The 57,671-nt window shown below is 67.4% G+C and carries 46 protein-coding genes, 3 tRNA genes and 2 pseudogenes (1 of these 51 running past the window's edge); 25 read left to right on the forward strand and 26 right to left on the reverse strand.

The genetic code is table 11. The annotated features are described in order from the left end of the window. Positions 1-350 precede the first annotated feature (350 nt). The 9 genes and pseudogenes from JWP83_RS15735 to JWP83_RS15775 form a co-directional block, all read right to left on the reverse strand. Positions 351-509: pseudogene (locus tag JWP83_RS15735) on the reverse strand (cyclodehydratase); the annotation flags it as partial. A 256-nt stretch (positions 510-765) separates the two neighbouring features. After that, a complete protein-coding gene (locus tag JWP83_RS15740) occupies positions 766-3,897 on the reverse strand; it encodes an NAD(P)-binding protein (RefSeq protein WP_297731541.1) in 3,132 nt (1,043 codons plus the stop codon). Then, positions 3,894-4,295: an SCP-2 sterol transfer family protein gene (locus tag JWP83_RS15745; protein WP_297731543.1), complete on the reverse strand. Its 402-nt coding sequence runs from the start codon at positions 4,293-4,295 to the stop codon at positions 3,894-3,896. The genes JWP83_RS15740 and JWP83_RS15745 overlap by 4 nt, the downstream gene beginning before the upstream one ends. Further along, positions 4,288-5,310 (reverse strand): hypothetical protein, encoded by a 1,023-nt coding sequence (locus tag JWP83_RS15750; RefSeq protein WP_367185646.1) that lies wholly within the window; start codon positions 5,308-5,310, stop codon positions 4,288-4,290. The genes JWP83_RS15745 and JWP83_RS15750 overlap by 8 nt, the downstream gene beginning before the upstream one ends. Further along, the gene (locus JWP83_RS15755) at positions 5,307-5,588 is read right to left on the reverse strand and encodes a hypothetical protein (protein ID WP_297731550.1); all 282 of its coding nucleotides are present in this window, start codon (positions 5,586-5,588) and stop codon (positions 5,307-5,309) included. Before JWP83_RS15755 ends, JWP83_RS15750 begins: the two co-directional genes overlap by 4 nt. Next, complete coding sequence (locus JWP83_RS15760; protein WP_297731552.1) at positions 5,585-6,043, reverse strand: hypothetical protein; 459 nt, start codon at positions 6,041-6,043, stop codon at positions 5,585-5,587. The genes JWP83_RS15755 and JWP83_RS15760 overlap by 4 nt, the downstream gene beginning before the upstream one ends. Then, complete coding sequence (locus tag JWP83_RS15765; RefSeq protein WP_297731554.1) at positions 6,040-7,245, reverse strand: polyprenyl synthetase family protein; 1,206 nt, start codon at positions 7,243-7,245, stop codon at positions 6,040-6,042. The genes JWP83_RS15760 and JWP83_RS15765 overlap by 4 nt, the downstream gene beginning before the upstream one ends. Then, positions 7,214-8,011 (reverse strand): hypothetical protein, encoded by a 798-nt coding sequence (locus JWP83_RS15770; RefSeq protein ID WP_297731556.1) that lies wholly within the window; start codon positions 8,009-8,011, stop codon positions 7,214-7,216. Before JWP83_RS15770 ends, JWP83_RS15765 begins: the two co-directional genes overlap by 32 nt. A gap of 103 nt (positions 8,012-8,114) precedes the next feature. After that, a complete protein-coding gene (locus tag JWP83_RS15775; protein WP_297731557.1) occupies positions 8,115-12,428 on the reverse strand; it encodes an AAA family ATPase in 4,314 nt (1,437 codons plus the stop codon). A 563-nt stretch (positions 12,429-12,991) separates the two neighbouring features. Between JWP83_RS15775 and JWP83_RS15780 the strand changes: the two genes are divergently transcribed. Beyond that, positions 12,992-14,278: an NRAMP family divalent metal transporter gene (locus tag JWP83_RS15780; protein WP_297731559.1), complete on the forward strand. Its 1,287-nt coding sequence runs from the start codon at positions 12,992-12,994 to the stop codon at positions 14,276-14,278. Positions 14,279-14,283: 5 nt separating this feature from the next. Here JWP83_RS15780 and JWP83_RS15785 read toward each other — a convergent pair whose 3' ends face one another. After that, entirely contained in the window at positions 14,284-15,642 is a 1,359-nt protein-coding gene (locus JWP83_RS15785; RefSeq protein ID WP_297731560.1) for a hypothetical protein, read from the reverse strand. A gap of 106 nt (positions 15,643-15,748) precedes the next feature. Between JWP83_RS15785 and JWP83_RS15790 the strand changes: the two genes are divergently transcribed. Next, on the forward strand, positions 15,749-17,191 hold the full coding sequence (locus JWP83_RS15790; protein WP_297731562.1) for an amidase: 1,443 nt from the start codon (positions 15,749-15,751) through the stop codon (positions 17,189-17,191). 9 nt (positions 17,192-17,200) lie between these two features. Here the strand turns inward: JWP83_RS15790 and JWP83_RS15795 are convergent, their stop codons facing one another. After that, positions 17,201-18,400: an acyl-CoA dehydrogenase family protein gene (locus JWP83_RS15795; RefSeq protein ID WP_297731564.1), complete on the reverse strand. Its 1,200-nt coding sequence runs from the start codon at positions 18,398-18,400 to the stop codon at positions 17,201-17,203. A gap of 87 nt (positions 18,401-18,487) precedes the next feature. Here JWP83_RS15795 and JWP83_RS15800 point away from each other — a divergent pair, with 87 nt between their 5' ends. Then, positions 18,488-19,192 (forward strand): TetR/AcrR family transcriptional regulator, encoded by a 705-nt coding sequence (locus JWP83_RS15800; RefSeq protein WP_297731566.1) that lies wholly within the window; start codon positions 18,488-18,490, stop codon positions 19,190-19,192. Positions 19,193-19,195: 3 nt separating this feature from the next. On the opposite strand, the gene JWP83_RS15805 is transcribed toward JWP83_RS15800, so the two are convergent. From JWP83_RS15805 to JWP83_RS15815, 3 genes are all read right to left on the reverse strand, one after another. After that, positions 19,196-20,428: a cytochrome P450 gene (locus JWP83_RS15805; RefSeq protein ID WP_297731569.1), complete on the reverse strand. Its 1,233-nt coding sequence runs from the start codon at positions 20,426-20,428 to the stop codon at positions 19,196-19,198. Positions 20,429-20,576: 148 nt separating this feature from the next. Further along, the gene (locus tag JWP83_RS15810) at positions 20,577-21,767 is read right to left on the reverse strand and encodes an MFS transporter (protein ID WP_297731665.1); all 1,191 of its coding nucleotides are present in this window, start codon (positions 21,765-21,767) and stop codon (positions 20,577-20,579) included. 35 nt (positions 21,768-21,802) lie between these two features. Then, positions 21,803-22,699: an NYN domain-containing protein gene (locus JWP83_RS15815; RefSeq protein WP_297731571.1), complete on the reverse strand. Its 897-nt coding sequence runs from the start codon at positions 22,697-22,699 to the stop codon at positions 21,803-21,805. An 81-nt stretch (positions 22,700-22,780) separates the two neighbouring features. Between JWP83_RS15815 and JWP83_RS15820 the strand changes: the two are divergent. Next, a pseudogene (locus JWP83_RS15820) lies at positions 22,781-23,072 on the forward strand (alpha/beta fold hydrolase); the annotation flags it as partial. Here the strand turns inward: JWP83_RS15820 and JWP83_RS15825 are convergent. After that, positions 23,011-24,528 (reverse strand): wax ester/triacylglycerol synthase domain-containing protein, encoded by a 1,518-nt coding sequence (locus tag JWP83_RS15825; RefSeq protein WP_297731573.1) that lies wholly within the window; start codon positions 24,526-24,528, stop codon positions 23,011-23,013. The pseudogene JWP83_RS15820 and the gene JWP83_RS15825 overlap by 62 nt on opposite strands. A gap of 417 nt (positions 24,529-24,945) precedes the next feature. Between JWP83_RS15825 and JWP83_RS15830 the strand changes: the two genes are divergently transcribed. Together JWP83_RS15830 and JWP83_RS15835 are read left to right on the forward strand one after the other, a co-directional pair. Continuing rightward, entirely contained in the window at positions 24,946-25,329 is a 384-nt protein-coding gene (locus JWP83_RS15830) for a hypothetical protein (protein WP_297731575.1), read from the forward strand. 15 nt (positions 25,330-25,344) lie between these two features. Continuing rightward, positions 25,345-25,773, forward strand: a complete 429-nt coding sequence (locus JWP83_RS15835; RefSeq protein WP_297731576.1) for a hypothetical protein — start codon at positions 25,345-25,347, stop codon at positions 25,771-25,773. Between the two features lie 15 nt (positions 25,774-25,788). On the opposite strand, the gene JWP83_RS15840 is transcribed toward JWP83_RS15835, so the two are convergent. After that, positions 25,789-27,936: an FUSC family protein gene (locus tag JWP83_RS15840; RefSeq protein ID WP_297731669.1), complete on the reverse strand. Its 2,148-nt coding sequence runs from the start codon at positions 27,934-27,936 to the stop codon at positions 25,789-25,791. 99 nt (positions 27,937-28,035) lie between these two features. Between JWP83_RS15840 and galT the strand changes: the two genes are divergently transcribed. The 3 genes from galT (at position 28,036) to JWP83_RS15855 (ending at position 31,141) form a co-directional block, all read left to right on the forward strand. Next, positions 28,036-29,142 carry a galactose-1-phosphate uridylyltransferase gene (gene galT / locus JWP83_RS15845; RefSeq protein ID WP_297731578.1) on the forward strand — a complete coding sequence of 369 codons (1,107 nt, stop codon included), beginning with the start codon at positions 28,036-28,038 and terminating at the stop codon, positions 29,140-29,142. Further along, a complete protein-coding gene (locus tag JWP83_RS15850; protein WP_297731580.1) occupies positions 29,139-30,230 on the forward strand; it encodes a galactokinase in 1,092 nt (363 codons plus the stop codon). The genes galT and JWP83_RS15850 overlap by 4 nt, the downstream gene beginning before the upstream one ends. Positions 30,231-30,349: 119 nt before the next feature. Next, positions 30,350-31,141, forward strand: coding sequence for a Mut7-C RNAse domain-containing protein (locus tag JWP83_RS15855; RefSeq protein WP_297731582.1), 792 nt, complete (start codon positions 30,350-30,352; stop codon positions 31,139-31,141). A gap of 34 nt (positions 31,142-31,175) precedes the next feature. On the opposite strand, the gene JWP83_RS15860 is transcribed toward JWP83_RS15855, so the two are convergent. Together JWP83_RS15860 and JWP83_RS15865 are read right to left on the reverse strand one after the other, a co-directional pair. Continuing rightward, positions 31,176-31,661: a hypothetical protein gene (locus tag JWP83_RS15860; RefSeq protein ID WP_297731584.1), complete on the reverse strand. Its 486-nt coding sequence runs from the start codon at positions 31,659-31,661 to the stop codon at positions 31,176-31,178. 110 nt (positions 31,662-31,771) lie between these two features. Then, positions 31,772-32,443 carry an LpqN/LpqT family lipoprotein gene (locus JWP83_RS15865; RefSeq protein WP_297731672.1) on the reverse strand — a complete coding sequence of 224 codons (672 nt, stop codon included), beginning with the start codon at positions 32,441-32,443 and terminating at the stop codon, positions 31,772-31,774. 155 nt (positions 32,444-32,598) lie between these two features. Here JWP83_RS15865 and JWP83_RS15870 point away from each other — a divergent pair, with 155 nt between their 5' ends. Beyond that, the gene (locus tag JWP83_RS15870) at positions 32,599-35,238 is read left to right on the forward strand and encodes a GH92 family glycosyl hydrolase (RefSeq protein ID WP_297731587.1); all 2,640 of its coding nucleotides are present in this window, start codon (positions 32,599-32,601) and stop codon (positions 35,236-35,238) included. Positions 35,239-35,249: 11 nt separating this feature from the next. Here JWP83_RS15870 and JWP83_RS15875 read toward each other — a convergent pair whose 3' ends face one another. Beyond that, positions 35,250-37,637, reverse strand: a complete 2,388-nt coding sequence (locus tag JWP83_RS15875) for a lysylphosphatidylglycerol synthase transmembrane domain-containing protein (protein ID WP_297731589.1) — start codon at positions 37,635-37,637, stop codon at positions 35,250-35,252. A 171-nt stretch (positions 37,638-37,808) separates the two neighbouring features. Between JWP83_RS15875 and JWP83_RS15880 the strand changes: the two genes are divergently transcribed. Further along, on the forward strand, positions 37,809-38,759 hold the full coding sequence (locus JWP83_RS15880) for a class I SAM-dependent methyltransferase (RefSeq protein ID WP_297731591.1): 951 nt from the start codon (positions 37,809-37,811) through the stop codon (positions 38,757-38,759). Positions 38,760-38,775: 16 nt separating this feature from the next. Next, positions 38,776-39,729 carry a class I SAM-dependent methyltransferase gene (locus tag JWP83_RS15885; protein WP_297731593.1) on the forward strand — a complete coding sequence of 318 codons (954 nt, stop codon included), beginning with the start codon at positions 38,776-38,778 and terminating at the stop codon, positions 39,727-39,729. Between the two features lie 128 nt (positions 39,730-39,857). Here the strand turns inward: JWP83_RS15885 and JWP83_RS15890 are convergent, their stop codons facing one another. From JWP83_RS15890 to recC, 4 genes are all read right to left on the reverse strand, one after another. Continuing rightward, a complete protein-coding gene (locus JWP83_RS15890; protein WP_297731594.1) occupies positions 39,858-40,565 on the reverse strand; it encodes a TVP38/TMEM64 family protein in 708 nt (235 codons plus the stop codon). Between the two features lie 106 nt (positions 40,566-40,671). Then, on the reverse strand, positions 40,672-42,393 hold the full coding sequence (gene recD / locus JWP83_RS15895; RefSeq protein ID WP_297731596.1) for an exodeoxyribonuclease V subunit alpha: 1,722 nt from the start codon (positions 42,391-42,393) through the stop codon (positions 40,672-40,674). Continuing rightward, complete coding sequence (recB, locus tag JWP83_RS15900) at positions 42,390-45,698, reverse strand: exodeoxyribonuclease V subunit beta (protein ID WP_297731598.1); 3,309 nt, start codon at positions 45,696-45,698, stop codon at positions 42,390-42,392. The genes recD and recB overlap by 4 nt, the downstream gene beginning before the upstream one ends. Next, complete coding sequence (recC, locus tag JWP83_RS15905; protein ID WP_297731600.1) at positions 45,698-48,994, reverse strand: exodeoxyribonuclease V subunit gamma; 3,297 nt, start codon at positions 48,992-48,994, stop codon at positions 45,698-45,700. The genes recB and recC overlap by 1 nt, the downstream gene beginning before the upstream one ends. 113 nt (positions 48,995-49,107) lie before the next feature. Between recC and JWP83_RS15910 the strand changes: the two genes are divergently transcribed. The 3 genes from JWP83_RS15910 (at position 49,108) to JWP83_RS15920 (ending at position 51,536) form a co-directional block, all read left to right on the forward strand. Continuing rightward, positions 49,108-49,623 carry a nitroreductase family protein gene (locus JWP83_RS15910; RefSeq protein ID WP_297731602.1) on the forward strand — a complete coding sequence of 172 codons (516 nt, stop codon included), beginning with the start codon at positions 49,108-49,110 and terminating at the stop codon, positions 49,621-49,623. Positions 49,624-50,057: 434 nt separating this feature from the next. Continuing rightward, entirely contained in the window at positions 50,058-50,525 is a 468-nt protein-coding gene (cynS, locus tag JWP83_RS15915) for a cyanase (protein ID WP_297731675.1), read from the forward strand. Beyond that, the gene (locus JWP83_RS15920) at positions 50,526-51,536 is read left to right on the forward strand and encodes a patatin-like phospholipase family protein (protein ID WP_297731604.1); all 1,011 of its coding nucleotides are present in this window, start codon (positions 50,526-50,528) and stop codon (positions 51,534-51,536) included. Positions 51,537-51,674: 138 nt separating this feature from the next. Here JWP83_RS15920 and JWP83_RS15925 read toward each other — a convergent pair whose 3' ends face one another. The 3 genes from JWP83_RS15925 to JWP83_RS15935 form a co-directional block, all read right to left on the reverse strand. Further along, complete coding sequence (locus JWP83_RS15925; RefSeq protein ID WP_297731606.1) at positions 51,675-52,370, reverse strand: crotonase/enoyl-CoA hydratase family protein; 696 nt, start codon at positions 52,368-52,370, stop codon at positions 51,675-51,677. A gap of 77 nt (positions 52,371-52,447) precedes the next feature. Then, positions 52,448-53,281, reverse strand: a complete 834-nt coding sequence (locus JWP83_RS15930) for a hypothetical protein (protein WP_297731608.1) — start codon at positions 53,279-53,281, stop codon at positions 52,448-52,450. A gap of 127 nt (positions 53,282-53,408) precedes the next feature. Next, positions 53,409-54,122, reverse strand: a complete 714-nt coding sequence (locus JWP83_RS15935; RefSeq protein WP_297731610.1) for an MBL fold metallo-hydrolase — start codon at positions 54,120-54,122, stop codon at positions 53,409-53,411. A 119-nt stretch (positions 54,123-54,241) separates the two neighbouring features. Here JWP83_RS15935 and JWP83_RS15940 point away from each other — a divergent pair, with 119 nt between their 5' ends. The 10 genes from JWP83_RS15940 to nusG form a co-directional block, all read left to right on the forward strand. Continuing rightward, complete coding sequence (locus JWP83_RS15940; RefSeq protein WP_297731612.1) at positions 54,242-54,451, forward strand: type II toxin-antitoxin system VapB family antitoxin; 210 nt, start codon at positions 54,242-54,244, stop codon at positions 54,449-54,451. A 95-nt stretch (positions 54,452-54,546) separates the two neighbouring features. After that, positions 54,547-54,619, forward strand: a tRNA-Thr gene (locus JWP83_RS15945). Positions 54,620-54,673: 54 nt separating this feature from the next. Next, positions 54,674-54,747, forward strand: a tRNA-Met gene (locus JWP83_RS15950). Between the two features lie 45 nt (positions 54,748-54,792). Further along, positions 54,793-54,960 carry a 50S ribosomal protein L33 gene (gene rpmG / locus JWP83_RS15955; protein WP_066907182.1) on the forward strand — a complete coding sequence of 56 codons (168 nt, stop codon included), beginning with the start codon at positions 54,793-54,795 and terminating at the stop codon, positions 54,958-54,960. Positions 54,961-55,005: 45 nt separating this feature from the next. After that, entirely contained in the window at positions 55,006-55,485 is a 480-nt protein-coding gene (gene hadA, locus JWP83_RS15960) for a (3R)-hydroxyacyl-ACP dehydratase subunit HadA (protein WP_297731619.1), read from the forward strand. Beyond that, positions 55,472-55,900 carry a (3R)-hydroxyacyl-ACP dehydratase subunit HadB gene (hadB, locus tag JWP83_RS15965; RefSeq protein WP_297731622.1) on the forward strand — a complete coding sequence of 143 codons (429 nt, stop codon included), beginning with the start codon at positions 55,472-55,474 and terminating at the stop codon, positions 55,898-55,900. The genes hadA and hadB overlap by 14 nt, the downstream gene beginning before the upstream one ends. Before the next feature lie 3 nt (positions 55,901-55,903). Beyond that, the gene (gene hadC, locus JWP83_RS15970; RefSeq protein WP_297731625.1) at positions 55,904-56,404 is read left to right on the forward strand and encodes a (3R)-hydroxyacyl-ACP dehydratase subunit HadC; all 501 of its coding nucleotides are present in this window, start codon (positions 55,904-55,906) and stop codon (positions 56,402-56,404) included. 143 nt (positions 56,405-56,547) lie between these two features. Continuing rightward, positions 56,548-56,620: transfer RNA gene (locus tag JWP83_RS15975), tRNA-Trp, on the forward strand. A gap of 92 nt (positions 56,621-56,712) precedes the next feature. Continuing rightward, a complete protein-coding gene (secE, locus tag JWP83_RS15980) occupies positions 56,713-57,189 on the forward strand; it encodes a preprotein translocase subunit SecE (protein WP_297731628.1) in 477 nt (158 codons plus the stop codon). A gap of 31 nt (positions 57,190-57,220) precedes the next feature. Beyond that, a protein-coding gene (nusG, locus tag JWP83_RS15985) for a transcription termination/antitermination protein NusG (protein ID WP_297731630.1) crosses the window boundary here: on the forward strand, positions 57,221-57,671 show its 5' portion. The gene runs 344 nt beyond the window's last position; 451 of the gene's 795 nt are visible here — the first part of the coding sequence; the start codon lies at positions 57,221-57,223; its stop codon lies off the right edge, out of view.

The raw sequence follows: 57,671 nt of genomic DNA on the forward strand, positions 1-57,671 counted from the left end.
GTCAGACTTCAAGTAGGTCTCTCCTGCGGGTTTCGATTCGACTAGGCATCGACATCGAAACCACAGGAGAGGCCGCCACGGCGCTGACGCGCCGGGCGGGATCAAGGTAGGTCTGGGCAGATTCATGACCGCCTGCGGGCACTTTCGTGTCCGCCGGTGGGCAGTTCTTATTGGCCGCGAACGGGCATTTCCATGTCCGCCAGTGGGCATTTTTTCATGTCCGCCGACACAGGGTGCGGCGCTGGGAGCCGAGGATGCCAAACGGATCGGTCTGACGCCCCGCGTGTTCTTTCCGTTGTGTGCCGTGGGCAGTCACCCCATCTAATGACTCCCTAGGCAGGCGGTCACGCCGGGATGACCAGCGGGCCCACCAGACCGGTGCCGTCCCGCACGCGAACCGGAAGATGCGGGACGCCCCGGCTGTGCAGGTCGCGCACCATGCGCGGGTCGGCAACCAGGTAGTCCGACAGCACCACCAGATTGACGGCGTCGGGCGACACCCCGGCATGCGCCAGTTCGACCCTCAGCGCCCTCGTGCCGGTGAGCCTGACCCATAGGGCAGGCGGTAGGTGTACCGGCAACCGTCCGCAGACCGTCCGCAGTACTACTGGCAACAGCTCTCAGCAGCCAACAGAACCAACCGTCTGAGCTGGCGTTTTATCTGACAGCCAACGCAGCTTGGATCACCAAACGGCGAGAACAGCGGACTGCAAATCCGTCGGCTTACGCCTACACAGGTTCGAATCCTGTACCTGCCACCAACGCTCAGGGCGAGGGCGTTTCACCGGCTTCCCGCAACCTTGCCGGTGCCGCCTGGGCGCCGGGAGCGGAGAAAAGCGACTTCGGCGCGACCTGCGGCGACGCGGCGGGCTCGACGCGCTCCATCGCGCTCCGAAATGGCGAACCCACGGAACGCTGGGCGGACGCCTCCGGTGTATAGCGCGCGGCTTGCGGCACGGAGACGACCGGGTTCGCCGTCTGGGCTCTCATGCGCGGACCGGCGAACTGAGACTCGAAGTCGTGATCGGGCGGCCTGAGCACCTGACGCTCCCCAAGTCCACGGTCGAAGGGGCCGCCTGGGTCGAAGGGGCCGCCTGGGTCGAAGAGGCTCTCCGGGTCGAACCCGGTGGCTGAGATTTGGCTCGTGACATAGCTGTCGGGCGGTAGATCCACCCGCGGCGGCCACGTTGGGTCCGGTCCTTGACCGGCCTGCGTTTCCGGGGTGCTCTGGCCCCCGGTGTCGCCCCCGGACGGGACGCGCGGATCCTGCGGTCGCGCGGAACGTCTCCCGCCATCGTTGGCGGGTCGATTCTCAGCGGCGTTGGCCGGCTGTGCGTGCGGCCACTGCGCGGTCGACGCCTGCGGCGACCCCGGCCTTGCGCCCGTCATCTGCTCGAGGTACTGCCGCCACGCCTGGAGGTAGCCGAACAATTGCTGGGTGTAGTCAGCCGGCGCGGGAGGCATCGGTGCCACCGGAGCGGTGGGTGTCGGCGGCATCGGCGGTGTGGGTGGCATGAATGGCCCGGCCGCCGGCATGGACGGCACCGTGGGCATCGCGAAGGGGGCGGTCGGGAACGGTAATCCGGCCGTCATTGCCGTCCACTGGTCGATGAACTGTCGCCAGGTCTGCAAATAGGCGAGCAACTGCTGGTTGTAATCGGTTGTGGGCATGAACATTTCTTGACCTCCAGCGGGTGGCGGGATAAAGGACGTGGGATCGACGAAATCCAACGGATGCGGCAGCGACCGCTCGCAGTATCGCGAGTCGAGCGTGCGTACGGCCCGGGTGTCGGCCGGCTCGCGGTTTTCGATGTCGAACACGTAGCAGTAGTCACCGGCCGGTGTCGGCATCCGAATCGGGCTCGACATGCCTTGATCGAGGAAGCCGAAGGGAAACTCCCAGTTGAGCGTGGTCTTCTGCCGGCGATCGAGACCGCCCGATTTAACCCAGATGTAGTGGTCGAGGATGGCGTTGACGGCGTGCCGTCCCGACTCGCACGCAGCCTCCATCGACGTCAGCCGGGTGAACGTCTTGTTCCACGTGCCCGCGAAGACCACCGAATTGTTGTGCACCTGATAGCCGCCATGGCGGGCCTGCCAGACGTTCCGCTGCTCGAGATCTTCGAGCCACCAGTCGTCGGGCGGTGCGCTGCTCCAGGACGACCCGTGCGGATTCCACGGGTCGCTGCCGGGCCGATTGTTCCAGTCCCCGACGATGGGAACGAGATACGGTGCCTCGTTGAGAACCACGCGGCCCTGGCCCTGTCCGGGTCCGGTAGCCATGATCAGGTTGCGATCGAGCGCGTACCAGGCGGGCCACGGCATGACCTCCGCCCCGACGGATCCGGCGTTGCTCGTAAGCGCGGAAATGATCTGGCGCCATACCTCCGCGGCGATTTCGTCAGGAGTGCAGTCGCGGGCCGCCTTGCCCAGGTGGCTGGAGGGGGTATTGAAATCCCCGATGTCGACTGAGAGCACCGAGACGTGGCCGTCGCGGTCCAGAATCGGTCGCCGCTCCCACAATCCAGCCTGGTTGATTGACGACAGCGCCCACTCCGTGCCGGCGTACAACATGTGTCCCCGGAGCAGCTGAAATTCCGTGTCGAAGTAGTACTGGATGCCGCACAGTGTCTGGAACCGGTCCCATGGCACCCGTCCCAGCTCATTCATCGAGTAAGGATTTCGCCGCCGCTTGGGCCGGGTCGTGCCGGGCTGCAGGGGGCCGCCGGGCGGGGGAGGGATGGTGGTGAAACCGTCCAGCCTGGCCACGGTGCCGCCGGTGCCCGCCGCGCGCAGCGCGGTGGTGAGGTATTCGGCCGCCGGGGCGTCGACGGCAACGACCGTGTAGTCCGGAGTCAGCCCCGTACCGTCGGCCAACGTGATCTGCACACGGGGTCGCAGATGGGGTGGCTGAGTCGGGTCGAGTGCCGGAGGGTCGAGGCGAGTCGCCGCATTGCGGACGAAGCGGACGCCGAGTGCGACGAGGTGGCGATACCAGTGGTCGAACCACGACTCGGTGGTGGGACCGTTGAGCACTCCATCGGCCTTGTCGTCGCGGTCCATACTCAGGTACAGCTGCAGATACGTGCTGATGTTGGTGCGCGCGTCCCCCCAGAGTGCGTCGAGAGCGACCAGAACCCTTGGCATTTGGCGCAACAGCGCGTCGCAACGTGGTGTGTAAGAGAATTGGTTGATTCCGGTCATGCTGTCGTGTCCGACGAAGAAGTCGTAGGCGGACACGTTTTGCAGTTCCCGCGCCCGACGCAGCGGGCTGGTGACGAGGTAGCGCAGCATCCTGCTCTGGAAGGTTGTTGCGTCGCTGGGGGTGAGGCCCACCGTCGCGAGTTGGCCAAGGATCCCGAGAAACTCAGCGCCATTGCGTGGGAGTTCGCGCGGAAAGACGAGGGACGGTTTTCCGTCGATCGTGATGCCCTGGGTGATCACCCGCCGGACGTTGTCATAAACGGTGCGGGAAGTCGGTGTCCAGCCGGCCGTCCCATTGAGCTGGTAGACCGGGATGCGCTGGAACAGGTCCCAGGTGTGTAGGTAGTACGCCGGGAAGAAGCGAAAGCCATGCTCGCCCGCAACCGCTCGCCCAGTGGCACGTGGCTGGCCGCGTCGGCCCGGGAAGGGGCGCAGCTCGGCTCGGCTCCCGCCCTCCGCGCCCACCGTCGAGTACTGAGATGCGGCGAGGCCACCGAGCTTGACGGGCGGGTAGGTCCCTGCCGGCTCGGGTCCCAACCCGTTGCGCTCGTCCTGCCGTGCCTCGTACACCGTGACCACGAAGCCGCGCTCCGCCAGTTCCTGCGCGGCGGTGAGGCCCGCGATGCCCGCCCCGAGGACCGCCACGGTGGGGCGTCGTTCACAGGATGCCGGGGTCCGGATTTGCTCGCTCATGCGCCCGCCCGGAGTTCGGACAGCAGACCGGGCTGCGTGGACGCCCGGACCGCGGCGTGCACGTACGCGAGCAGCGAGTCGTGAGCACGCTGGAGATCGTCGAGCGAACCGCGAACCCAAACCGTGCCCGCCTCCACGGCGTCGCCAAGCCCCACCCTGGCATCGAGCAGATCGAGGATGGCGACTCTCGAAGCGACGATCCGGACCCCGGGCGTCTGCGCCGCACCATTGGACACCTGAAGTCGATCACCACCTCGAAGTGAAAACACCTCGCCGTCTACGTCGAGTTCGACCACCATCGGGCCGATCTCTGCTAACAGCAGTCGGTAACTTTTGGGCACCTCGTCCTGCAGGTGCTCGACCGAACGCCGCAATAGCGACGAAACCCGTTCAGCCATGGAGGAACTCGAATACACCGGTACCGACGAAGTCCAAGTCCTCGCCTTTTACCGTGCCGCTCGCACGGACAGTACCGTCTGTTTCACAGAGCACAGTCGATCGGTCGAGGCATACCTCGCTCGGTTGCGCCAGACGGGCATAAGAACGCGAGCGGAACTCGGCGTGCACCTTGTCGCCTGCCCGTGTCGCGGTGATCTCAATCCGTTCCGGCACACCCGGCACCTCGCCGTCCAGCAGCAGCCGCATCGGGGGCGGCAAGGTGCAGTCGGCCGCGCGGCCGAGCAGGCCGTGCATGCGCGCCTGCACCGCCGCGTGCCGGAATATCGCTGCGGGCTCATCGTGGTGCCAGACGTAGAGCGATCGGGACAGACAGCGCAGCCGCCTCCGGTCGGTTATCTGCACGAATACCATCGACCACGGGTCCCCAGGTCCGGTCGGCAAAATGGTGCCCCACGTCCAACCGAAGTCGTCGCCCCACCAGAACCGACCCCAGTTGTGATCGTGATAAGCAAGGCCGTCTTCCATCCGGTGTTCTCGGCCGCTGATACGTAGCCATCCGGCGGCGCGCAGCCTCGGTACGAAGAGCCAACTGAGGCGGCCCTCACCGGCCGGTTCGTTGCGAACCACGAATGGCTGGCTTGCCGAGGTGAAATGCAAATTACCCCGAATGCCCTTGTCCGGCAGGTCGATTGCCACCCGATAGCCGTCGGGTGTTATGGTCATCCGGTTGCCGCCGATTGTCAGTTCACCCAGGTCGGCCGAGACGTTCAGAGCGCGCCGGTCGAACCGCTCGACGGCGCCGGTCCAGGTCTCGTCGTGAGCGATCACGATGACGCGTGGCGCAAGCCGGACTTCGTCGGTGGCGAGCACTTCGTTGGTGAGGCTGAAGTTGATCAAGATCCGCACGCCACGCCCGTGGACCACGAAGTGGTGCCACTCCTTGAAACCCGTGGGCCGGGCAGTGGCCAGCACCGGGGCACGGAGGAAGTCGCTGCGTGCGAGCACTGCGCTCATCGCAGCCACCGCGTGGTCGGTGCCGCGGGCGGCGGCGCAACGGCAGCCGGATTCTGCTGTGCGATGGTCGAATTGGGTAATCGCTCGATCGCCGCACCGATGCTCGCAAGCCCGAGCAGGACGTGCACGAAGTCGTCCGGGTGGCGGGGACCCCCAGCTCGGCGGTCGACGTCGGCGGCCAGCGTGCGAACCACCCGGGCCAGCCCGGCGAGGCCAAGCAGGTAGCCAATGAAATCGCTTTGGTCGGCGAGCGCTTCGCGGGGATCGGTGAGCGTCATGCGAACCCCTCGGGCCGCAGGCGAGCCAGGATGGAATCGTCGAGGCCATGCCCGATGACGGCGTCGGCCAGCAGGTCCGCCCAGGCGTCGGGGCCGGCGTTGGGCGCGGCGGGACCGTCGAGAACGTTGAGGCTGACCATCTCCCAGACGCGTCGGAGGTTCTCCACTGCTTCGGAGGCGACCAACGCGTCGCGCAGCCGCGCCCCGCGGGGGGTGTCTGCGTAACGGCGGCCCTCGGCAAGGAGTAGGTCGTGCAGCCCTCGGGCGGCCGCTGGGTTACCCAGGACCGCGCGGCGCGCGCCAAGAAGCAGGTCGAACACGGTCCGCTCCGCCCCGCCGGCCTCGTCCGGCGGGGCCGGGTGCAACCGCGGGGCCTCGCGCTCGATGAGGTCGAGAGTGAGTTCGCGGATCCGCTCGAGTTCCGCCAGCATGCCGAGCAAGCCTTCGGGGTTCACCGGGTCCGCCCGTGTACGTAGTCCACGAGTGCGGCCAGCACGTCGCGGTGTCGGCTGCGCGGCAACCAGTCGAGGCAGGCCAGCACGGTGGCCGCCTCCTGGGCGTGCTGAGCTGCGACATCGCGGGCGTGCTTGAGCGAACCTACGCGATGCATCAACTCGTAGAGCCATCGAATGTCGTTGAGGCTCTTGGACTCCGAAGGATGGTGCCCCTGTAGCCGAGCCTCGATTTCGGCATTAGCGGACTGGGACAGTTGGCCGCTCGCGGTGAGCCGATCCAGCAGCTCGGTCAGCACCAACTCGCCATCGGCGCTCGGGCGGCGCCTGGCCAGAATCTGCACGGCGCGATCCATGTCTTCCGGTTCGGCACACCGCAAGGTGTGCAGCAGCATCAGGGTCCGCTTGCCCTCCCAGAGGTCGCCGCCGATCTCCTTGCCGTACTCCTCCGGGTCCGCCCGCAAGTTCAGCAGGTCGTCGGTGATTTGAAACGCCGCTCCGAGGTGCCGGCCGAGGGACTCAAGGGGCGCCAACCGCTCGGGTCCGGCGCCGGCGGCGATCGCGCCGGCCTGTAGCGGTGTGATGAACGAGTACCAGCTGGTTTTGAGTTCCACCATCTTGAGGTAGTCGGCATCCTCGAGCCGCCAGGTGTTGGACCGGACCCACTCGAGCTCCAGCGCCTGGCCGTCGACGGTGAGGCGGGTCATCTTGGCAACGGCTCGCAGGATGCGCAGGGCGGGCCCGAGCCCTACCCGCTCGACGTTGTCGAGCAGCGGTTGCAGCGAGAGCGACAGCATGGCGTCGCCGACATTGACGGCGATCGGCACGCCGTGGTCGATGTGCAGCGTGGGTTTGCCGCGCCGCCACCACGATTCGTCCTCGATGTCGTCGTGGATGAGAAACGCGTTGTGGTAGAGCTCGAGCGTCGCGGCGGTCGGCAGTACTGCCTCGAGATGGCCGCCCAGCCCGAGACAGGTGGCGATGCTCAGCGCCGGCCGAAGCGCTTTCCCGCCGCGCAGGGGGTAGTCGAGGATCAGGTCGTAGAGGCCATTCGGCCCGCGTTCACCCGGACCGTACAGCCGGTCGATCTCGCCGTCACAGGCATCCTTGCACAGGGCGAGATAGTCGTCGAGCGGATTACACGCCGTCGGGCTCGTACCGCCGTCACGTGATTCACTCTTTGAGAGCGACGAGGCCTGTGGCATCGGTGATCCTTGTCGCGTAACGGATCCGGGGGGAGAGCTGGATTGTGCCCGTGCTGGTTTCGCCGTCGACCTCCAGGCTGGGGAGGACACTGAATGCGAGGTCCAACGGCTCCTCACCGGGTGATGCCTCCGGCGCCGCGCCTTGCGCGATCCGCCGGCGACGGCCGATGAAGACCATCCGGACCTGCTTTTGGTTAGTACCGTCGAGCGGCTCGAATCGGTACAGCGAGTTGATGTTCGCCGCAGCCAGTATCTGCTGAAGGATGTTGTAATAGCCGCTGACCAACTGGTTGAGCTTTTGGAGCCCCACAGTATTGGTGATCAGGCAGGACGGCGCCCGATATCCGGCGCTCTCGACGAGCACGCGGGCGCCGATCAGCGAGTCCTGCAGGTCCTGGGCGCCGGTCGACGTGAAGGTGATGATATTGGGCGCCTTCGCGGCCGCGTAGCACGCCTTGAGGACGTCGGTGTCAAAGTTGTTGGCGAGGGTCTTGGTCGCTGCCATCACTCCGGTGAGCAGGGCATCGGGGGTCGGCGCAATCGCCTCCGCGACTGTTTGCTGGATCGTTGGCGGCGGAGGCGGAGACGGAGGTGGGGCGAGGGGTAGAAAGCCCGCGGACGTACCCAGCAGGCCATTGGCGACATTGAGCTGGCCGGGGTCGCCGGTGTCCCAATGCGGGATCGCCTGCCAGGCAATGCTGCACTGCGCGAGCGTCTCGCAAACTGCCTGGTTGGCAAGGGCCAAATACTCAGCTGTGAAGTACATGGTGCCACTCCTCGACCGCCCCCGACTATCGATCAAATCATGGCAGACAAGATCGACACGTGCGCAACTTATTCACCGAAGTTCAAAAAAGTGGAGTAGTGCACTACTTGTTCAGGAGCGCTATCTCCTGACCAGGGGTCATTTCACCGCGGGCCACCGCGTCGCAGTGCGCTAGATGCAATGGCGCAACGGGGTCCTCGGGCAGCAAGTCGCGGCATCGTTCGAAGGCGGCGCGCGCCCCGTCGACGTCGCCCGCGTCGAACAGTGCGAAGGCCTCGTCGAACGTGGGCTGCGCCGCGCGCTTCGCGGCGCGAAGTTGAGCCGAATCCTCGTCGTACACTTCGTAAATCGTCACCGGTCGCCGTCGGTTGACCACCATGACGCGCTCCATGCGACGGACGTCGAACTGCTCCGAATGAGCGAGGCGCTTATGCGTGCGATCGGAGATGAGCAATGCAGACCCGTAGCGCTTGTTGGTGCTTTCGATGCGGGCGGCCAGGTTCACCGCATCGCCAATGATGGTGAGCACCATGCGGTTGACCCCACCGACGAGCCCAACTCCCACCGCGCCGGTGTTGATGCCGATTCCCGCCCGCAGTTCCTCGGAGCCGAGCGCCGTCCGTTCCCGATTGTGCTCGCGCAATGAGCGCAGTATGCCCAGTCCCGCCCGGACGGCGTCGGGCTCCGAGTCGAAAACGGCGACGATCTCGTCCCCCCGCACGTCTTGGATCATGCCGTTGTAACTGATGATCGGGAGCTCGACGGCCCGCAGAAAGCCCATCGCCAAGTTGCTCGCCTCCGCGACGTCCATGTCTTCGAGCATGGTCGTGTAGCCCCGGATGTCGCTGATGAGCACCGTCATCTCGCGTTCGACCTGGTAGCCGGCGCGGACGCGGCGAAGGTCATCGATGTCGAGGATGCGCAGCAGTTCGTTGGGCACGAATCTCGATTGCACGTCCATCAGGGATTGTCGGTACTCGTCGGCGGCCCGGAGTCGGGCCTCGAGCTGGAAGTTCCACAGGGGGGCGGCGGCCTGGGCGCACAGGAAGGCGACCGCCTCCTCGTGCTCGGCGCCGAAGTGTCTGCCCGACTCGTCCCGCTCGGCGTAAATCACGCCGATTGTTGTGTCGTGCAACCTAATCGGAACGACGAGGACGGAAAGAGTCGCGGCCTGATGGTCGGCGGCGACGATGACCGGGGAGCCACCGTCGATCGCGCGGCGCACGATATCCCTGTCGTAGGACACCTCGGTCCATGGGCCGTCCACGATCGAAATGTCGCCGTGATCATGGATGGCCCGGACCGACAGATTCTCCGCCTCGCCGGTGATGAACAGGACGCGGCCCGCATCGGTCGTGTCCGCGACGGAGCCCAGGATGATGTTGGCCAAGCCGTCCGGGGTCCTCGCCCCCGACAGCGCGTGCAGAAGCTGATGTGCGCCGACCGGGTCGATCCCGGCCGTTCCGGTCTGGACGAGATCGCGTCTGAGTAGCCAAGGATGCTCCCGCGCGAGCCAGTCCGTGCGCGCCACGAAACCCAGATTCAGCCAGCGCTGGTACGCCGACCGCAGCATGTGTTCGCGAAGCGTCTTCCGCCCGATGTCGGCATAGAGCGCGGCGGCCTCTTCGTGGGCGCGCGCACTAATCGTTGGAAGCCGGTTCTCCTCGGCAAGCTCAATCGCTTGGTGAAGGTAGCGCTCTGCCTTGGCGTGTCGCCCGCGCGCTCGCGCCCACGCTCCCTGGATCAGGGCATACGGTGCCGCGTAGTTTTCCGGTGCGCCCGCCGCCCACTTGCGGTGCGACGCCAGTGTCTGGCGCACGAAGTGCTTGGTCGAGGGCTCCCGGGGCGCGCACTGGATCATGCTGAGCGCGCCGACCAGGTAGACAAGTTGTGAGGCCGCGATGCCGGCCAGACCACCTAGATGCTCGATTGCCTCTGACGTGGCGGCGACCGCGCCGGCGTGGTCGCCGGACCAGAAGTGCAGGCCCTGCTTCATGGCTGCGGCTGCGCCGACGGCCACCTCGTCGCCCTCACGGCGCGCGCCCGGCAGCACCTCTCGCTCGTCGTAACCGCTCTCGCCGGCGAGGAGGAAGGGATCGGCGGTGCGGCCCATCAGATTGAGGCAAAGCTGCTGCATAGCCTGGCAAAGAGCGCTGGACACGGGCTGGGAACGGATGTGGGGGATGAGGGAGCTGGCGAGGGCGTCGATCTCCGGGAGCGGACGACCGACCCAGAATGACTGGGACAGCAGGACCGCGACCAGGAGTCCGGCGTTTTCCTGGTCGCCCTGGTCGAGTGCCTCCTCGACGGCATCGCGAAGCTCGCCTAAGCCGTCGCGGAGGGGGTGGCGCCAGTGGTGGATGTAGTCCAGGTGCATGAACACCGTCTGCGGCCGGGCCTCGCGGAATTCCGGGCGCTCTGCGAGCAGCATGCTTACCTCGCCGAAGCGCTGGCTGCCCGCGTGGTCACCGAGCAGCACCAGGACAATCCCGTAACCGGCGATGACCAGCGGCGAGGACGGCGTGTGGCCGTGGGCCAACGTGAGGTCGAGTTGCTTTCGCACGAGCAAGGGCAAGAGGTTGGGCCGGATGAGGACCGACATGTTGCATAGCTCGGCAAGAATCCGGTGGAGTGCGACGACCCGCTGGTCATCGCAGTGCGGTAGCGCAAGCAGCCGCTCGTTGCTCCAGCGGCGCATTGTTAGCCTCATCCGAACCAGGGCGTTGCCCATCCGCGGCTTGCCCGCGTCGGCCGGCATTTTTTCGCCCAGCTCATCGAGCGCCCGCAGCCCGATCTCGAGCGCCTCCTGGAGACGATTTTGTGCGACCCGTCCCTTGATCCGGAGGTACGCGAGCCGCGCGCGGTCGGCCGGCTCGTGCAGCACCTGCTCGGCCTCGTCGAGCAGCGCATGCAGCACCGCCACGTCACCGACCAGGAGTGCGGCGTCCGCGGCGTCGAGCTGCAGCTCGCGGGTCAGGGCAAGGTGAGTGGACCAGCGCGGTTCGCCGAGGAGGTCCAGAGCGTTCCGGCAGTACTCGAGCGCCAACGGGAACGAGGCCTGCGCCTTCGCCTTTCGTGCCGCGCGCCGCAGCACCTCGACGAACCGGACGCGCTCTGTGTCGTCGGCGAGCCCACGTCCGCCGATGCCGACGTGGCGCGCAGCCTCGAACAAGCGGTCGTCCCCGTGCTCGACCAGCCGCCGGCCGATCCCCAGGTGTGTCGCGCGTTCGGCATCGTCGGACAGGCCGTCCCGCGCCGCCTCGGCCACCCGGTCGTGGCTGAAGCGGTACTGGGCGTCGCGACTGATCGCGTTGGCGATGCGCCTGCCACCGCTGTCGACGGCCTCGAGCAGTCGTAGCTCGAGGCACGCCCAGAGCGCCTGGGCCACCACGTCGGGCGGTTGCGCGGCCGCCGCCGTCGCGTCGGCCAGGTCGAACTCCCCACCGATGCACGACAGCGAACGCAACACCGCCCGATCGCTCGGGCGCAGCTGGTCGAGGTAGCGGCCGAGGAACTCGGCGGCCGTGGCGGAGACCTCGATCGACGCGAGGATGCGCAGATCCCAACTGGGACGCCCGCCGGCGCCCGCGGGGGTGAGCGCCCCTTCGCGTTGCGCGCGGTACAGCAGCTGACGAACCTGCAGCGGGTTGCCCCCGGTCCGATGCTGGAATTCGGCGGCCACATCACCCAGCTCCACGCCCCGGCCCGAAACCGCGGCGAGTAGCTCCTCGACGTCCTCGCGGGCCAGCGGGCCGAGGTCGATGCTGCGCAGGCTCGGAGAGGTGAAACCCGCTGAGCCCGAATCGAATTCACCCGCGCGATGCGCACCGAGCACCAACACGTTGCGGATCGATACCGTCAACAGTTCGCACAACAGCAGCAGCGTGTCCCGATCAGCCCACTGCAAATCGTCGATCGCCAGCACCACGGGCCGGTAGGACGCGGTATCCGACAGCAGGCGGATGACGGCGCGGTGCAGCCGTCGGCGAGCGTCCGCCGCATCGAGGTCTGTCACATGCGAGGTCTCGCCGAGCACTCGTGGCAGGTCGGGCACGAGCTCCCCGAGGACGCCGGCGATCGAAGACATCCCGCCGACGATGTCCGCACGCCAGCGGTCACGTTCGGCCGGCCCGGTGGCCTCCATAGCGCGGACGAGTGAGCTGAGCGCGTCTCCCACCGCCGAGTACGGTGCGGGCGCGCCGTCGCGGCACCTCCCGTAGGCAAACACGCAGTCGCGCCCGGACACCTCGACGCCGAAGGCCTGCATGAGCATCGACTTGCCGACTCCCGGCACCCCGCTGAGCAGGACGCATTCTCCGCCGGCGCGTCCTGCCGCGTCGACGGCGGTCCGTAGTTCGGTGAGCTCCTGCCGTCGGTCAACCAGACGGCCATCGAGGTCGAGCGCCGGAGCCGTCACGGCGCGACGCACACGATGGTGGGCGCCGACCGCCGGACGCCGCTGCACGGGGATCGCAAGGTGAAGCGCATGTGCATGCCGAGTCCCCTCTACCGGAACTGTCGACCCATCGTAGTGACAGGGACGCCCGCAGCGGAACTATGCGGATCTGGTCGGCGTGTTATTGGAGGGGATAGCCCACCGCAAACACAGCCCGAGCCGAAGTGTTGGGGCTGACGTTGCTTCGCAAGCCAATTGATTGAACCCGCGCGGCGCCGCGCGCGGGGAGTGGTGTTTGCTAAAGCACCCAGGCTGTCGCCGAGTGTGCTCGCGCATTCAGCGCTAGCAAAGCATCTTGCCGCCGGGCCGCAGTCAAAGCCGAAATATCTTGTAGCACCATATATTTCATAGGATGAAACGTCTTGGGTCGGCGCCGGTTGGTGATGACATCCGATGGCGTGCGCCGCCGGGAGCCGCTGCCACCGCAAACTGGGTCTGGCGCCAATCAACGCTTAGGTTACCCTTACCTAGTCTGTGGGCCGGTTGGCGCGGACGCTGCCATCGCACGAAGGAGTTGGTCGAGGGTGACCGATACAACCACGCCGGTGACGGACGCGGTCGACGCGTCGTCGGCGTCGCGCCGCGGTCGGTGGCTGCGGTGGGGACTGCTGACGGTATGGGGCCCCGGCCTCGTCGTGATGCTGGCCGACACCGACGCGGGATCGCTGATCACCGCGTCGCAGTCCGGCGCCCAATGGGGCTATCGCATGGTGCTGCCGCAGCTGATCTTGATGCCGATCCTCTACGTCGTGCAGGAAATGACCGTGCGGCTGGGCATCGTCACCCGGAAGGGGCACGGTGCGCTGATCCGGGAACGGTTCGGGCGCTTCTGGGCGTGGGTCTCGGCGTTCACCCTGTTCGCGTCGTCGATCGGGGCGCTGCTGACCGAGTTCGCCGGCGTCGCGGGGGTCGGGGAGCTCTTCGGCGTCTCGCGCTGGGTCAGCATCCCGATCGCGACCGCGGCGCTGCTGGCATTGGCGTTGACCGGCAGCTATCGGCGCGTGGAGCGCATCGGCTTGGTCATCGGCGTGGCCGAACTGGCCTTCCTGGTCGCCATGGTGATGGCGCGGCCCGACCCCCACGCCCTGCTGGAAGGCCTGAAGTCGATGCCGCTGGGCAACTCGTCGTATCTGCTGCTGGTCGCGGCGAACGTCGGCGCCGTCATCATGCCGTGGATGGTCTTCTACCAGCAGGGCGCGGTGGTCGATAAGCACTTGTCCGTGGCCACGATTCGCCAGGCCCGCCACGACACCGCCGCCGGCGCCGTGCTGACCCAGCTGATCATGATCTCGGTGGTGGTCACCGTGGCCTCGACGATCGGGGCCCACAACGGCGAGACGGCGCTGAACACCGTCGGCGACATCGCCGGCGCGCTCACGCCATACCTGGGCCGCGTCGGCGGCACCGTCCTGTTCGGCCTGGGCATGCTCGGCGCGGCGCTGGTCGCCGCGATCGTGGCCTCCCTGGCCGGCGCGTGGGGACTGTCGGAGGTCTTCGGCTGGCGCCACACCCTCAACCAGCGGCCCAACCGGGCCACCGCCAAGTTCTACATCACCTACGCGCTCGCCCATCTCCTCGGCGCCGCGCTCGTCCTGGCCAGCGTCGACCTGGTCAACCTGGCCGTCGACGTCGAGGTGATGAACGCCCTGCTGCTACCCATCGTGCTGGGCCTGCTGCTGGCGCTGGAGGCGCGGGCGCTGCCCGAGGAGTGGCGCATGCGCGGACCGCGCAAATACATCGCGCGCACCCTGTGTCTCGTCGTCATGGGCTTCGGGCTCTACATGGTCCCGCAGGCCCTCGGTTGGTCCTGAGTCGTTCAGAACCAGGGACCCGGAAAGTGGCCGTCCTGGTCTTGCACCATCACGATGTCCTTGCAGTCCCCGTTCAAGGCGGCGGCATTCTCACCGCGGCACACCAGCGTCCAGCCCGAGATCCGCGCGAAGGGCCGCACGGACCAGGTCGTCGAGACCGGATCGGGGGCGGGCAGGGCGAGGACGGCGAAGGTGTTGCCGACGTTCGTGATGTAGAGGTGGTCTTCGAAGAAGGCCAATTTCGCGATCGACATATTCTTCGCGTCATCCCGCGTCTTCAGCAGATCCCAGTGCTGTGTTCGCAGGTTCCACACCCCGAACCCGAACTGCGAATTATCCGAGTTGCGTGCGTCGACGAACAATTTCCCGTCCGACAATGTGGCGGACAATCCGCCGCCGGAAAGCCTGTCCGAATCGCCAACCTTGACAAGGGATTTCGCGTTCAGGTCATAGAACATCGTCGACACGACCGGCGGGTTGTACGAATCCCAGTGCGTGATCTTCACCAGCTTGTCCGGGCCGTCGGACAACTCGCCATCCACGGTCCAGATGTCGTTGTCCTGATAGATCGCTTCCCCGCTCGGCCGGCGCAGCTCCGCTCCCGACGCCTTGGCGGCCTCGGTGTTGCTGGTGTTGCGTTGGAACGAAAGGACGTCCTGCCACACCCGGCCGGGCTGCGGGTCGTTCCACATCATCGAAAGATCGTTCCCGGAAAGGATGACGGTCCGCGGCGGCGACGCGGCGCTGTGCCCGTCGGTGAAGGCGTTCACCCATGCGACCCCGGACGCGGTCGCTGCCAAACCCCATTCGTTCGCCGCGGACAATTTCAGGTCGGGCGTCGGCGGCTGCAGCTCCTTGGTCACCAACGGCTGGCTCGTCTTGAGGTCGAACGCGTACGCGGTGGCCTTCGTGACTTCGGGTTCTGACCCTTGCGCCGGCTTGGCCGTCGCCACCACGTAAACGACCCTCATATCGTCGGCCGTCCCCGTCAACGCGCAGATGCCACCCGTTAAATTCTCGCCAGCCGGGACGGCGGGAACACCCGGCAGCACGTATTGACCAGTTTTCGTGTCGAATACCTTGGGTCGAATGTCCTCGAGCGCCGATTTCTTCTGTGCGAATTTCTCGGGACATCCGACGTATGCCGTCCCTCCGTAACTTTTCCAGTCCCTCTCCAAGGGACCTGTCACCGGGGGCGGCGCGGGTGCCGCACTTGTCGTGGTCGCCGCGGTGGAAGTCGAGGTGGTCGGCGTGGCCGCGGGCGGATCCGCGGTTTCCGAACACGATGCGACGACGAGACAGACAGCCGCCGCGATCAGGGCAAGCCGGTGTGTGGGCACAGTTCGCCCCCGAATCCCACGCATCAACAAAACCCCCGTTAAGTTCGTGTAACCAACGAGCGTAAAGCCGGCCCGGACCGACCGCGACTTATGTGCAGCGGTCTTTGTCACACGTGGTACACCGAAAGCCATGAGCAGCCTTGCCGACGAGACCCGCTGGATGGACGCCACGGACCAGGCGACGCTGGTGGCCAAGGGCGAGGTCACGCCCAGTGAACTGCTCGAGGCGGCGATCGAGCGGATCGAGCGGTCCAACCCCGCGTTGAACGCTGTCGTGATCGAGTGGTTCGACCACGCCCGATCCCTGGCCGCCGATCCCGACCTGCCCCAGGGCCCGTTTCACGGCGTCCCGTTCTTGCTCAAGGACCTCTATACGAGCTTCGCCGGTCAGACCCTGTCCAACGGCAACGTCGCGCTGAAAGAGGCGGCCAAGATCGACGCCGCCGACACGACGTTGGTCGCCCGGTTCAAGGCGGCCGGCCTGGTGATCGCCGGGCGGACGAACAGCCCCGAGATGGGCAGCCTGCCGACCACCCAGCCGCTGGCCTGGGGGGCGACCCGCAACCCGTGGGCGCCCGATCGCACGCCGGGTGGCTCCAGCGGCGGCGCCGCCGCAGCGGTGGCCGCCGGGATGGTGCCGTTCGCCAACGCCTCGGACGGCGGCGGCAGCATCCGGATCCCGGCGTCGTGCTGCGGGCTGGTGGGACTCAAGCCGAGCCAGGGACGGATCACGGTCGGTCCCGTCCGCGCCGAGGCGGGGCTGGGGGTCGAGCTGTGCGTCAGCCGCACGGTGCGCGACACGGCACGGCTGCTCGACGCGGTGCGGGGTCCCGGTGTCGGCGACTCCGTCATCGCCCCGGCGCCACAGCGGCCGTACACCGACGAGGTCGGCGCCCACCCGGGCCGGTTGCGCATCGGGCTGCTTGACGTGCATCCACGCGGCGACTTCTTGCACGAGGACTGTGTCGCGGCGGTGCGCGCCGCGGCGTCGATGCTGGAGGGACTCGGCCACACCGTCGAGCCGGCGTGGCCGGCGTGCCTGTCCGACACCTCATTAGTGGAGAAGTTCATGGCGTTGTGGGCGACGCAGATGGCGATGGCCGCCCGGGGGTTCAGCGAGACGCTCGGACGCGAGGTGACGGCGGAGGACATCGAGCCGGTGAACTGGGTGCTCGTCGCGCAAGCGCAGCGGTTGACCGCCGTCGACTACGCCGCGGCCCAGCAAGCGGTCTACGCGTTCCGGCGTGCGCTGCAGCAGTGGTGGGCCGACGGCTGGGACCTGCTGCTCACGCCGACGGTGGCCGAACCACCGGTGCCGCTGACGGAATTCGAGAACAATCCCGAGCGGCCGACCGCACCCATGCGCCGCGGCGGGCAGTTCGCGGCTTTCACGCCGCCGTTCAACATGAGTGGGCAGCCGGCGATCAGCCTGCCCCTGCACCGCAACGCCGAAGGCCTTCCCATCGGCGTCCAGCTCGCGGCCGCCTACGGGCGTGAGGACGTGCTCATAAGCGTCGCGGCACAATTGGAGTCGGCCCAGCGATGGTCGTCGGTTCACCCGGCAATCGCCTGATGGGGCTTGCTATCGGTGAGCGGGGATTCCCAGCACATGCTCGGCGACGTAGTTGAGCGCGAATTCGTTGCTGACCGGTCCGGATCGCGAAAGGCGCGCATCGAGGTACACGTCTAGCCAGCCCTGCCGCTCGTCCCAGGCGTCGGCGCCGAAGACTTGCACGGCGTGGTCGACGGCATCGAAAGCGAGATCGGCGGTCAGCAGTTTGGCCATGTTCGCCTCCCCGGCCAAGGCGGATCCATCGGCGTCGGCGTCGAAGCGAGCAGCGGTGCGGTACACCAGGAGTCGCACCGACTCCAGGCGGGCGTGCAGACCGGCCAACGGATGCCCGATCGCCTGGTTGGCGCCGATCGGCGAGGCGCCCGCGATGACGCGTGCTTTGGCATGCTCCACAGCGCGCGACAGCGCGTAGCCGGCGATGCCGATGCACAACCCGGCGGTCAGGACGCGTTCAACGTGGGTAAATGGCCATATCACCAAGAGGCCCTGCCCCTCGGCCCCTACGAGTTCCTCGCACGGGACCCGCACGCAATCGAGTTCGAGGCTGTACTGCTTCACGCCTTCCCGGTAACGCATGGGCAGCTCGGTCATCGTGGCGCCGGGCGCGCGGGGATCGACGAGGATCGTGGTGTAACCCCCGCGTTGCTCCTCGGCCGTTGTCGCACGCCCAAACACCAGCACTCGATCGGCGGCGTCCAGGCCGGAGGTGATGCTCTTGAAGCCCCGAACCACGAAATGGCTTTCGTCACGACGAATTTCGGTCTCAGAGCGGAACACATTGTGGCCCGATTGCGCCTCGGTGGTTGCCATCGCCAACAACGCATCACCGCGAGCGACCCGGCGCAGCCAGGTCCGCCGCGCCGGCTCGGGACCGGCTTGGTTGATCGCATACGCTATGGCCGCTGACAGGACGGGCATCCATAGCAGGACGTTCTCGCGAGCAAACGCTTCCAGCACCAACGTCATCCCCAGCAATCCGCCCTCGGCGCCGCCGTACTCGGCGGGCAACACCAACCCGGGCCATCCGCGCTCGCGGAAGATGGACCACAGGTCGGGATGCAACTCGCCGTGGTCGAGGAAGTGTTGGCGAATCTCGCGAGATCGCGGTGCGAATCGTGCGGCGATCTCCCGTGCATCGGCCTGCAATTGCGCATGCGCCGACGGCAGGCCGAACGGCCCGGCATCGACGGTGACGGTGGACGAAGTCATGGTTTCTCCGATCGCAGAGTAGTACTCCGGAGTATTACTCCTAGATGAGCGATATGACAAGCTGCTCCGGAGCGTTACTCTGGCCGGATGGATCTTCGCGACCGGGTGCTGCGCGCGGCACTCGAATGCTTCGACGACCTGGGCTACGACCGCACCTCGATAGCGCGGATACGCGAGCGCAGCGCAGTGTCCAACGGCGCGCTGTTTCATCACTTTCCCAACAAAGAAGCCATCGCCGATGCGCTTTATCTGGAGGCCATGCGATCGGTTCAGCGGGGCTACTCGGCCGCCCTACGGGGAGAACCGGCGACATTGCGCGACGGCGTCGGCGACATCGTCCGCACGATGTTGACGTGGGTGCAGGACAACCCGCGCTGGGCACGGTTTCTGTACGCGCGGGGCCAGTTGGACTGGTCCAGCGCGGCCGGCAGTGAACTGCGCACCCTCAACAAGGATCTGAGCGCCGCCTACCGCGACTGGCTCGGAAGTTTCACCGGCACCGGAGAAGTCCGCGATCTGCCGATGACGATCGTCGTTGCGATCGTCACGGGCCCGGCCCACGCGATCGCCCAGCGCTGGCTGGCCGGGCAGATCCGCGGACCGCTCGTCGGCTACGCCGACGACTTGATCGACGCCGCGGTCGCCGGACTGGGTGGTGCCCCGGCGCCGCGACGCGGGCCGGCTCGTAGAGCGCCGGCCGAAGCGCGCGTCCACATCCAGTGCGTTTCCGATGACGGCGCCCTCGTATTCGAGGGCCACTCGATCGCCGAGCTCACACCCGTGCGGTCCTGACCATCACTCGGTATCGAACTCGATGGGCAGGCTCGTGGGGCCGCTCAGGCTGACCATCGGCTTCCACGGCACCGGTCCGGCGGTGCGCGGGTTGAGCAGCCGGCTCGCGATGACGTTCAGCGCTTCGGCGATCTCGCGGCGGGCCAGGTTGGCGCCCAGGCAGTAGTGGGCACCACCGCCAAACGTCAGTATCGGTGGCGCCCCCTCGCGGGTGATGTCGACGCGATCCGGGTCGTCGTACACCGCCGGATCACGGTTGGCCGCGGCGGTATTCACCAGGACCATCGTGCCGGCGGGAAAGAGGTAGCCGTCCAACTCGGCGTCCTCGGCCACCAGCCGCAGCGTTCCGCACGCGATCGGCGAGTGGCGCATGGTCTCCTCGACGGCGCGCATCGCCAGTTCGGGGCGGCCCTTGAGCAGCGCCCACTGCTCGGGGTGGTCGCAGAGGACGTGCACCGAGGCGGCCACCTGGTTGCGGGTGGTGTCCGTCCCCGCCAACAACAGGCCGCCGGCGAGCATGCGCAGTTCGGCGGTGTTGAGCCGATCGCCGTCATCCTCGGCGCGAATCAGATCGGACAGCAGGTCGTCGGTGAGGCTGTGCCGGCGCCGGGCGACCATGTCGTCGACGTAGTCGTCCAGTTGCCGCCACGCGCGCATCACGACCGGCTCGACCTCGCGGAGATCGACGGTGAAGCCGAAGGCCTTGAAGACGTCGTCGGCCCACGACGAAAACCGTTGCCAATCCTCGCGGGGCGCGCCGAGCAGCGCACAGATGATCGGGACGGGGTAGGGGCGCGCGAGGTCGGTGACGACGTCGCAGCGGCCCGCGTCGACGACCCGATCGACCAGCTCGTTCATCACCGCGACCATGGTGTCGTGTAGGCGCAGCGTCGCGCGCGGCGTGAATGCCTTGGACGTCAGGCCGCGCAGCCGATGGTGCGTGTCGCCCTCCAGGCACAGCAGGCTGTTGACCACCTTGTCCCACAACGGCCCCGAGGTGACGCCCTGGGCGAGCAGGTTTATGCCGGGCGGGATCTGGAACCGGGTGTCCCGAAGAACGGATCGGACGAGGTGATAGGAGAGCACCTCGGGCCCGTGCGGTCCCAACGCGACCGGGGCCTGCCGTTGCGCCGCCTGGAGGCGGGGATAAACCTCGGCGGGAGTTTCCTCGGCGCCGTAGTCCAGCGTCGGTAGACCGGCATCGAAAAGGCTTGGGGGAGCGGCACCGACGGTCATGACGGTCTCCTTGCGACAACTTTCACACAATGTATGGCCAGTGTGGATGACTGTCAACGATAATGCTTGTTCAACACGAACTTTGCGTTTACCCGGCCCAGTCGCCATACATAAGACAAAATGTGTGTTGCCGTTGCGGGGCGGGCGGCTACCCGTGTGCCGTCCCGCGGACCAGCCGGCCGCCGATCAGCACGACCGCGAACACGCCGCTCGTGATTCCCGAAATGAGCAATGGCAGTTGGCCGTTCGAACCCCACAGGAAGCCCGCCCACAACCCCGCTACCAATACGGCCAGGCCGGTGGCGCCCTGGAACACGCCCTGCGCGCCGGCCTGATGCTCCCGGCCGACGAGCCCCGAAATCCAGGCCTTCCCGACGCCGTCGGTGCACCCGGTGAACAATCCGTAGGCGCCGATCAGCAGCCATGCCGTCACGGTGTCGGTGGTCAGTCCCAGCCCGGTATAGCCGATCGCGAAGAACGTCAGCCCCAGGCCGAACAACGCCGGTTTGCCGATGCGGTCGGCGAGCGATCCGGCCGGGTAGCTGGCCAGGGCATACACCGCGTTGTATCCGACGTACGCCAGAATCACCTCGACCACCGAGAAGCCAATCTCGTTGAGCCGCAACAACAACAGCGCGTCGGGAAAATTCACCAAACTGAAGCCCACGAGCAGTGCGGTCACCCGCCAGTACGGCCGCGGCAATGCGCGCACACCGGTCCACATCGACTGCCGTTGCTGTCGGGGGACGGGACGGCTGCGCTCCCGTGCCAGGAACACGAGTGCCACGCTGAGGACGGCAGGCACGATAGCGACGTACAGCAACGGCGGGATTTGGTGGTCGAGCAGCTCGTAGCCCAACAGCCCGAGCAGCGGACCGACGACGGCGCCCAAGGTGTCCATCGCGCGGTGGAAGCCGAAAACCCGGCCGCGCTGGTCCTCATGCACACCGTCGATCAGCAGCGCGTCCCGCGGTGCGCCGCGGACGCCCTTGCCGAGCCGGTCGACGACGCGCCCCGCGAGCACACCCGGCCACGCCCCGGCCACCGCGATGATGATCTTGCCGAGCGCCGCCATCCCGTAACCGGCGGCGATCAGCGGACGACGCGGAAACCTGTCGCCCAGCGGGCCCGCCGCGAGTTTCGTGAGCGAGGCCGCACCCTCGGCCACACCCTCGACGGCTCCCACCACGGACGGCGGCGCACCCAACACGGCCGTGAGGTAGATCGGCAACAGCGGATACAACAGTTCACTGGCGGCGTCCTGCAGGAACGAGACTCCGGAGAGCACCCGAACGTTGCGGGTGAGCCAGCCGGGCCACGAGCGTGTCGGTCGGGTCAGTTCCTGGCTCACGGTCGTCAGCGTAGGGGAGAGGCTCAGTCCTTGCCTTGCAACCGAACCATACGGGTCGTCGAACTCTCATCCAACTCGACGACGCCGGACCGTGAACGCAGGAAGTCGCTGAATGACCGGAATCCCAAAGACTTCTCGCTGAAAGACGGGTCCATCCGTTTCATTTGCGCTTTCACGGCCGAGTTGTGCAGCCAGTCGGCGTCGTCTTTCTCCAGACCGATTTGCAGCGCGCGCCTCAGGAGCGCGGTGGCGGCGGCCTGCGGGTCGGGTGCCTCCTCCGGCTCCTCGCGCTTGGCCGCCTTGCTGCGCGCGGCGCGTTTCGTCGGTTTGGCCGCCTCGGGGCCGGCGTCGGCCGAAGAGGGCTCGAACACCGGAACCCCCGGCAGCGCGTCGTAGATGACGAACTCGTCGCAGGCGGCCGCCAGCGCCCGGCTCGACGCGCCGGCCACCCCGATGCCCACCACATACCGGCCGAGCCTCTTGCAGCGCTGCGCCAGCGGGATGTAGTCGGAGTCGCCCGCCACGACCACCACGTGGGTCAAATCGGGCAGCCGGAACATGTCCTCGACCGCGTCGACGGCCAGCCGGATGTCGGCGCCGTTCTTGCCGTAGGCCGCCGCCGGGAACAGTTGGACCAGATCAACCGCGCGGGCCACCAGCTGTCCGCGGTACCCGGCGTTGACGTCGGCCGACCAGTCCGCATAGGCGCGGGTGAGCACCAGCGTCCCGAACGACGACGCGAAGTCGATGATCGCACCGACGTCGACCGTGGCCCGGGCCTGCCGATCAAGATACTGCTCGAGCCCACTGGCCTTGTCCCGCTGGAACGAGTTGCGCCCATTTACCTGGTCGTACCGCGAGATCACGATGTTGTCGAAGTCGAGGTAGACCGCCACGCGGGCCATAGCTGGTTCGGTCATGGCCTCAATCTTGTCCGATGCCGGCAGGCGACGGTCATGCGGGAACCCGAAGGTCCCGATGAGCAGGACCAAAGGGGGTACACCCGGCGATCAGTGGTCGATTACCGCGGGCAGGCGGTCAGCGCGCTCAACAGGCTGCGGCTGCGCGAGGAGCTACCCGTCATGGCGATCCGGGGGCCGACTTGAGGTGCTGCCCAACGTCGGTCACTTCCCGCAGGTGGAAGCGCCCACCGAAGTGGTCGAGCTGATCGAGGACTTTGTCGCGACCGGCGACCGTCGCGAGATGGACAGCCCGCGGACGAGCTTCTCAGCTACCGCCGCTGATAACGCCGGACGTGCGAACGCTTTTCGCTGTGCGATGCCATCTCGCTGACGATGGAACGGCCATGACCGCGCGGTGACTCTTGCGCGGCCGCGGCCAGGAGATCGACCGATTCGGCGATACCGGCGGCGATGTCGTCTACCCCGGGCACGTTGTCGGGGCACACGCACACGCACAGATCCATGACGTCGTCGTGGGAGGTCACCGTGATGTTCAACCCGCGGGCATCTAGCAGCGGCGCAACGGTGTGCATGCCGACAACCTTGGCGCCTAAACAGTAGGCCGGCGTCGCGTTCGCGGATATGTAGAAGACACTGCCGTGGCAGTTGGGTGCGCGCCATCGGCCCAGTCCAAGTCTCCGGTAGAGCTGCACACCCGTTTGGGCGACCGAGGGTGGGACCAGCGACACAAAGGTAGCGAAATCAATTAGTGGATATGCCATTTCGGCATTGTCTCTACTGGCGATGGACAGTCTTTCGGTCGCGGTATGGAGGTTGCTGAGAACCTGTACCGGGTCATCGAGCTGCACTGGGAGGCGAACTTGCCCGACGGCCAAGGAGTCTTCAGGTGCGGCATGACCACCGGCCGGTAGCGAAAGCGGTACCCGCATCAGCAGCGGACCCTCGGGTACCGAGTCGTAGCGCAGCAGCCACGCGCGCATGGAAAGGGTGCAGGCGGCCAGGAAGACATTGGCGATATTGCCCCCAAACGCGTGGCTGATCTTTTCAAGCTCGGCCAGGGGAATCGAGGCGAACGACACCGCCCGCCGCCGGGTCAGCGGCGCGTTGAAGATGTTGTGCCGCACCGGTCCGCACAACGACGATGCGGCAGGCGGGCTGGCGTCGGCATTGTCCGCACCGCGCAGGCGACGGTGCAGGGCCTGCAACGCACCGGTCGCAGTCGCAGCGAGCAGCCACGCGCCAGCAACTTGGGTCTCGATGATCTCGGTCACCACATCGGTGATCAGCTCGCCGACGGAAGGCGCCGAGCCCAGCGTCGGCTCGGTCGGCAGATTGTGTTGCCGCGCGGTTTGCGGTCGGCTGGTCAGCAGACGCGGCCAGATAGACGCCGCGGCGTCGCCCCGCTCACTCAATACCGGCGACATCCTCACCGCCAACCCCCACCGCCCGCCGGTGAGACCCTCGATACTCCAGGCTTCCCACAGCGGTCGACGTTCACCGGGTGGTGCAGCGCTCAGCTCGGCTATCAGTTGGGCGAATTCGCGCCGGCCGCCGGGAGCGTGAACCGCGGCGCGATGGAGCTGCGGAGTCGGATCGTAATCGTCGATCTCCGCCCACACGGGCCGACCCACACCCAGAGCTTTACCCACCAGGCGGCTGCGGAAGCGAGCCAGCTTCGGAAGCGACGAGGCCACGAGCTCGTGGAGCCGCTCGTGACTGAGCCGATCGGACGACTCGATGATGATCAACGCGACGGTGTGCGCGGGCGCCGTCGGGGTCTGAGTGTGCAGCAAAACCGACTCGATCCCGGACAAGCGAGTGAGCATCAGCGCACCACCCCGGAGACCCGTCGGCCACGTGTCCCGAAGCCCTTCGGTGAATGTTCGGGCGTCATGCGCGCGCTCCCGCCTCGACCACGAAGAGGCCAAGTATTCGAATCGGCGGCGACGCGGCCCAATCCTGCCGCGTACGAAGAACCGCCGATATCTGCACCCTACGCGCATCTGGTGGGTAGGGAAGAGCGCCGACGACGCACCCTGTGGGGACCCCACGCTTCTCACGTCCGCGCGCCTGACGCAAATCGGGCAATTGCACGCCGAGGCGAAAAATCGCGAAAGATGTTGGCGCATTTGCTGCTTGGGTGGTGCTCTCGTCGTCCGTTGACGGGTACCGGCGGCGTGCACGCAAGAATTTCGCAAGGATTTGGCGAAAATCTGGCAAGCGGTGTGCGGCAAGGTGAGCACATGTACACCACCCACAGCTCGAAGTGGGTTTTGAAGCGAGTCCTGGCCGGCGCCGTGCTGGTCGGCGGCGTCGCGGTGGCCGCAGTGGCGCCGCCCGCGGGCATCGCCCTCGCAGACGACGACCACTGTTCGTCGAGAACTGGCTGCTACCACGGTCCCGGGATGCGCTGGTGTCCGGGCGACTATGTATGGCCCGGTTTACGGGCCACCGGGTGGGACCTGAACGTCTGCCACGTTTATCACGAGCAGTGTCCTCCCGGGTATTACGGGGGTTGTCCCGACAGCATCGTCGAGGGACCCCCACCGCCACCGCCACCACCCGTCTTCCGTACCCGCGAAGAGTGCGAGCAGGTGCTCGGATTCATCTGCGCGTTCGCGCCTTAGTGCGGAGGGCACCAAATGCGTTTCTTCTCAACGAAAATCACGGCAATGGTCGTGGCCGGCCTGGTGGCCGGCACGCTTGGGACGGCGAGTCCCGCGCGGGCCGAGGTGACAGTGCAACCGGCGCTGGGCCACTTTTATCCGCTGCAACCGCCCCCCGTTCAGTCAGATCCCTTCTCGGAGGCCGAAGAGCTGCGGCGCCAAATCGCGGACCTGGATGCCAGCTGGGACGGTCTCACCCCGCAGCAGCGCAATCAGCGGATAGCGGGGCTGCAGCAGCAGGTCACCAAGGTGGATCTGGACAGCCGCAATCTGCCCCAGGATCAGAAGGCGGGGGTGGACGCGATCCTGTTGCCGTCACTCGTCCATCTGGCCGATCTCCTCAGGAAAGTTCAGACGCCTCCCACTTCGCCGTGCATCTTCCCCGCCTGCCTGCCCGGGCTGTAGCGAGCGCTGCGGGCTTCAGCGTGCGGCCGGGCTGGGTACCATCAGGCCGTCGCGCGCGCCGAGGTTGGTCGCCCCGGTGATGATCGCCCGTTCGATTTGGCGCAGCGCGTGCACCGCGGTGAGGAACCGCCGGGCATCGGCGCCGAGTTCGCCGTCCCGATGCCGGGCCGCAGTCTCGGCGGCGTCGAGATCGTCGGTCGCGGAGTTGACCGACACGCCCTCGGCGCCATCGATGATGGCGCGCAATGCGTCGATGTTGCTTCGGGTCTGCGCCGCTGCCGCCATGAAAGCCGTTGCCAGCCCTTCTGATCCGAGCGTGTCCTGGTACTGCTCGGCGCTGCGCGCCAGCCTTCGCCCGTAACGATCGCACGCGGCGAATATCCGCAGGGCGCGCCGGATGCTTCGCCGGCCGGCGAGCCCGGCCACCCCCGCCAACAGCGGCTTGGCGCTGACCCGGAACTGCTGCAGCGCCCGGTCGAGTTGGCGTGCCTGCTCGGTCGGGCTCGCGGTCTCGTTCTCGCCGAACATGGTCGCCGCGGAGATCTCGATCAGCGCGGACAAGGCCGTCAAGAAGGCGTGGCTGTCCTTCCGGATGGTGGTCCGGGTATGGGTGGGCAGCACCAGGATGGCCGCGGCCACACCGATGACGGCACCGATCGCGGTTTCTTCGATCCGCAGCATCAGCACGCCGAAGGAGAATTGGCCCAGCAAGCCATACAGCAGCGCCAGCATCGTGGTGATCCAGAAGGTCATCAGGCTGTAGGTGACGTTCATGAAATAGAAGGCGCAGAACAGGCACACGAAGATCGCGACCAGCGAGGCCGTCTTGTCCCCGGCGAACAGCGTGGCCACCAGGACGCCGCAGGGCACGCCCAGCATGGTGCCGAGCAGCCGCTGCCAACCCTTGGTCAGCGTTTCGCCCCAGGAATTCGTGCCGGCGAAGATCACGAACGCCGCGATCACCGCCCAGTACCAGCGGGCCGGCGACACCAACTCACCGGTGACGATGGCCAACGACGCGGCGACGGATACCTGGATGGCTTGCCGGGTGGTCGGCCGCAGGCCCTGGTCGGTGGCGCCGCCCGGGTCGGCACCGCCGGCCGCCTGCGGCGGCACGCTCTCGGCGTCCTGCAGGGCGGCGGCTCTCCCGGCCGCGGCGCCCTCGACAATGGCCCGGACCTCGGCGGTCGCCGTGGCGGCGTTGATGATCGCCAGGGCCAGCCGGCGTACGGCGGCCCCGCTCGGGTCGTCGGCCTTCGTGGTCCCTGTGGCCGCCGCCAGCTGGTCGATGATCTCCTGAGCCTGGCTCGCGGCCCGACCGAGGCCGCCGGCCTGCGGTGTGCGGATTGCCCGGGCGAGCTGCGTGAGGGCCCCGACCAGCTCGGCGCGGGTGGGGGCGGGTATGTCGGCGGAGAGCGCGGCCGCCCGCCGACCCGCGGTGGCGACCCATTCGATGGCCAGCTCGGCGTCGAACAGCCACGGAGCCAGTTGTTCGCTGGTAACACCCGGCCAGAGCGCGGCGGGGTCGGCCTTGTCTTCGATCTGGCTTTGCACCATCAGGGCGGTTTCGTTGAGCCGGATGGTGCGGGCGCGCATGCGCCGGCGGCGCCGTTCGTCGAACCGGCCGGTGCGCACCGCTTCGGCGGTGGTGTCGACGACGATCGCCATCCGGGCCCGCAACGCCCGAACGGTGGCGCGCAGCACGCGTTCGGGTCGGTCGGGCAAGACGTATGCGCTCATGATGAAGGTGCACAACGTTCCGACCAGGACCGCCCCGATCAACCAGGGCAACTCCGAAACGCGGGCTCGCAGATAGAGGGTGAAGAAATAGGACATGAACGCGACCATGCCCAACGCCCTGCCGCGGGCCCCGAAGCGGCGGATGTACACCGCGGCGAAGACGATGGCGACGAAAACGGCGTCGCTGGCGACGGGGTGCGGCGCGAGCAGCGCGGCGGCGGTGATGGATAGCGCGGCGGACAGGGGCAGCAACGCCATCGTGATCCGCTGTCGACGGGGGTCGGGCTCGTTCACGGATCGCGCCGCGACCATGGTGATGACGACGCCGAGCAGGGCGACCGTCAGAGGCTGCCCGGCCGTCCTGGTCACCAGGAACATGATCAGCAGGGAACAGCCGAGCGCTGCCGTGGTCCGCGTCGCCATCCGGAGCCGCAGCAGGCCGGGATCCGACCCGATCCACCAGGTTCGGGCTCTTTCGTAGAAAACGGTTATAGAGGCCCCCTCTCGCCTGCTGGACAGCACATGGCCAAGCTAGTCTTCGACATCGTGACAGCGCCGACGCGGGCGAAGCTGGCCGATGGCCGCGACCTGCTGTTCTTCGCGCTGCCGGGTCACCGTCCCGCGCCGGTCGAAGACCGCAGGCCGCTGCCACAGCGCGACCCGGACCAGTCGCAGTTGCGGTTCGACCGGTCGACGGGGCAGTGGGTGATCGTCGCGGCACAGCGCCAAGATCGCACCTACAAGCCACCCGCCGACCAGTGCCCGCTGTGTCCGGGCCCGACCGGGCTGACCAGCGAGGTGCCCGCCCCCGACTACGACGTCGTGGTTTTCGAGAACCGGTTCCCGAGCCTGTCGGGTGTGGGCGAGCCGGCCACCGTGCCCGCCGGCGCCGGTTTCGCGTCCGCGCCGGGGCGCGGCCGCTGCGAGGTGATCTGCTTTTCCAGCGACCACGCCGGGTCCTTCGCGGAGTTGGAACCCGCGCATGCCCGGGTGGTCGTCGAGGCGTGGCGGCACCGCACCGCCGACCTGATGGCCGCACCGGGCATCGAGCAGGTGTTCTGTTTCGAAAACCGCGGCGAGGAGATCGGGGTGACGCTGACCCACCCGCACGGTCAAATCTATGGCTACCCCTTCCTGACGCCGCGAACCGCCGCCATGCTGGGGCAGGCGCGCGAACATCGAATGCGTCACGGTGGCAACCTGTTTGCCGACCTGCTGACCCACGAGGTCGCCGACGGCTCTCGCATCGTCGCGCGCACCGGGCTGTTCACGGCGTTCGTGCCTTTCGCGGCGCGCTGGCCGGTCGAGGTGCACATCTACCCGAACAGGTTAGTGCGCAACCTCGTCGAGCTCGGTGACGATGAACTGGATGCGTTCGCGCGGATCTACCTCGACGTGCTGCGGCGGTTCGACCGGATGTATTCGGCTGCGTTGCCCTACATTTCGGCGCTGCATCAGTTCGCCCCCACCGACGCCCAGGCGGACGGCTATTTCCACGTCGAGCTGATGTCGATCCGGCGCAGCGCGACCAAGCTCAAGTACCTGGCGGCCTCCGAATCTGCGATGGACGCGTTCATCAGCGACGTCACGCCCGAGGGCGTGGCCGCGCGGCTGCGGGACCTGGGATGACGGTCTCCTACGCCGCTCCCGGGCGGGTCAACCTGATCGGTGAGCACACCGACTACAACCTCGGCTTCGCGCTGCCGATCGCGCTTCCGCAGCGCACCGTGGCGACCTTCACCCCCGACCGCACCGATGCGATCACCGTGCACAGCCAGCGCGCGCAAGGCGCGGTGCGGTTTCCGCTGGACACCGTTCCCGGCCAGGTGACCGGCTGGGCGGCCTATGTGGCCGGGGTGGTGTGGGCGCTGCGTCAAGCCGGCCACCCGGTGCCCGGCGGCGCGATGTCGATCAGCAGCGACGTGGAGATGGGATCGGGCCTGTCGTCGTCGGCGGCGCTGGAGTGCGCGGCGCTGGGCGCGATCGCGACGGCCGCCGGCGCGCATATCGACCGCATCGAGCAGGCGCGGCTCGCCCAGCGCGCCGAAAACGACTATGTCGGCGCGCCAACGGGTTTGCTCGACCAGCTGGCCTCGCTGTACGGGGAGCCGTCGACGGCGCTGCTGATCGACTTCCGCGACCTCACCGTCGCGCCGGTGGGCTTCGACCCGCACGCCCACGGTGTCGTGCTGCTGCTGATCGACTCCCGGGCGCGCCATCACCACGCCGGCGGCCGGTACGCGGCCCGCCGCGCGTCGTGTGAGCGGGCGGCCGCCGATTTACGGGCGTCATCGTTGCGTGACATCTGGGATCGCGGGCGCGCGGAGTTGGACGCCGTCAGCAACCCGATCGACGCCCGCCGTGCACGCCATGTCCTCACCGAGAACGGCAGGGTACTGGATTTCGTTGCGGCATTGGGTGATTCGGACTTTGTCGAAGCCGGACGCATCTTGACCTCCTCGCACGTTTCCATGCGCGACGACTTCGACATCACCACCGAACATATCGATCTGATCGCCGATGCCGCGGTGCGCGCGGGAGCTTTCGGGGCTCGGATGACCGGCGGCGGATTCGGCGGCTGTGTGATCGCGTTGGTGCCGGACAGCCGGGCGGACGCCGTCGCGGGGACGCTGCGACGGACGGTGCCCGATGCGGGTCACCCGCGGCCGGTGATCACCCGAACCCGCGCGGCCGCGGGCGCGGGGACCCCTGGCTGAACTCCCTACACTGGTTTAGACCCCACAAGGACCCAGATCCTTCGAGGAGGACGCGTGACGCAGCCTCTTGCATCGGCCGACCACGACGGTAACCCGCAGGATTGGAAATCATCCCGGCAATGACCAGCTCGGTGGGGACATCATTTCTCCCGGACCGTCCCGCAGGGACCGGCTATGTCGAAGTTCGGGCGTACGCCGAGCTGAACGACTTCCTGCCACCCGCGTCGCGGGGCGTGACGGTGCGCCGCCCGTTCCGCAGCCATCAAACGGTCAAGGACGTGCTGGAGGCGATGGGCATCCCGCACACCGAGGTCGACCTGATCCTTGTGAACGGGTCCTCGCAGGGTTTCGACCACCGCCCGGGCGTCGGCGACCGGATCGCGGCCTACCCGATGTTCGAGGCGCTGGACGTGGGGTCGACGGCCAGGCTGCGGCCGGCGCCCCTGCGCGATCCGCGGCTCGTCGTCGACGTCAACCTCGGCCGGCTCGCGCGGCTGCTTCGTGTGCTCGGCTTCGACGTGTGGTGGTCCAGTCAGGCCGACGACGCGACCCTGGCCGATATCAGCCTGAGCGAGCAGCGGATCCTGCTGACCCGCGACCGCGGCCTGTTGAAGCGCCGCGCTATCACCCATGGCCTGTTCGTCCACTCCCAGCATCCCGAGGAACAGACGCTCGAGGTGATCAGGCGACTGGACCTCGCGCAACGGCTGGCGCCGCTCACCCGATGCGTGCGATGCAACGGCACGTTGGCCACGGTCGGAAAAGCCGAGGTGATCGACCAGCTCGAGCAGTTGACCCGGCAGTTCTACGAGGAGTTCAGCCGCTGCACGCAATGCGGGCGGATCTACTGGGCCGGCTCACATCACGCCCGGCTGGTCGCACTCGTCGACAGACTCCGCAAGCAACTCTGAGCGGCTGCGCCGCAACCGGTTTTCGCGCAGCTCCCTAGGCGGCCGGAGTGAACTTGACGGCCCCCAGGTGCAACCGGTCGACGGCTTCGGCGAACTCTTCGCGGGTCGGTATTCGCTGATCGCGGAACTTCAGTCCGATCATCCGCTGCGCGCGCGGGACGCCGTAGGACTCGGCGCAGCGGTGGAACAGGTCGGACACGATGGTGCGGTCGCGGATGAGCTCGCCGCGCATGGCCGTCGTCTTACCGTCGTAGAGGACCTGGGCGGCCGCGCCGTTGCGGAAGTTCTGCTTCCACGGGGCGCCGGTCAGCGCGTACAGATCACCGTCGATCACGTGGGCGCTCACGGGGATTGAGTACGGCCGCCCCGTCTTTCGCCCGGTGAAGCTCAACACCATCAGCTGCTTGCGTGCGGCTCCGGCGAGCGGGGTGCGCAGCAGGAAACCCAGCACGGGGTTGACGAGGCGCAGTACCGCCGACGGTGGGTGCGCGACGTCTATTGGATGCGACTGTTCTGCCATGCCAACCACCGTAAGGCCAATCTGGCGCCGTGGCGTAGCTATTTCCCGCGGCGGATCGCGCCGCGGAGCGTGTTCGTCCCCGCGACGCGATCGGCCTCCTCACTCGGTGATCAGGGCGTAATGGTCGTCTGGTCGTCGATGATGTTGGCGGCGTCCATCAACGGCCCCTCATCGCTCTGCAGCGAGTCGGCGTTGAGCTGCAGCACGAACACCGCGCCCTGGCTGGGAATCACCACCGTCTTCTGCGCGACGGACCGCGTACTGCCATCCCTCTGGTATGTGCCCTTTATCTGCCAGGCCTGAAAACCCCCGAGCGTCGAGGCCCCGCCGCTGCCGGTGCCCTGGTAGCCGGGGAGGCCGAGCAGCTCGTTAGGGGCGTACTGGATGATCTTCGCCGGGTCGACGTCACCGGTCAGCTTCGAGTAAAGCGCCGAGATGGTGGGTGGATCGGAAGGGTTCGCCGGCTGCGCCAACACGATGCCGCCATAGGACGTCCCGGCATTCTGGTTGATCTGCCAACCCGCGGGCACCGGCAGATCGACGTTGGGGCCGGGATCGCCGTGATGGACCGGGGTCTCGGTGATGTGGCTGTCACGGACGTAGTCGGCGATCGTCGGGCCGCCCTGCGCGCCCGGTGTCGCGGAGGTTGCCGACGTTTTCGACGTCGTGGTTGAGGTCGACGTGGATGTCGATGTCGACGGCGCCGACTTGTTGCTAGAGCCGCACGCCACCAGCGCCAGACTCAGCGCCACGGTAACGGTTGCTGCGGTCAAGTGTTTAATCAATCAAATCTCCCGAACATTGGGCCGGTACCGGCGCCAGCCACGCGGAATGACACTAGCCGAAGTCGGTGCCAAACGTTGCTAGTGGATTTCTCCGAACTTCTGGCATCGTCGAAACACCCCACGAAGAGGAGGTTATGCAGTAAGAGACAGCTATGCGGTCACGTGCCCGCCGTAGGGCCCTCATCGCGCTGGTCGCGGCGGACGCCGTCTTCCTCGCGTTCATCGCGGCGGCCCCGCCGATTGCCTACGACGGTGAGCCGCAGTTCGTCTCCGATCCCGTCGACCACGTCGACACGCTCATCGGCACCGGGACGGGCGGTGAGACGGTGGGGGAGATCAACAACTTTCCCGGCGCCTCCGCGCCGTTCGGAATGGTGCAGTACTCGCCGGACACCGTCGGCAACTACGCCGGCTACAACTACGACAACCCGCGCTCCACCGGCTTCAGCATGACCCACGCCTCCGTAGGCTGCGCCGCGTTCGGCGACATCTCGATGCTGCCGACCACCACCGGAATCGGCGCGCAGCCGTGGAACGCCTGGGAAAGGATCGCCCACGACGACACCGAGCAAGGCGTGCCCGGCTTTTACGCGGTGCGGTTCCCCGGCACCGGCGTGAGCGCGGAACTCACCGCCACCACCCGCACCGGCGTCGGCCGGTTCCATTACCCGCACAACGGCCGGCCCGCCGTGTTCCACGTGCGCTCCGGCGCGTCGCTGGCGGGCAATTCCCGCGCCACCATCCAGATCGGCGAGGACAACACCACCATCACCGGATGGGCGACAAGTGGCGGGTTTTGCGGCAAGAGGAACACCTACACGGTGTATTTCGCCATGAAGTTCAGCCAGCCGTTCACCTCCTACGGCTCCTGGGACGGCTACTCCGTCTACGCCGGCGCCCGCAGCGCGGCGTCGCCCTACAGCGGGGGCTACGTGGAGTTCCCGGCCGGCTCGGTGCTCGAGGTGCGGACCGCGATCTCCTACGTCGGTATCGACGGCGCGCGCGCGAACCTCGCGGCCGAGGGCGGGGCGAGCTTCGACGACGTGCGCGCCGCCGCGGTAGCCGACTGGAACGCCACCCTGTCGTCTATCGCGGTGGCCGGCAGGAACGTTGGCAATCTGGACACCTTCTACACCTCGCTGTACCGGTCGGTGCTGCACCCCAACACCTTCAACGACGCCGACGGGCGCTACATCGGCTTCGATGGCGCCATTCACGCGGTGGAAAAGGGACGCACCCAGTACACCAACTTCTCCGACTGGGACACCTACCGGGGCGTGGCCGCCCTGCAGGGACTGCTCTTCCCGAAGCAAGCCAGCGACATGGCCCAATCGCTCGTCAACGACGCCGAGCAGAGCGGATCGTTTCCCCGTTGGGCGCTCGCGAATTCAGCCACCGGCGAGATGACCGGGGACAACGTGGTGCCGTTCATCGCCAATCTCTACGCCTTCGGCGCCCAGGACTTTGACGTCCACACGGCCCTGCGCTACATGGTGAACGCGGCGACGAAGGGCGGTGCCGGGCGGGTTGGCTACGTGGAGCGGCCGGGCATCGCCACCTACCTGGGGCTGGGCTATGCGCCGCATACCTTTGAGTTCGGCAACGACGGCTGGATCGCCGATGCCTCCATCACCCTGGAATGGTCGGTCGACGATTTCGCGATATCCCGATTCGCCGAATCGCTGGGAGACACGGCGACCGCCGCCGAATTTCAGGCCCGGGCGCAGTACTGGCAGAACCTGTTCAATCCCACCACCCGCTACATCTCGCCCCGCAGCGCGATGGGATTCTTCCGCGAAGGACCCGGATTCGTCGATTCCCCTTCGACTTTCGGCCAGGACGGGTTCGACGAGGGCAACGCCGAGCAGTACGTCTGGTGGGTGCCGCATAACGTCGCCGGCCTGGTGACCGCCCTCGGCGGCCGCGACGCGGTCGCTGCCCGGCTCGACCGGTTCACCGAGAAGCTCAACGTGGGTCCCAACGAGCCTTACCTCTGGGCCGGCAACGAACCGGGCTTCGGGGTGCCCTGGCTGTACAACTACGTCGGTCAGCCCTGGAAGACTCAGCTCACGGTCGACCGGGTCCGCGGGCTGTTCGGTCCGACGCCCGACGGTGCGCCGGGCAACGACGACCTCGGTGCGCTGTCCAGCTGGTACGTGTGGGCCGCCCTCGGCCTCTACCCGAGCACCCCGGGAACGCCCATCCTCACCGTTGCCACGCCGCTGTTCGATCGTGCCGTAATCGCCCTTCCACAAGGCAAATTCATCCGGATTTCCGCCGCGGGCGCATCGGGACCGCACCGCATGCGCTACATCAGCGGCCTAAGCGTCGACGGCGAGGCCACCGACCGCACCTTTGTCCCGGAGCGGGTCATCCGCGGCGGCGGCGATCTGACGTTTTCGCTCGCCGCCTACCCGAACAAGGTCTGGGGCACCGCCGAGTCCTCCGCACCGCCGTCGTTCGGCGCGGAAAGCTCGGCGGTGACCGTTAACGTCTCGCGGCCCATCGTCGCGATCGCGCCGGGGCACACCGGCACCGTGAGGGTCGACCTGCAACGGATGGTCGACGGCGCAGACGCCTACCGCATCACCGGCACGTCTTCCGACGCCGGGATCACGGTGGCGCCCGCGTCCGGACAGTTCGGCGCCGACGGATCGGCCGCCGTGGACGTCGGGATCACGGTGGCGCAGTCGGTGCCCGAGGAGTACTACGTGGTGTTCCTTAGCACCACGGTTGGCGAAACTGTCAGGGGGTCAGTCGTTTTCGTCGTCGCCCAGAGCGGGCCCGACTGACCCTGACCCCCTCAGATCATCTCGTTCTCGGTCAGCCACCGCGTCACCGGCCAGCCGACGAACACGGGCAGCCAGCAGGTGAGCACGCGATACAGCAGGACCGACGGCACGCCGACGGCCGCGGGTATGCCGAAGGCGGCCAGACCACCAATCAGGGCCGCCTCGACGGCGCCGACACCGCCCGGCGTCGGGGCGGCCGAGGCCAGCGTTCCGCCGACCATCGTCACCACGGTGCAGGTGACAAAGGTAGCGCCGCCGCCAAAGGCCTCGACGCTGGTCCACAGCGCCAGCGCCGCACCGAGAGTCGTCCCGGCGCAACCGAGCACGATCAACGCCAATCGTTTCGGTTCCCGGGCGACCTCGACGAGGTCACCGGCCACCTCCTTCAGCCTCGGACGCACGTCCGTCGCCAGCCACCGCCGCAGCCGGGGCACAAACAGAAACGTGCCGACGATACCCAGCGCCACACCCGCGATCAGGTACAGCACCGTGGCACTCGGGACGTAGTGGGAGAGGTCCATCGACGCGCCCGCGACGGTGCTGAACAAGATCAGCAACACAAGGTGCATGATTACCTGCACTGCTTGCTGCAGCGCCACCGCGGTCGTTGCTCGCACCGCCGACAGCCCTCCCCCCTTCTGCAAGTACCGCGTACTGAGCGCGAGCCCACCGACCCCGGCCGGCGTAGTGGTCGCGGCAAAAGTGTTGGCTAACTGGGCTATCAACAGCTTCCAGAAGACCACCGATTCGTCGGCGCTCGCCCATAGGGCGGCTGCCGCGCCCACATATGTCAGCGCCGATACCACCAAGCCCAGCAGCGCCCACCACCAGTTCGCCCTACTCACTTGGGAAACGAACGTCGGCGCGGTGCTGATGAACGGATACGCCACATAGACCAGCGCGACCAGCAGCACCAGCTGAATGACCTGCCTGCGGGTGAATCGGGTGATCGTTTCGGTTTTGATCTGACCCGCACCGGTTTGACGCTTCACCTCCGCGCGGGCGCCGGAGATCACGGCACCGGCATCGGCGATCGATCGCCGGATTTGTTTGGGCATGGCCGATTTGGTGAGCCGGCGCGAAGCGGCGAGGACGGTGTCCTTGCCGAACGCGTCGATCGCCGCGCCCACCGCGGACTCCGCGTCATAAAGCGCCGACGTCGTTACCAGCAGTTGGGCGATGTCGGACTGGAGTTGGGTTTCGGTGGCGCCGTATTCGGCGTTGCCGAACCCGCCGAACAACACCGTGCCGCCGTCGACCGTGATCGTGCTGGCGCGCAAGTCACCATGGGAGATCTGGTGGTCGTTGAGGATTCGCAGCGATCGCCACGCGCGGTCAACCGGGGTCGTCTTGGCGCATTGGTCGAGCGGGGTTCCCCGAATGGGCCTGTGCGCGTACAACATCCAGCCCCGGTCAAGAGGGGCGACGGCGATCGTCGACGTGTTGGCCAGGCCCACGTCGCCGACCGCGATGGCCATCAGCGCTCGATGCTCGACGGCGCGGCGCATCGACGCGACCAGCGGCGCGGTCTCCCTGGACCGCAGCCGAAGCTTCCGCCACAGCTGAAGCAACGCGCCGCCGCTGCGCTCGTGCGGGCCGTACAACTCGATCAGGGCCTCGTCGGAGGCCGAATCGGAATCCACGCACGCGGCCGACAGCACGAGCGGCCCGGGTCCGGCGGGCCGGACCACTCGAAGTCCGGAGACCACGCATCCGCGCTTGGCCAGCGCGCGCACCGTGCCCTCCAGTGGGACCTCGAGGGCGGGAGTGCCGACGACCAGCACCACCAGCGCGCCGACGAACCACCCGACCGCCAGTCCCAGCAAGGAGCGGGCCGGGACTATCGCACTGATGAACAGGTGGATCGGCACGAAAGCCAGCAGCAGCGTCCACCACCAGCGCCGCCAGCGCGCGGGCAGCCAGGGGCCCGACACGGTCAGGACGGCCGCGAGCATCGCGATCCACCGCGGGTCGTCCAGGATCTGGGCCAGCACACTCTGAGGCCGATCCGTGAGGTCGAAATGCCATCGCGGCGCCGAGATGCCGTTGCCGCCGATCGAGAGCGGCAGCACCGCGAGAAGCCCCGCGGCCGCGTACGCGCCGAGCAGTTTCCATTGCCTGGCGGCGATCAAACCGATCAGGATCGCGAACGGCAGAACCAGGATCGCGATGCCGTACGCCAGGTACACGAGATCGGACTGGGTGGGGGTCAGCACCCCGACGATCTCCGATATCGATCGCTCCAGCGCGACCCACTGCGGGCGGGTGATCAGCGAACCGGCGATCACGATCGCGAAGAAGACCACGGACGCGGCGAGCCGAAGGATGTCGTTGGTCCGCCGGGTGAGCGGATGCAGCAAGTTGCCCGAAACGCTGATGTCGCGCCCGTCAACCCGCATGTCGAGGCCCTTCGGGGTCCTTTCGATCGGGCCGCAACGTTGGCGGCCCGCCGACAACATAACCGCATACCTGGGCGTCGGCGCGCATGAACCTGGCGGACAGGTCGCTCACATGCGGCGCGCGTAGGGTCGATCGGTAGTCGTGCTAGCGAATTGGAGGGGGACACGAGCGTGGCCAGAACCGACAACGACACCTGGGAGATCACCGAGAGCGTGGGTGCCACGGCGCTGGGCGTCGCGGCGGCCCGTGCGGCGGAAACCGAGAGCGAAAATCCGCTGATCAGCGACCCGTTCGCGCGGGTCTTCCTCAACGCCGCCGGTGACGGTATGTGGAACTGGTTCGCGGCCCCGGACCTGCCCGCCGAGATCGCCGAGGCCGAACCCGACCTGAAGCCGCGGATGCAGGGAATGGTCGACTACATGGCCGCTCGGACGTCGTTTTTCGATCAGTTCTTCCTCAATGCGACCCGCGCGGGCGCGCCCCAGGTGGTGATCCTGGCGGCGGGTCTGGACTCGCGGGCGTGGCGGCTGCCTTGGAAAGACGGGCCCGATGGGACGACCGTGTACGAACTCGACCAGCCCCCGGTGCTGGAGTTCAAGTCCTCGACGTTGCGCGAGAACGGCGCGCAGCCGACGTGCAACCTGGTGCACGTCCCGGTGGACCTGCGCCACGACTGGCCGGCCGCGTTGCGCCAGGCCGGTTTTGACGCTTCGGCGCCGAGCGCCTGGTCGGCCGAGGGGCTGCTGCCGTTTTTGCCGGCGGCGGCCCAGGAGCTGCTGTTCGAGCGTGTTCATGCGCTGGGCGCCGCCGGCAGCCGGATCGCCGTGGAGGCGCCCGGCCCCGACTTCCTCGACGAGGCCGCCATCGGGAAACGGCGCTCGGACATGCAGCGGGTCCGCGACCTGATGGCCAAGCTGGAGCCCACACGCGACATCCCCGACGTCCAAGACCTGTGGTACTTCGAGGAGCGCGAAGACGTGGGCGACTGGCTGCGCCGGCACGGGTGGGACGTGAGCGTCACGCCGGCCGAGGAGTTGATGGCAAGCTACGACCGCAGGCCCCCGCTGGACATCGAGGACCCCGCCCCGAAGACCCTTTTCGTGGCCGCCGAGCGGACATAGAGGGAGTGAGCATGAAATGAGCAGCGCAAGGACCGACAACGACAGCTGGGAGATCACCGAAAGCGTGGGGGCGACGGCCTTGGGCGTGGCCTCGGCGCGCGCCGTGGAAACCGAGGGCGAGAACCCGTTGATCAGTGATCCGTTCGCGCGGGTCTTCCTCGACGCCGCCGGGGACGGACTGTGGAACTGGTACTCCGCGTCGCAGCTGCCCGCCGAGGTCCTCCAGGCCGAACCGAGTCTGCAGTTGCAGATGAAGGCGATGGTCGGCTATATGGCTTGCCGCACGGCGTTTTTCGACCAGTTCTTCATTGACGCCGGCGATGCGGGCATCCGCCAGGCGGTGATCCTGGCGGCGGGTTTGGACTCGCGGGCGTGGCGGCTGCCCTGGCCCGACGGTGTCACGGTGTACGAGCTCGACCAGCCTCGGGTGCTGGACTTCAAATCGTCGACGCTGGCCGAGCACGGGGCACAGCCGGCCTGCAATCGCGTCGCCGTCCCGGTGGACCTGCGTCAGGACTGGCCGACGGCGTTGCGGCAGGCGGGTTTCGAAGCCTCGGCGCCCAGCGCCTGGTCGGCCGAGGGCCTGATGCCCTACCTGCCGGCCGCGGCCCAGGAGCTGCTGTTCGAACGCGTTCACGGGCTTGCCGTCGCCGGCAGCCGGGTCGCCGTGGAGGCGCTGGGGCCGAAGTTTCTCGACCCCGAGTTCCGCGCGAACCGTCGCGAGCGGATGGAGCGGATCCGCGCGCTGGTGACAAAACTGGACCCGGACCGTGAGATCCCCAGGACCGACGAGCTGTGGTACTTCGAGGAGCGCGAGGACGTCGGCGACTGGTTCCGCCGCCACGGCTGGAACGTGACGGTGACGCCGTCCGACGAGCTGATGGCCGGCTACGGCCGCAAGGCGCCCAAAGAGGTCGAGGACCAGGTTCCGGGGAATCTGTTCGTGACCGCGCAGCGGACGGGAAGCTAGCCGCCCCAACACATGCCGGAATCTACGCTAGCGTGCAGCTCACTCGCCTCGTACTTTCTTCGCGCCAGCGTGGATCTCGTCGGAAATTCGGCGGGGGCAACGGCCGGAATTGGGCAGGGCTGACACGCCTACGCCGTTTCGTCAGCGCGTCCCCGGGCCTGGCCGCGCCATTTTCGAAACCCATGCCGCGCCGCGAACGCGCCGACGATGGCGCTCAAGCACCACACCACTATGGCCGCGTACGCCAACGGTGAGGACAAATGCCTGATGGAGGCGCCCAGCGCGGTGTAAGCAAACGCCCGTGGCGCCGAACCGATCAGCGAACCGACTGCCATCTGCCACAACGGAACTCCGAACGCCCCGAACGCATAGGAGGCGAGCGCATCGGATATGCCGGGGACGAATCGCTGGCCCACGACCGCCCAAAGCCCGCGCCGTTCGATCAGCGCGTCGATGCGGTCGGCGCGTGGGGTCCCCAGCAGGGCCCGCGCGCTGTCCCGGCCGGCCCGGCGGCCGACGCGGCTCGCGACCATCGCGGTGCCCACCGTCGCGCCCAGTGTCACGAAGACCCCCAGGACTGGGCCGAACAGCATTCCGCTGCCCGCCGCCAGGATCGAGCCCGGAACGAACAGCGCGCCAAGGACGGCCGACACCACGACGTACGCCAGCGGCGCCGCCGGGCCCGTCGCCGAGACCGCACGCCGCACCTCGTTGGTGTCGATGACTCGCGCCACAGCCACCAGGTAGAACATGCCGAGCAGGAAGGCGGCGAACACCGCGAGCCGCGCGATGTGGCGGCGTCGGGATGCCGGCGAAGCAGCGTCGTTGTCGGCCATGCTGATCGCGATTCTAAGACCGCCCGGTGTGGGCCCCACGTACGTGATCAGCCGTGAATTCCTACATCGGCCCCACGCTCGTTGCCCTGGATGCGACGGCCGCCGGTCACCTCGGGGCGAAACGCTGCAGCCGCTGCGCCAATCCGCTCGCCCGCACCGCCCGACGCTGGATCGCGGCGCGCACCGACGCCTCCGAACCGACCACCCGGGCCTTCGCCTTGGCGCGGGTCACCGCCGTATAGAACAGCTCGCGGGTCAGCAACCGCGAATCCTCGGGCGGCATGAGAACCGTCACCTCGGTGGCCTGGCTGCCCTGGCTCTTGTGGATCGTCATCGCGTACATGGTCTCGATGTCGGACAACCGGCTGGTCGCAAAGCCCAACGGTCCGGTGGCGCCGGCGATGACGGCCCGCAACCCGTCGTCGCCGGCGACGGCCACACCGGTGTCACCGTTGTAGACCTTGAGCCCATAGTCGTTGGCCGTCACCAACAATGGCCTACCGGCATACCACGCCGAGAACACCGGCTGACCCGTCTCCTCGGAGAGCCACCGCTCCACCTGCCGGTTCCAGTGCGACACCCCGTACGGTCCCCGCCGGTGCGCGCACAACAGCCGGTGCTCGTCGAGCGTCGCCAAGGCCTCCCCGGCGGCGCCGAGCACCGCGGCCTCCCGCACGCGCAGCGCGTGGGAAACCAGCACCCCACGCAACCGGTCGGCCGGGCCGTCGGAGTCGATCCACTCGATGTGCTCACCTCCGGCACGCAGCAATCCCACCACACGGTCTTCGTCGCCGGTCCGGATCGCCTCGGCCAGCGCGCCGATCGACTCACCGAATCGGTGGGGCGTGCGCAGGGCGGCCACCCGCACGTCGTGACGGGCGGTCAGGCCTTCCACCAGGTCCGCGAGCACGGCGCCGGCTTCCACCGACGCCAGCTGGTCGGGATCGCCCACCAGGATCAGCCGCGTATCCGGGCGCACCGCCTCCAGCAGCCGGGCCATCATCGTCAGCGACACCATCGACGTCTCGTCGACCACGATGACGTCATGCGGCAGCCGATTGCCGCGATTGTGCTTGAACCGCACCGACGTATCCGGCCGCGGGCCCAGCAGCCGGTGCAGCGTCGTCGCCCGCAGGCCGGCCAGCCGCGCCCTGTCCACCGCGTCGAGCTTCTCGACCTCGGCGGCGACGGCCTCGGCCAGCCGCGCCGCGGCCTTGCCGGTCGGTGCGGCCAGCGCGACCCGGGGCGGCGGAACGCCGGCGAGTTCGGCCTGCCCGACCAGCAGCGCCAGCAGCCGCGCCACGGTTGTGGTCTTGCCGGTGCCGGGTCCGCCGGTCAGCACCGTAACCGCCTGCGACAGCGCGATTTCGGCGGCCATTCGTTGTTCGTCGTATTCCGGCGGCGGGAAAAGCCGCTCCAAGGCGGGCACGTCGCCCACCGTCCCGGACACCGAGAGCGCCAACAGATCGGCGCACACCTGCTCTTCCTCGAGCCAGTATCGATCCAGGTACAGCAGGTCACCGGATAGCCGTAGTGCCGGCGGCGATCCGAGCAACGGGCTGGCCCGCACGGCGGCCAGCCAATCGCCGGCGCCGGGCCACGGCAGGTCGGCCATGCCGATCTGTGCGTCCACCGCCCGCAGGTCCACGCACACCGAACCGCCCCGCAGCGCGCGCACCACCAGCGCGATCCCCAGCGCCACCCGCTCGTCGAGTTCGCCGGCGAGCGCGGTAAGCCGCTGCGCCACATGGACATCCGCCGCCTCGAAGATGCCGGCATCGCCGAATGCCCGCAGCAATCCCTCGGCGGCGATCGGCTGCACCGTCACGCGACCGCCCTTCCCTCGTCGAGCAGATCCGACAGCGCCGCAATCAACGACGAGGGCGGCCGCCAGCTGAACACCCCGGACGGGTGCCCGTCGACCGCGGGTGTATCCGCGCCGCACATGCCGCGCACGAACAGATAAAGCACGCCGCCGAGATGCCCGGCGGGATCGTAGTCCGGCACCCGCCATCGCAAGAACCGGTGCAGCACAACGCTGTACAACAGCGCCTGCAGCGGATAGTCCGAGTGCAGCATCGCCTCGACCAGCCGCGGGCGGTTGTAATCGGCGGACGTCAGCGGCCGCTCCGGATCGCCGAGCCAGTTGGTCTTGTAATCAACCACGAGATAGCGATGCCCCGCGCCGTCGGGAATGCGTAACACGGCATCGACCGAGCCGGTGAGGTAGCCGCGCAACGACTGGCCACCCAGGGCCCGGCCCATCAACCGATCGGCGTAGGAGGTCAGCGCATCATCGGCGGGCAGGTGCTCGCGCAACAACGCCCCCATATCCGCCAGGAGAATCTCGGGCGCCGCGGAACGCAGACCGCCACCGGCCAGCGGAAATTCAAAATCCAACTCCCGCAACCGATCCTGCAGACCGATCTGCCGCAGCGTCAAACCGCCGGCCAGCGGGCCCAACGGGGTCTCGTGCATCGGCACCAGCGCCGCCGCCAGCACCTCCGGGGCCGCGTCGACCGGCCACCACACCGAGTGCCTCCGGATGTGCGACTCTAGCTCGGTGCCTAGATCGGCGGCCAGCGGATCGGCCGTCTCCAGCACGGCGTGTACCAGGGTGCCGAACTTGGCGCCGATCGGCAGCTCCGCCATCGGCGACGGCACGTCCGGCCCGGATGCCGCCCGGGTCAAGGGAATTTCGCCGGCCTCGTCGTCCAGCTCGGTGACCTCGGGCTCGCTGCTCACCCCGGTGGACTCGGCCACCCGGATGAGGCCGGAGTAGGAGGTGCGCCGCCAGCCGGTGTCGATGTTGCGGTGAAAGTGGCGGTTGTCGAGGTTCGACGGCACCGGTTCGGGCGGCACCGCGGGCGAGGCGGCAACCACGGACTCCTCGATCACGGGGCCGCCCGCGGCCTCCCACTCGCGCAGTCGGTCCATCGCGTCGTCGTCGGAGATCTTTGCGGGCTCACAGCGGTCGGGCACGAATGACTCTCCCGGTCGGCGGCCGCGCAGCAGACGTGATAGCCCGCCGTTGGGTTCGTCGAAGGCCGGCGACCACCACGCCACCACTTGCGACTGCGCGCGGGTCATCGCGACGTAGGTCAAGCGGCTGGCGTCGCCGGCGTCCTCCTGACGGCCGAGCGTCTCGACCGTCGCGAAGTCGGGGCTGTCCTTGCCGCCGACGTGCAGGCAGCGCACCCTATCGTCGTGGAACAGCACGATGTCGCGTTTCGGCGCACCGCGGTTGAACGCGAATGGCAGGTACACGATCGGGTACTGCAGACCCTTGCTCACGTAGACAGTCATGATCTGAACGGCGGCGGCGTCGCTGTCGAGTCGCCGGTTGCGTTCCGTCGAGCCGCCGCGTTCGTCGCGTTGGCGGCGCAGCCAGTCGCGCAGCGCGGGCAGGCTGTAATGCTCGCGGTGCGCGACGTCCTGCAGCAGCTGGGTGATGTGTGCCAGGTCGGTCAGGTGGCGCTGGCCGCTGAGGGCGGACAACACGCGATCACCCATGCCGCGCAATTGCGCAGCCTCGAAGATCGCCGCGACACCGCGTTCACGGGCATGGCCGGCCCACTCCCGCAAGGTTTCCGCGATCCGATCGGTCAGCGCATCGCCGCCGGCCGCCAGCGATTCCGCGGTCTCGCCGAAGAACATCGTGGCCGCCGCGGCGCGCACCATGCCGGGACGGTGCGGTTGATCGAACGCCTCCAGTAGACATAGCCAATCCTCGGCGGCATCCGACGTGAAGACGTCGGAGTCGCCGGTGTACACCGCCGGAATGCCCGCATCGCAGAGCGCCTTGAAGCAGGCGCCGGCGTCCTTGTGCCTTTCCACGATGACGGCGATGTCGCGGGCCTGCAACGGCCTGCCGGCGAATGTCGCGCCGCCGGCGAGCAGGGAGCGGATGTCGGCGGCCAGGTCGGCGCCGATGTGCCGCCGCAACTCGTCGATCGGCATGTTCGCCAGACCCTTGCGTCCCAACGCCTTCCGCTGCACCACGCGCAACCGGAACGGATCGTTGTGACGGGCGCCGGCAAGGCGGTGACCCTGGTGGTGCGCGTCGACGTCGTTCACCACGATCGCGGGGTCGCCGAGCTGCGCCCCGCGCAGCACCGCCTGCAGTCGTTCGACCAGCGCCGCGTCGCTGCGCCAGTTGGTGCCCAGCGTCTTCTTCTCGCCCGCGGTTTCGGCCGCCTGTAGATACGTGTCGATATCGCCGCCGCGGAACGCGTAGATCGCCTGCTTCGGGTCGCCTATCAGAACGACGGTGGAGCGCCCGCTGAACGCGCGGTCGATGACCTGCCACTGCACCGGGTCGGTGTCCTGGAATTCGTCGACCATGACGATCGGCCAGCGTAGATGCATGCGCACGCGGGCGGGCGAATCGTCGGTCGCCAGCGCGTCGGCGAGCCGGCTCAGCAAGTCGTCGTAGCCGAGGACTCCCAACTGCCTCTTGCGGGTATCCAGCTCGGCGAGAACGTGTTTCGCGAAGGCGACGCACACGCCGGCCCGCGAGCCGGGGGCGGGGTCGCGGGGCCGCAGCTGCGTCGACGGGTTGTTGGCCACCTCGCGCGCCAGCCGCAGCGCATCGCGGTAGGCCAGCAGCGGATCGTCCCGCTGCTGCCCGAAGTTGGCCAGGTACAGGTCGTCGACGATCTCGGTGACGAGCTCGTCGAGGCTCTCGAGCAGGGTCACGCTCGCGGCGGTGTCGCCGGCCACGCCGAGCGAGCGCAACACCAGCTGGCAGAACTGGTGGGTCGTGGCGATCGTCGCCGCATCGAAGCCGGCCAGCGCGTCACGGAGCCGCTGCTTGCGTAGCGCGCGCTCGTCGTTGGTCCCCTTTAGCAGGTGCGCGACCAACTGGTTGTCGCCGATGGCGGTGGGATCCGAACTATCACTGAAGGCCTTTACGGCGGCTGCGATCTGGCAGCGGACGCGCTCGCGCAGCTCCTGGCTGGCGGCCCGGCCGAACGTGATGAGCAGCATCTGATCCAGCGTGGCCTCGCCCGCGGCGAGATAGCGGGTCACCAGGCCGGCCAACGCGAACGTCTTGCCGGTACCCGCGCTGGCCTCCAGCACCGTCGTCGAGCGTTCGGTGGGCAGCGGGCCGAGCAGGTCGAAGCGCTTCATCACGGCGGCTTCCTCTCGGCGCGCAGCATCGGCAGCCAAAGCCGGGCGGCATAGGCGCCGAGCCGGTTGTCTTCGCCGTCGTACTCCTCGCCGGGCCGCGGAGGTTGCATCAGGGCGTCCAGTCGCGCGTTCTTGCCCCAGGCCCGCACGTGGGCGGGGGCCTCGTCCTCGCCGGGATAATTACCGGATCGCCACCGAAACTCCGCCTCGCGCATCGGGTCGTCACCGCTGTGCCGCGCGGCCGCCCAGGCATAGGATGTCTTGATGGGCAACGGAATCGGCTCCCGGCGCCCGGCGTCATAGATCGCCACCAGCTCACGCAGAAGCCGGACGGCTTGCTGAGAGTCACCGGGTGGCCGCCCCAGCCCCTCCACCCGCGGGGTGGTGCGGCGCTTGGGGCGGCCGATGCATACCGCCGACCAGTCGTGGCCCGGGTCACGAGCGATCAACGCCAGCAATGGAATCCATGACTCGAGCAGGTGCTTGCCGTCGAGCTTCGAATACGTGACCGACACCAGCCGATCCCCGTATACCGGCGATACCGTGCCGGTGAGCCGTCGCCCGGAGCCCAGGTCGATGTCGACGTCGTGGGCCCGTGCGTCCGCCCGCCGCTGCTGCAGCGCCGCGGCCGCGAGCCGCGCGGCCTGATCGCGAATCTCGGTTGCCTTGCGCCATCCCAGCTGGCCCGGCGGCAGCGTGCCCCGGCGCCACTCGGCCTGCCGCGCGTCATCGGGCGTCATGCCGCGCAGGATGTCGCCCAGCATCCGGTCGCCGACAGTCCACTCCTCGAGGGCGTTGATGTCGACCGGCATGGCGTTCCGCACGCCGTCGACGTCGCGGGGCAGCGTGAATTCCAGCGCCCGGAAGAAGCCCTTCACCGGGTCTTTGAAGAAGTTGACGAGGTCGGCGAGGATCACGTCGTCGGTGGGCGGTGGCGGCAACGGCCCGGAAATGAACCGCGGCGCTGCGCCCCGTTCGCCGCCATTCACCCGCGCCGCGCGCAGCACGGTCGGGTCGAAGCTGAACGGAACCTTCGGCACCAGGCCGCCGGGTATGACGTTGCGAATGTCGAACGGCTGCAACGGATGCTCGACGACGACGCGCTCGCGGATTTCGTCCGGTGTGGTCATGTCGAGGGTGTCGAGCACTTCGGCCAGCGGTACCGCCGGCGGGCGCGGTTGGCCGGAGTGCTCATTGGCCCCGGTGTACGTGATCACGAGGTTATCGGTGGCCGCGCTTACGGCGTCAAGCAGCAATTGCCGGTCCTCGGAACGGATGTCGCGTTCACCGGTCATCGGGTCACGGGCCAGCACGTCGTCACCGTCGACGGCGCCCAGGCGCGGGAACACGCCGTCGTCGAGGCCGACCAGGCAGACCACCCGGTGCGGCACCGAGCGCATCGGCACCATCGTGCACACCGTCAGCGTGCCGGTGCGGAAGTTGGCCCGTGTCGGGCGTCCGGACAGGTGCCGGTCGAGCAGCGCGCGGATGTCGGGCAGCCGCAACGCGGTGTCGACCCGCGGACCGGCGTCGGCCAACACCCGTGCGAACTCGCGCTGCAGCTGGCTGGTCTGCCACAGGTCCGAATCGTCGACGCGCGCCAACAGGGCGATGCCGCCGGCCAGGGCGGCCAGCCATTCGCGTAGCGGCCGCGCGCCGGTGAGCGAGTCAACTACGCGTTGCAGCCGGCAGACGAATTCGGCCAACTGTCCGGCCAACTGGACGCGGTTGCTGCTGACGTCGTCGAGGGGCAGGGTGGAGTCGATCCAGGCGTGGGAGTCGTCGGACATCGCGACGCCGGTCAGCACCCGGTCGATGCCGAAACGCCAAGTGTTGTGGACGAAGTCGACGTGGTATGGCCGCCGATGTTCCTGGTCGAAGCCCCACCGGATGTTCGCCTGCCGGACCCAGCGGGCGATGGCCTCCAGGTCGTCATCGGTGAAACCGAAGCAGGCGCGCACCGGCGCGGCCTCGGCGAAATCGAGCACCTCACTGGCGGTCACCCGGCTGCCCGCCAGCGCCAGCAACTGCGCGGCCACGCCGAGGAGCGGATTGGTCTGGATCGGCGAACGGTCCGCGAGCCGCACCCTCAATCGGTGAGCGGGATGCGCGCCGTGCACCACGTCGCCGAGCCCGAAATCGGCGACGATCAGCGGCGCGTAGGTCTCGATGTCCGGACACATCACCAAAATGTCGCGCGGCTCCAGCGTCGGGTCGTCCTGCAGGAGACCGAGCAGCACCTCGCGCAGCACATCGACCTGACGCGCCGGACCGTGGCAGCTGTGTATCTGGACGGAGCGGTCGTCCTCGGCGAGCTTGCGCCCTTGGGGCCGAACGGCATTGGCGGCGATGTCGGACTGCAGCCAGCCGAGCAGCGTGTCGGGGCGCTCCCGGCCCGGGAGATATTCATCGGTCCGCGGATCCCTCGGCAGCCCGCGCTGGAGTTCGCGCAGGTCTCGCCCGAGCGTAGCCAGCAGCGGATGTTTCACGTCACGGTGGCTGACGTCCGCACGGCGGGGAATCGCGCCGTGGGCGCCGGCCAGCGCCCGCCAGAGTTCGTCGCTGGGGTGGGGCAGCCACAGGTGCAGGTCGTGGTGGGTCGCCAGCGCGTCGAGCAACTGCACGTCGGTACACGCCAGGCGGGTGTGCCCGAACAGCGAAAGCCGCCGCGGCAGGGCGCTCGGCGCTTCCCGCAGCCGCGCGACGGTCTTTTCGTGGCGCACGTGCGGGGGGTCGGCCTCGACGTGGCGGACCAGCGCCCGCCACAGGTCCGGCTGCCAGAGCAGGTCCTCGTCGAGGTTGCCCGCGTTGCCGTCCAGCCAGTCGGTGAGCAGTTGCGGGCGCTGCCGCGCATAGGACGCGAACAACCCCGCCAGCCGGCGCGCCGTCGCATACCGCCGGGCGCGGCGCAGCTCCGCCTCCTCGCCGGTGTGAAAATGGCCCAAATGGGTTGCCAGCGTTTCACACCACGGCTCGTCGAGGCTGTGGTCGATGACCTCCAGCAGTGGCCACGTCATCGCCTCCGGCGACCACGGGTCGTCGTCGACCGTACCGGTCACCTCGGCGATCAACGACGCCGGACTGCGGAACGCCACCCCCGCGCACACCCCGTCGCCGGCGCCGGGCCTGGACCCCAGCACGTGCGACAGCCGCTGACTCAACCAGCGTTCCACGCCGCGCGCCGGCACCAGCACCAGCTCCTCGGCGAAGGGGTCGCTCAGGGGCTTGGCCAGCAGGGCGCCGAGACCGTCGGCGAGCAGGTCGGTGCGTTCGGCGCGGTGGAGGTGGATGGCCATTGCGCTGCCACCATAGAACGCCGCACCGACAGGCGGGGATGATTCCGCGCCGACATGCCGTTCGAGCATGGTGGCACGATGGCCAAGACAGCGAGGAAACGAGAAGGAACAAGATGGAAGCTTGGGATGCGATCTGCGCGCGGCGCAATGTCCGGCAATACAAGCAGGAGCCGGTGCCAGAAGACGACCTGAACCGCATCGCCGAGGCCGGCTGGCGGGCACCATCGGCGAAAAACCGGCAGCCGTGGGATTTCGTGATCGTCACCGACCAGGCTCAGCTGCAGGAGTTGTCGACGGTCTGGCGGGGGGCGGGCCACATCGCCGCGGCCCCGGCCGCGATCGCGATCGTCGTGCCGGTCCCCCCGGATGAGCGCAGGCTGGTCACCGACACCTACGACATAGGCCAGGCCACGATGGCGATGATGATCGCGGCCACCGACCTGGGCATCGGGACGGGTCATTCGTCCGTGGGGGACCAGGAGAAGGCGCGCGCCATCCTGGGCGTGCCCGACGACCATCAGGTGGCATTTCTGCTCGGCATCGGGTATCCCGCCGACCGCCCGCTCACCCCGATCCGCAAGCCGGATCGGCGCCCGTTCTCCGAGGTCGTTCATCACGGCCGCTGGTGACCCAACGGCCGAATATGCTTGTTCTCCTGCATGATCACCGGGGCGACTACGGAATCGACGGATCGTTCCACACGATCTCGGCGCGCGCGCAGGGCATCAGTGTCGTCGCCCAGGCCGTCGCCCTGGCGGTATGGGCCGGGATCAGCTGGGCGCGCGGCAGGCGGGTGGCGGCGGCGCTGGCGGGGGGATCGGGCGTCGCCATGATCTCGGCGATGGCGTGGTACCTCTACGCGACGCGCTCGGGCAAGTTCGTCGTCTGGGACCGGGTGCTCGACGAGCTGCGCCTGCGGGACGACGAGACGGTGCTCGACCTCGGGTGTGGGCTGGCGAAACGTCAAGCGCCGCAACCTCGGATGGCGCATGCGGTATGGCGGTCCGTGGTTTTCGACGCGGCGTGTCACCGCCGCCAAACCGGGGTGAGGCCCGGCGGTGCAATGCTGATACCCATGACGAGAAACGAACTCACCGAACAGGTCGTGGTCGCGCGGCTGGCGAAGGGCCTGACCTGGCAGGAGCTGGCCGACGCGATCGGCAGGCCGGTGCTGTGGACCACGTCGGCATTGCTCGGCCAGCACCCGATACCCGCCGAGCTCGGCAAGGTCCTCGTCGAAATGCTCGGCCTCGACGGGTCGGCGGTGCCCGTGCTGGCGGCCCCGCCCATGCGGGGCGGCCTGCCCACCGCCGTTCCGACCGACCCGACCATCTACCGCTTCTACGAAGCCCTTCAGGTGTACGGCGGCGCCATCAAGGAAGTGATCCACGAGCAGTTCGGCGACGGCATCATGAGCGCGATCAACTTCAGCGTCGACCTGCAGAAGAAGCCGCATCCGTCCGGTGACCGGGTCGTCGTGACTTTCGACGGGAAATTCCTTCCCTACCAATGGGTTTCGGCGGAACAGTAGGTGGCAGCCAAGGCGCGCCAGTCGAAACTCGTGGATCTGGTGCTCTCCGGCGGCGGCGTCAAGTTCATCGGCCTGGTGGGCGCCGTAGTCGCGTTGATGGACGCCGGATATTCGATCAAGCGGGTGTCGGGTGTTTCGGCGGGCTCGGTGGTGGCGGCGGTCCTGGCGGCCGCATCCACCGATGGCGGGCTGACCGGCGAGGAGGTGAAGGAACTCGCCTTCTCGGTACCGCTGCGCAAGTGGCGCGACGCGGGACCCGTTCCCTATCTCGGTGCCGCGTGGGGGCTGGTGCGGGGAACGAGCATGTATCGCGGTGACGCCGCCCACGATTGGATTCGGAGCGAGTTGAAGAACCTGGGCGTCACCTCCTTCGGCGATCTGATCCTCGACGAGGACCATCTACTCGAGGGACGGCAACGGCACTACAAGCTGGTGGTCACCGTCGCCGACGTGACCGCGGCACAGCTGGTGAGACTCCCGTGGGACTACCCGCGGCTTTACGGTCTGGACCCCGACGAGCAGCTCGTCGCCGACGCGGTGCGCGCTTCGATGGCGATCCCATTTTTCTACCGCCCGGTCAGGCTGACCGGCGCCGACGGGGCGACATCCACCCTTGTTGACGGCGGTGTGCTGTCGAACTTTCCCATCGACACCTTCGACCGGCCTGACCGCAAACCGCCACGCTGGCCCACGTTTGGGATCACGGTCTTACCGAGGCCCACCGAGGGGATCGGCGCTGTGATGCCCGCGCTGAAACCGCTGCGCCTTTTTGAACAAACCGCATTGCTGGAGAGCCTGCTCACCACCATGCTGGCGGGCCACGACGAGACCCATCTCAGCCGGCCGTGGGTCTCCGCTCGTGCAATCGCCGTCGAATCGAACGATGTCGGTGTGCTCGACTTCGATATCCCCACGGGGCGCCTCGAAAAGCTCTACGACAACGGTTACGCGGCGGCGCAGGCGTTCCTGTCCACCTGGGATTGGCCGGCATACCTGGACCGGTTCCGGTGAGCCGTCACGCCACTAGTCAGGTGCGACGCGAGGGTGAAGTGACGGCGCGTGGCGTACGTGTCACAATTGCCGCGAGGAGGCGAGCAACGCGGTGGCCAGGTGTTTTACCGGCCACCGCGTTCGCATTCTCAGCGCCCTTCAGAGCCCGAACTCGGCCTCTATCCCATCGATGCCGGCACGGATGGCCGCCAGGGCGCCGGCGCGGGTGCGCAATTTGGTTGCGGCGTGGGCGTGCTGTTGCAGGCCGGCGAATTCGGCAGCGGCCTCCTCCGCGCGGCTGACCACCATCTCGGGCAACACGATTTCGTCGACAAAGCCGGCGGCGAGGGCGGTTTCACCAAAGAACGTCTTGGCCAGCCCGGCGGCCTGCTGGTAGGCGGACTGCGTCAGCCGCAGCTTCATGATCTCCAGGGCCGCGTAGGGGATAACCATGCCGATCGCGACTTCGTTGGCCTGGATGTTGTACGCGTGCGCGGCCACCCGGTGGTCGCCGGACGACAACAGGAACGCGCCCATCGCGATGGCGTGGCCGGTGCACGCCATCACCACCGGCTTGGGATGGGACAAAAGTCGATACGCCAGCTCGAAGCCGCCCCTGAGCATGTCGATCGCGGGCTGCGCCTGGCCTGAGGTCAGGATCGTCAGGTCGAACCCGCCGCTGAACACCCGGTCGTTCCCGGTGATCACCAGCGCCCCGGCGTTGTCGCTGTCGGCCCGGTCGATCGCCTCGTTGAGCGCCTGCTGCATGGTCGGGCCCAGCGCGTTGACTTTGCCGTCGTCCATCCTGATGACCGCAATGGAATCCTTCAGGCTGTAGAGAACCGGGCCGCTCATGGGTTGCTCCTTCGATCGGTCGATCGATTGAATCAGATCGGCGTTAAGGGGCCCCATGGGGCCGGAGGCGGGCCGCGTCAGACGTGCTGGCTGCGGTGCTTGGCCAGATCCGCTTCGGCGTTACCCCAGCGCAGGCTGACGTCGGTGGGCTGGTCGAGCAGCCTGGTCCGCCACCGGTCCTGCGTCTCCTGCACGGCGCCGTTGATCCGCTCGATCTCGCTGCGGAACACGTCGGGGCGTGTTTCCTTACTCGCGTAGTGGAAGTAGGTCAGCAGGCCGCGCAGCAGCTCCAGCTTCTGCTTTTCCCGTTTCGCCAGGTCGTGGGTCGTCATCAACTCGATGCGCTGAACCGGCGGCAGCGCATCCCAGTCCAGCACCACACTGGTCTGCAGGACGGGTCGATCGCCCCGCCAGAACCGCGAACCACGCGGCTTGTCGGGGCGGTCGTAATAGATAACGGAGCCGGCGAAGCGAGATTCGATGCCAGTGCCGATTTCGGCGCGGTCGAGCGCCGAGTCCCACACCATGCGCCATTCCTGGCCGGGCGCGAGCACCGGCAACTCGCGCGGAAGCTGCAGTTCGACGACGTCGGCGTAGCCGTCGGCGGCGTTTTCGTATTCGGCCACCGTCGGTGGATTCGGAAATGAGAAACGGATGTCGTAGGCCGCGGCCTGACCGAAATTCCTGACAACGAGTTCGATCACATGCCAGTCGGCGGGATGCGGCTCCATGAACATCCCGACGTGGGGCCGGGTCCGCTCCGCGGCCACCCGACGGTTGAGTCTGAGCTGGCGGTTTGTGAAGATCAGGGCGATGACACCCAGCAAAATCGCAGCCCACGCCGCCCACGCCAACCAGGTGCTGGACCCAACATTTGTGACCCCGTGCCAGCCGTCCTGGATCCACCCCATTGAATCCACCCTCCGCTTATATCACAGTGATCTTCGGCGGGAAATTTCGCTGGACCGATCGTAGAGGTATTCGGCGCATATTGCTGACCGCGCAATCAAGGCATCCAAAAAATGGCCGCCGAGTCAATTAGCCACCCATCAACATTCGCCACTGATCGAGATCGGCGGCGCGATACACGTAGTTGGAGCGCTTGACCTCCGATAGCGATGCGCTCGGCTCGGCCGAATACCAATGTCCCGGAAACACTGTCGGGTCGCCCGGCAGCGCGGCGAGCCGCTGCAGACTGCGATACATCTCGTCGGAGTCGCCACCGGGGAAGTCGGTGCGTCCGCAACCGTCAAGGAACAACGTGTCGCCGGCGACCAGGCGGTCCCCGAGCAGGAAGCACTGGCTGCCGGGAGTGTGACCCGGGGTGTGCAGCAGCTCGATTTCGATATCGCCGATGCCGACCTTGTCGTGGCTCTCGTGGGTGGTGAGGTCACCGAGGCCGATCCCGGTGACCCTCGAAACCCAGAGGGCTTCATGGGTATTCACATGCACCGGAACAGCCGTCCGCTCCAGCAGCTCGGCCAGGCCCTTCAGCTTGAAGCCCATCATCTCCCCGCCCACGTGGTCGGGGTGATGATGGGTGACCAGCACCCCGGACAGGTGCATGCCGTCGGCCTCGAGCGCGTCGAGCAGATCGCCGGCGGCGTACGCGGGGTCGACCACCACGCAGTCCCCGGTCTGACGGTCCCCGATCAGGTAGGCAAAGTTGCGCATCTGCGTGGCGAACATGTCGCCGGCGGCGAAATCGCGACCGGAGAGCAGTTGGCGGAAGTACAGCCGGTCCTCTGACACCCGACCAGACTAGGGCTTGTCCGAGACTCGCCGCTCGCGACTTCGCGTTCGGCCACGTTTCGCCGGAAACGGGCCGTCGATGATCGGTTCGCGTCAAGGCCAGTGGGTATTGTTGCCGCATGAAGAAGACGGTCGAGATCGAAATCGACGACGATCTGGTCCAAGAGGCGATACGCCGGTTCCATCTCGCCGATACGCGCGAGGCCGTCCATCTCGCGTTGCGGACATTGCTCGGCGACTCCGAAGCGGAGGCTCAGCAAGGCGACGAGTACGACGAGTTCAGCGACCTCAGCGCGTGGCAACCCCATCGCAGCGGCGACGGCGGCTGATTTCCTCACCCGCCCACCTGTGGTTTGGTGACGTTGTGCGCCAGGCTGTACCCTCTTTTAGGCCCTCGGCGCGACTGTCGCTTGGGTGAAGAACGGCCCCCTTAGCTCAGTCGGTAGAGCGTTTCCATGGTAAGGAAAAGGTCAACGGTTCGATTCCGTTAGGGGGCTCGGCGGACGCCGAGCAAGCGGGCGGCCCCCGAACCCTAAAACGGGGTGCCCAGAGGCGATGTAGCTCAGTCGGTTAGAGCGAACGACTCATAATCGTTAGGTCGCCGGTTCGAGTCCGGCCATCGCTACAACACAACATTGCGACTTCGAGAGAGATTTGAGAGAGAACGGACATGGCTTCCAGTACTGACGTGCGGCCGAAGATCACCCTGGCCTGCGAGGTGTGCAAGCACCGTAACTACATCACCAAGAAGAACCGCCGCAACGACCCCGACCGGATGGAGCTGAAGAAATTCTGCCCGAATTGCGGCAAGCACCAGCCCCACCGCGAGACGCGTTAGCCCCGTAAAGCATTCATCGAGACTCACTAGGTAGGTTCAAGACTTGTGTCGTTGAGCGCAAACATCATCGGGATGCACTACCGCTATCCCGACTACTACGTGGTGGAGCGGGAGAAGATCCGCGAGCACGCGGTAGCGGTCCAAAACGACGACACTTCGTTCTTCAAGGAGGACGCGGCCGCCGAACTCGGCTACAAGGGGCTGCTGGCCCCGCTGACTTTCATCTGCGTGTTCGGCTACAAGGCCCAGTCGGCGTTCTTCCAACAGGCCAACATCGCGGTGGACGACGCGCAGATCGTCCAGGTCGATCAGGTGCTGAAGTTCTCGAAGCCGATCGTGGCTGGCGACAAGCTTTACTGCGATGTGTACGTGGATTCGGTGCGCGAGTCGCACGGCACCCAGATCATCGTGACCAAGAACATCATCACCGACGATGCCGGTGACGTTGTGCAGGAGACCTACACGACCTTAGCGGGCCGTGCCGGTGACGATGGAGAAAAAGGATTTTCTAATGCCACTGCGTGAGTTCAGTTCGGTCAACGTGGGCGACCGGCTGCCGGAGAGGATCTACCCGCTGACCCGCCAAGATTTGGTGAACTACGCGGGGGTCTCCGGCGACTTGAACCCAATCCACTGGGACGACGAGATCGCCAAGGTGGTCGGGCTGGACACCGCGATCGCCCACGGCATGCTGACCATGGGGCTGGGCGGCGGCTACGTCACCTCGTGGGTCGGCGACCCCGGTGCGGTCACCGAGTACAACGTGCGGTTCACCGCCGTGGTGCCGGTTCCCAACGACGGCAAGGGCGCCGAGCTGGTCTTCAACGGCCGGGTGAAATCGTTGGATCCGGACAGCAAATCGGTGACCATCGCGCTCACGGCCACCGCCGGCGGCAAAAAGATCTTCGGCCGGGCCACCGCGTCGGCGAAACTCGCATAAACGATGGCGCTCAATACCGACATCAGCGGAATGAGCTGGCAGTATCCCGACTATTTCGAAGTGGGCCGTGAGCAAGTTCGTGGATTCGCACGAGCGATCAAGTGCGACGATCCCGCCTGCTTCGACGAGGCAGCGGCCGCCGGACTGGGCTACGACACCATCATTGCACCATTAACTTTTGTGTCGATCTTCGCGAAGATCATCCAGGACGATTTCTTCCGGAATGTTGACGTGGGCATGGAGACCATGCAGATCGTCCAGGTCGACCAGAAGTTCGTCTACCACAAACCGGTGTTTGTCGGCGACAAACTCTTCGGCCGTATGGAAATCCGATCGGTGAACGAGCGTTTCGGCGCCGACATCGTCGTCACCGAGAACACCTGCACCAATCAGCATGGCGAGCTGCTCCTGGTCGCCTACACCACCCTGATGGGACACGAGGGTGACGACTCCGTCCAGCTCAGATGGGACAAGGAATCCGGGCAGGTCGTCAGAACCACGTAATTAGTTGTTGGCACTGCGCCGATGTACACTCGGACCTCGGGGTTTTCCCAGCATCAGCGCGCTTTCCGGGATTCGAGTAATCGGGGAGCGCGCGTGTCATGTAAGCCCCGGCAGGTAAGCGCAGGTTGGCCTGCCAACCGCGAAGGGGCGTAGCTCAACTGGCAGAGCAGCGGTCTCCAAAACCGCAGGTTGCAGGTTCAAGTCCTGTCGCCCCTGCTGACGGCGAGGCCGTGCCATGGTGGACACTGGAAGAAGTGCACCATCACGCGGGACGGCTCGCGGGATACTAGCAAACAAAGGAGCATGCGGTGAGCGACGAGGGCGACGCTGCCAACGACGCCGCCCGCGACGGCGGCGACACTGAGGAAAGCCGCGGGAGCGGCGGTCGGACGGCCGTGGTGACAAAGCCTGCGACGCGCCCGCAACGGCCGACCGGCAAGCGGACGCGGCAACGCGTGGCCGAGGCCGACGACGACATCGACGTGGAGTCGCCGGACGAGGTCGAGGTCGCCAAGGAGGAGAAGGCCAAGAAGGGCCGGACTGCCAAGAAGGCCAGGACCTCTGGGAAGCCGCGGAAGCCCGGTGATCGATCGGCCAATCCGTTCGTGTTCGTCTACAACTACCTCAAGCAGGTCGTTGCGGAGATGCGGAAGGTGATCTGGCCCAACCGCAGGCAGATGCTCACCTACACCTCCGTGGTGCTGGCGTTTCTGGCCTTCATGGTGGCGCTGGTCGGTCTGGCGGATCTCGGCCTGGCCAAGCTGGTGCTGCTGGTGTTCGGCTGAGCTTTGAGAATGACAGGAAGGACTGAAAACCGTGACTACCTTCGACGGTGACACGTCCGCGGGTGAAGCGGTCGACGTGCAAGAGGTTCCCGAGGGGGCCGAGACCACCGAGACCACTGAGACCTCCGAGACCACTGAGACCTCCGAGACCTCCGAGGCTTCCGAGGCGGAGGCTCAAGCGGAGCCGACCGAAGAGGTCGAGGACGACCCCGCGGCCGCGCTCAAGGCCGAGCTGCGCAGCAAGCCCGGCGACTGGTACGTCATCCACTCGTACGCGGGATACGAGAACAAGGTGAAAGCAAACCTGGAAACCCGTGTGCAGAACCTGGACGTCGGCGACTACATCTTCCAGGTCGAGGTGCCCACGGAGGAGGTCACCGAGATCAAAAACGGCCAGCGCAAGCAGGTCAACCGCAAGGTGCTGCCGGGCTACATCCTGGTGCGCATGGATCTGACCGACGATTCGTGGGCCGCCGTGCGCA

Origin of the sequence: Mycobacterium sp. (assembly GCF_025965855.1) — a bacterium.
Taxonomy (GTDB): domain Bacteria; phylum Actinomycetota; class Actinomycetes; order Mycobacteriales; family Mycobacteriaceae; genus Mycobacterium.

Excerpts from the sequence above, each read along its gene's own strand:
- JWP83_RS15740 (WP_297731541.1), bottom strand. The coding sequence starts at position 3,897 with ATGAGCGAGCAAATCCGGACCCCGGCATCCTGTGAACGACGCCCCACC.
- JWP83_RS15745 (WP_297731543.1), bottom strand. The coding sequence starts at position 4,295 with ATGGCTGAACGGGTTTCGTCGCTATTGCGGCGTTCGGTCGAGCACCTG.
- JWP83_RS15750 (WP_367185646.1), bottom strand. The coding sequence starts at position 5,310 with ATGAGCGCAGTGCTCGCACGCAGCGACTTCCTCCGTGCCCCGGTGCTG.
- JWP83_RS15755 (WP_297731550.1), bottom strand. The coding sequence starts at position 5,588 with ATGACGCTCACCGATCCCCGCGAAGCGCTCGCCGACCAAAGCGATTTC.
- JWP83_RS15765 (WP_297731554.1), bottom strand. The coding sequence starts at position 7,245 with ATGCCACAGGCCTCGTCGCTCTCAAAGAGTGAATCACGTGACGGCGGT.
- JWP83_RS15770 (WP_297731556.1), bottom strand. The coding sequence starts at position 8,011 with ATGTACTTCACAGCTGAGTATTTGGCCCTTGCCAACCAGGCAGTTTGC.
- JWP83_RS15785 (WP_297731560.1), bottom strand. The coding sequence starts at position 15,642 with ATGCGTGGGATTCGGGGGCGAACTGTGCCCACACACCGGCTTGCCCTG.
- JWP83_RS15790 (WP_297731562.1), top strand. The coding sequence starts at position 15,749 with ATGAGCAGCCTTGCCGACGAGACCCGCTGGATGGACGCCACGGACCAG.
- JWP83_RS15795 (WP_297731564.1), bottom strand. The coding sequence starts at position 18,400 with ATGACTTCGTCCACCGTCACCGTCGATGCCGGGCCGTTCGGCCTGCCG.
- JWP83_RS15800 (WP_297731566.1), top strand. The coding sequence starts at position 18,488 with ATGGATCTTCGCGACCGGGTGCTGCGCGCGGCACTCGAATGCTTCGAC.
- JWP83_RS15805 (WP_297731569.1), bottom strand. The coding sequence starts at position 20,428 with ATGACCGTCGGTGCCGCTCCCCCAAGCCTTTTCGATGCCGGTCTACCG.
- JWP83_RS15815 (WP_297731571.1), bottom strand. The coding sequence starts at position 22,699 with ATGACCGAACCAGCTATGGCCCGCGTGGCGGTCTACCTCGACTTCGAC.
- JWP83_RS15825 (WP_297731573.1), bottom strand. The coding sequence starts at position 24,528 with ATGCTCACTCGCTTGTCCGGGATCGAGTCGGTTTTGCTGCACACTCAG.
- JWP83_RS15830 (WP_297731575.1), top strand. The coding sequence starts at position 24,946 with ATGTACACCACCCACAGCTCGAAGTGGGTTTTGAAGCGAGTCCTGGCC.
- JWP83_RS15835 (WP_297731576.1), top strand. The coding sequence starts at position 25,345 with ATGCGTTTCTTCTCAACGAAAATCACGGCAATGGTCGTGGCCGGCCTG.
- JWP83_RS15840 (WP_297731669.1), bottom strand. The coding sequence starts at position 27,936 with ATGGCGACGCGGACCACGGCAGCGCTCGGCTGTTCCCTGCTGATCATG.
- galT (WP_297731578.1), top strand. The coding sequence starts at position 28,036 with ATGGCCAAGCTAGTCTTCGACATCGTGACAGCGCCGACGCGGGCGAAG.
- JWP83_RS15850 (WP_297731580.1), top strand. The coding sequence starts at position 29,139 with ATGACGGTCTCCTACGCCGCTCCCGGGCGGGTCAACCTGATCGGTGAG.
- JWP83_RS15855 (WP_297731582.1), top strand. The coding sequence starts at position 30,350 with ATGACCAGCTCGGTGGGGACATCATTTCTCCCGGACCGTCCCGCAGGG.
- JWP83_RS15860 (WP_297731584.1), bottom strand. The coding sequence starts at position 31,661 with ATGGCAGAACAGTCGCATCCAATAGACGTCGCGCACCCACCGTCGGCG.
- JWP83_RS15870 (WP_297731587.1), top strand. The coding sequence starts at position 32,599 with ATGCGGTCACGTGCCCGCCGTAGGGCCCTCATCGCGCTGGTCGCGGCG.
- JWP83_RS15875 (WP_297731589.1), bottom strand. The coding sequence starts at position 37,637 with ATGCGGGTTGACGGGCGCGACATCAGCGTTTCGGGCAACTTGCTGCAT.
- JWP83_RS15885 (WP_297731593.1), top strand. The coding sequence starts at position 38,776 with ATGAGCAGCGCAAGGACCGACAACGACAGCTGGGAGATCACCGAAAGC.
- JWP83_RS15890 (WP_297731594.1), bottom strand. The coding sequence starts at position 40,565 with ATGGCCGACAACGACGCTGCTTCGCCGGCATCCCGACGCCGCCACATC.
- recB (WP_297731598.1), bottom strand. The coding sequence starts at position 45,698 with ATGAAGCGCTTCGACCTGCTCGGCCCGCTGCCCACCGAACGCTCGACG.
- recC (WP_297731600.1), bottom strand. The coding sequence starts at position 48,994 with ATGGCCATCCACCTCCACCGCGCCGAACGCACCGACCTGCTCGCCGAC.
- JWP83_RS15910 (WP_297731602.1), top strand. The coding sequence starts at position 49,108 with ATGGAAGCTTGGGATGCGATCTGCGCGCGGCGCAATGTCCGGCAATAC.
- cynS (WP_297731675.1), top strand. The coding sequence starts at position 50,058 with ATGCTGATACCCATGACGAGAAACGAACTCACCGAACAGGTCGTGGTC.
- JWP83_RS15925 (WP_297731606.1), bottom strand. The coding sequence starts at position 52,370 with ATGAGCGGCCCGGTTCTCTACAGCCTGAAGGATTCCATTGCGGTCATC.
- JWP83_RS15930 (WP_297731608.1), bottom strand. The coding sequence starts at position 53,281 with ATGGGGTGGATCCAGGACGGCTGGCACGGGGTCACAAATGTTGGGTCC.
- JWP83_RS15940 (WP_297731612.1), top strand. The coding sequence starts at position 54,242 with ATGAAGAAGACGGTCGAGATCGAAATCGACGACGATCTGGTCCAAGAG.
- rpmG (WP_066907182.1), top strand. The coding sequence starts at position 54,793 with ATGGCTTCCAGTACTGACGTGCGGCCGAAGATCACCCTGGCCTGCGAG.
- hadB (WP_297731622.1), top strand. The coding sequence starts at position 55,472 with ATGCCACTGCGTGAGTTCAGTTCGGTCAACGTGGGCGACCGGCTGCCG.
- hadC (WP_297731625.1), top strand. The coding sequence starts at position 55,904 with ATGGCGCTCAATACCGACATCAGCGGAATGAGCTGGCAGTATCCCGAC.